We start from the raw sequence: 57,671 nt of genomic DNA on the forward strand, positions 1-57,671 counted from the left end.
TAAGGCTGATATAGCTGGTTATCCCACCCCAAAATCCTATCTAAACAAAGAACGGGACACTAAAATTACTCCAGATATTGTCGCCGAGAAAAATGGTAGAACATATTTTTTTGAAATCAGTCTAAAAACCAACAAAGAAAGTTTATTAAAATCCAAACTATTGTTTTTGGACGCTCTAAGTAGGATGAATTCCAACAGGTTTAAAATTATTACCACCAAAGGACACTACCGCTTTACTGACAGCATACTTTCTGCACTAAACCTTAGTGTAAAAACCCCTATCAGGATTTAGTTCGGACCATTTTAATATGTGGTATCCCATCTTCCAAGTACTCGTTGCCTTTTTTTTCAAAACCTAGATTCTCGTAAAAACGCAACAGGTATGTTTGCGCGGAAAGGGTGATTTTATCCACTCCCCATTCTTCTTCCAAGTAATTGATGGAGGCAAGCATAATGGTATGGCCATACTTGTGCTTACGCTCTTCTTCCTTTACCACAACCCTACCAATGGCGGCGGTTTCAAAATAATCCCAAGGCTTAAAAATCCTAGTGTAAGCCACCACTTTATCCATCTTTTTCCCGATGATATGGATGGCTTTTTGATCCTTACCATCCAAATCTTGGTACACGCAATCCTGCTCCACCACAAAAACCTCACTACGAAGTTGTAAAACATTATACAGTTCTTGCGTGGTTAGTTCTTTAAAACGTTTTGCCCTTATTTCCATATTAATCTTGTACTATAATTTGCTTACTGTCACACTTGCCAAATTCCGGTTGTATGTTTACGTGGTTTATTCCAAACTCATCGTAAGCCAACTTTTCTATTTGCTCAAGCACCCTATCAAACTCGGACAGTCTAATATCCTGTAAAAAATCAATATGTGCCTCTAGGTGAACCTCCTCTTCATTCAATTGCCAAATGTGTACATGGTGCACGTTCTTAACCAGGGAAATATTGGAGATGGCCACCACAATATCATTTACCGCTACAGATTTAGGAGTGAACAACATCAATACTTTAGTAGACTGCTTCAATAAATCATAGCCCATATAAACTAAATACAGGGCGATGAGCAAAGTTAATAGGGGATCTATCCAAAAGACCTGATAAAACTTCATCAAAAGCCCACCTATTAAAACGGCAACGGATGCCATCATATCAGTGAGCAAATGTAAATAGGCAGATTTCATGTTCATATTGACATCCGAGTCCTTTTTAATCAATAAGACACTAAACCCATTACCAAGAATAGCTATTATAGAAAGCCAAATTACCAGGTCAGAACCTATGTCCTTGGGATGGTAAAAACGTTCTACTGCTTCAATGATAAGAAAAACTGCCACTACCATAAGCGTTGCTGAGTTCACGAATGCGGCAATAACCTCTGCGCGCTTGTAGCCAAATGTTTTTTTGGCGGAGGCCTTTCGCTTAGAAAGCACATTGGCCATATAGCTAATGACCAGAGAAAGTACATCGCTAAAGTTGTGCAAGGCATCAGACAATAATGCCAAACTACCGGACACTAAACCACCAATTACCTGTGCCAAGGTAATAAACGCGTTTAAAATAATGGAAATAAGTAAATTACGGCCTTTTAGGTCGTGATGATGATGGGTATGTGAATGACCGTGTTGGTGTTGGTGCGCCATAATTAAAAATACCACTAAACATTAGGGTGTGCAACTAGTTTGTAATGGGCTGGCTCTTATCTACAGTTGGCCAAGCATCAAATAGCCTTCAACTTTCTTGCCCCTATTATCTCAAAAATTATTTTGAGCTACTCCCTAGGTAAAACCAAAATAATATAAAATAACTAGGAATCTTAACTACAGCTGTGATGTCTTTTGAAAAATGTTGTCAAATAAAGAACGAGTGCTCATGTGAGAAGTATTATTTACAATGAACATTTTGTTATTTACGCAGGCTAAAAGAAATAAAAATCCATTGGATAAAATAATGTATAACACAACGATTCGTAGGTATATCCAATAAAAACTAGAATTTGAACTAGCTACAGGCTATTTTTTCAATTCTACGTTCATGCCGCCCGCCCTCAAAGGGGGTGTTTAAGAAAGTATCCACCATTTCCAAAGCCTGGGGCAATGCTATAAACCTAGCAGGTAAACTAAGGACATTTGCATCATTGTGCTGTCTGGCCAAGGCGGTAATTTCCTTGTTCCAACACAGTGCACTACGTACCAACTGATGTTTGTTTGTGGTCATATTTGCTCCATTACCGCTACCGCAGACCACAATGCCTAAATCTACTTTCCCAGAAGCAACATCTGCAGCAACCGGATGTGCGAAGTCTGGATAATCCACGCTATCCGTACCATCCGTGCCATAATTGATGACGGTAATCCCTTTGGATTTTAACATGCCCACAATGGCCAATTTATAGTCCGTTCCAGCGTGATCGTTTCCTATGGCTATTTTCATGATATGGTGTTTAGTGTACGTTTTACAAAAATACAATTCTTTTAAATTGAGCTTGTTGATATCTAAATATGATATGACCGTATCCTAGTTTAAAATCAACTTATTAAATGATAAGGTAATTGTGCATAACCTAACAATAACTCCTTACTACTCTTTTTTGATTTAAAATCACATTTACGTAATAGTCTGTTTTGGTCCATTATTCAAATTTTAGTTTTAAAAATTAATCCATAGCCGCCTCACAAATTAATCCTACAAATAAACAAGTGGAAGGCAATTTTTTATTAAAAATTAAGTGTTTATATGGTTTATGAACACCATTTAATAAGTGGGTTATTAAATTGAACATCAAGTAGGTACTCATGTTTATAATTAACCAATAACCTATTGATTTTGTAACTTACAAGTCTTTGCCGCTTTAGTTATACCTGTTATTAACACCCTATAATAATCACCATTTTATTTTAAATTTTAAAAAAGAAAAAATGAAGTTTAATATAAATGTTGATAACCCATATTTTTCAGGTCCGCTACAATTGCTTGAAAAACATGTAGGATTGCTACTCAGAACAGGGTATGCGCAGTAATTCCTTGGTACTTAACTAAACTACATCCATCTGTAAAGATAGACCGATTAATAATTTGTAATTTTCCAAACTAAAATAAAAGAATGTCAAAGAAAGGGAAGAAAGCCAGTAGTCAACAAAAAAACGAGATTACCAAAGGCATTTTTACCGTGTTGGAAAAGGAACCATCCAAAAGTTTTAATTACAAGCAAATTGCCTCCAAACTGCAGCTTACGGATACCAATAGTAGAAACCTGTTGATCAAACGTTTAGGCCAGTTAAAACAGAAACAGCGGATACAGGAAGTGGAACGTGGCCGCTTTAAGGTGCTACAACCAAAACATCAGTTAGTATTGGGACAGGTAGATTTAACTTCCACTGGGAATGCCTATATCATATCTGAAACCTACCCAGAGGACATCTTTGTGCCCAACCATAAGCTAAATGGAGCGTTTCATGGAGATACGGTGCAGGTTAGACTCACCTCAGGAAAAGGAAAAAAACTGGAAGGTGCCATTTATGAAGTGGTAGAACGTAAAAAAAAGACCTATGTGGGTGTGGTGGACAAACAAAAGTCCTTTGCATTTGTTAGGCCTTCTGACAATAAAATGTATACCGATATTTTTATCCCTGCGGAAGGTCTTAACAAAGCGGAAAACGGGGATAAGGTAGTGGTAGAACTTGGTCAATGGCCAAAAGATAGGGACTCTCCTTATGGTAAAGTGATACAGGTTTTAGGAAAACCAGGCGATCACCAAACAGAAATACATTCCATCTTAGCGGAATACGGCCTGCCCCATGAATTTCCTTACGAGGTGGAGCAGTTTGCCAATGCATTGGATACCTCTATTAAAGCCGAAGAAATTGCCAAAAGAAGGGATATGCGGGATACGCTTACCTTCACCATAGACCCAAAAGACGCCAAGGATTTTGATGATGCATTATCGTTTAAAAAGTTAGAAAATGGGAACTACGAGATTGGAATCCATATTGCAGATGTGTCCCATTATGTGCAGGAAGGAACAATTTTAGAGGAAGAAGCGTATAACCGTGCCACGTCCATATATTTGGTAGACCGTGTAGTGCCTATGTTACCAGAGGTATTGTCCAACAACGCCTGTTCTTTAAGACCTAATGAGGAAAAATATACGTTTTCAGCAGTTTTTGAATTGGATGGGCAAGCCCAACTAAAAAAACAGTGGTTTGGCAGAACAGTCATAAATTCCAACGAAAGGTTTGCGTATGAGGAAGCCCAGCACATCATAGAAACTGGGGAGTCTACCATACCAAAAGAAATTTCCATTCGTGAAAGTGCCTATACGGTCTCGGGAGATGTAGTGGATGCGGTACTAACCTTTGACAGGTTGGCTAAAATTATGCGGGCTAAACGTATGGAGGCTGGAGCCATATCATTTGATAAAATTGAGGTTAGGTTTACACTGGATGATAAAAATGAACCAGAGGGCGTTTACTTTAAGGAATCCAGGGATGCCAATAAGCTTATTGAGGAATTTATGCTTTTGGCCAACAGAAAGGTGGCAGAATTCATTGGAAAACAACAGCCTAAAAAAACCTTTGTGTATCGTGTCCATGACGAACCTAATGAAGATAAATTAATGGCTTTAAACGGGGTTATTTCGCGCTTTGGGCATAAGGTAAATCTTCAAGATAAAAACTCCATCAGCAGCTCCTTAAATCAATTATTGGAGGACGTTAAAGGTAAAAAAGAACAAAACCTCGTAGATACCCTTACCATCCGAAGTATGAGCAAGGCAATGTATACGACAGATAATATTGGGCATTACGGTCTGGCGTTCGATTATTATTCACACTTTACCTCACCCATACGCCGCTATCCAGATGTTATGGTACACCGGTTATTACAGCATTATTTGGATGGGGGAAAATCCGTAGATGAACAGGTGTACGAAACAAAATGCAAACACGCCTCTAGCATGGAAATATTGGCCACCAGCGCAGAACGGGATTCTATAAAATATATGCAGATCAAGTTCATGGAACAGCACAGCGATAGGGAGTTCGTAGGAGTGATATCTGGAGTTACGGAATGGGGCGTATACGTAGAAATTATAGAGAACAAGTGTGAGGGTATGGTGCGTACCCGTGATATTAAGGATGACTACTATGTATTTGATGAAAAGCAATACGCCATTGTTGGTGAACGGTTTAAAAAAACCTATCAACTTGGTGATGAGGTGGTAGTAATGGTAAAAAACACGGATTTAGTGAAACGCCACTTGGATTTTTCATTGATTGGTAAGAACGACTAATACTTTTTTGGAACAATACTTGTTTTATACTAGGAACAACAATCTAAAAATGAAACAATGAAAAACGTCATATTGTCCTTCCTATTCATCTTTTTCTTTACCTATGCTAAGGCCCAAGATGACCAAATTACCCAAGAGCTGGAAGCCTTTACGGAGCTCAAAGGTTTTGATGGTATTTCAATCAATTTAATTAAATCGGACAGAAACCGTGCAATCATTAGAGGGGCAAATACAGCAAAAGTGACCATTGTAAATAACAATGGAAAGCTAAAAATAAGAATGGAGCTGGAAAAAATCTTTAGTGGGTATAGAACCTTTGTGGACCTTTATCATACGGAGGTATTAACACTTATAGACGTTAATGAAGACGCTAAAATCACCTCCTCGGAAACCTATGTTCAGGATGTTTTGGAGCTAAGGGCGCAGGAAGGTGGGGATTTGGAGCTCATATGCCAAACAGAACAACTTTTGGTAAAGTCCGTGACCGGTGGTAAAATTAAGATCAGTGGTTTTACAAATAACCAGGATATCACCATCAATACAGGTGGAATTTATGAAGGGAGTGCCTTTAAGAGCAAGTTTACCACGGTTAAGGTGAACGCGGGTGGGACTGCAGAATTGTACGCAACCAAATATGTTAAAGCTGATGTAAAGGCCGGAGGTACCGTAAAGGTATATGGTAACCCGGAAAAAATGGACGAGAAAACCGTTTTTGGCGGTAGTATTGAACGTGTAGAATAGATACCATGGTGGAAGATATACAGGCAGCAATTCCCCTAGGCTTTTTTTTAAGCTTTATGATCGGGCCTGTATTCTTTGTACTTCTGGAGACCAGTGCAACAAAAGGGTTCAGGGCTGCGGTATCTTTTGATGTAGGGGTCTTGTTTGCAGATATTCTTTTTTTGATCATCGCCTATTTCAGTAGCTTTCAACTACTGGAAAACTTAAGCAACCAGCCTGGACTGTATGTGTTTGGAGGGATGATTATTTTGGTCTACGGAATTGTCATATTTGTAAAAAAACCACCAAAAACAGAACGCGTGAAAGCTAAAAAGGCATCCTACCTAGGCTTGTTTGTAAAAGGGTTTTTGCTGAATTTTATCAACATTGGTGTTTTGGTGTTTTGGTTAGGGGTATTGATCATTGTTGGCCCTAGTTTGGATAATGATCCCAATAGGATTTTGGTGTTTTTTGGTACCATGTTGGCTACTTATTTCTTTACTGATTTATTTAAAATCCTTTTAGCCAAACAGTTGAGAAAAAAACTGACCAAAAACAGAATAAGCCTCATTAAAAAGGTTTTGGGCATTGTTTTGATTATTTGTGGGGCGGTATTGATTACCAAGGGTTTTCTCCCAAAGGATAAATTCAATATCAAGGATGGTATAGAACGCATCAATGAACAGAATATGTAGCAAAATAGATATGGTTCGGAGTGGGAAAGAACCATAGGGATTATAAAATACTTATATATTCTTAAGAATCAGCCAAAAAAACACTTGGTGTTCTTGGTTTAAACCAGTAAATCCAAGCATAAAAAAACCCCCATATTAAAGGAGGTTTTTCAGAGGCATCGAGCGGATTCGAACCGCTGTACAAGCTTTTGCAGAGCTGTGCCTAGCCACTCGGCCACGATGCCATTTTAGTGCTGCAAATGTACCACGTTAATTATTGGTTTCCAAAATTAGGGAGTGAACTTGATAGAACTACGGCAACCGCCTCAACGTCACCACCAATAGGTGGATTTATCTTGGCCACGCGCACCTCTACCCGCTCAACAATGGACAGTTCCTTAAAAATCCGTTGTATGATTCTTTGCCCTACATGTTCCAGTAATTTGGAAGGAGTTGCCATCTCTTCCTTTACAATATGGTTAAGGTGAACATAATCTACCGTATCCGCCAGATCATCACTTTTGGCTGCTTTTGCCAGTTGTGCGTCCACTTTTAAATCTACCCTGTAATCGCTACCGATGCTCGTTTCTTCCTTTAAACAGCCGTGATGGGCATAGACCCTTATGTTTTGCAGTTGTATTTGTCCCATTTGTTTTTATTCCTCGGCAAAACTAAGCCAAACAAAAGGATTTTAATACGTACACCTACAATTACTGATTCCCTGGAATAAATCTACCCCAATGGTAATAACATGCGTACCGGAACTGTAGCCCAAAATCTCATTGGCTATGACCTGGTAAGAATATCCAAAATAGAAGTTGTTTTTCTTTAGACCCGCAAGCGGTGCCAAATATAGTGGGGTCAAGGGTTGGTTCACATCGTTAAGAAAACGGTAGGTTAAGCCTACGTAATAGTAATCCTCAAAATCATAAAAGCGTACTTTGCCGTTTAAATCCGTAACGGAACGGCCATCATTTTCAAAATATTGAAAGAAGACAGAAGGCTCAAATTCTACCGTGCTGTTTCGGTTTTTCTGAAAGCTGTAACCCACATAAGCATAATAGTTCCTCAACGTATTGGGTTCAAAAGTAGGGTTAAACTGTTCTAGGTTCTTGGGTAAAAGGTTGGATGCGTTTAAACTTAGGAAAAACCGGTCGTAGCGGTAGAGAACGCCAATATCAAAGTTATGGTTAACCGTAGCCCTGTCATCCGTGGGAAGCTGTCCATTTTCATCCCTAAAATTTTGGGTGTCTATACGAAATTGGTTGAAGTTATAGGAGAGTCCAAAGGATAAAAATTCATCCTCATATCGATCCAAGGTCAAGTGGTGGGCAAAAGAGACCCTTGCACCACGTTGTTTGGTATTGCCATTACTGTCATTGTACAAAACTATACCAATACCGGACCTATCTCCAATACGGGCATCCGCTGCAAGGGTTTGCGTATCTGGAGCATCTTCTACCCCTACCCACTGTGTAAGCCCATTTAGGCGTACCTTAATGTGGTCGCCTACACCGGCATAGGTGGGCGACATTAAAAAGGGATTGTCTGCAATGTATTGTGACAATTGTGGTATCGTAAGTTCTTGGGCCCCAACAACGAGGCTCAAAAACATGGATAAGAATATGATTGGGGTCTTCTTCATTATACTTGTCTTAGCTTTATTATCTGTATAGGGTAAAATGGCCAACAAATTCACGGTCGTCTGTTTCACCCTCGAGTTTGATTACGTACCAATAGTCTCCTGTTGGCAGCGGATTGTTTTGATACATTCCGTTCCAACCTATATGGTCATAACCCATTTCACCAAGGTTTCTACCATAACGATCGTAGACGTAGATTAGTATTTCTGGAAAGCCTTCCGTGTTCCTTGGCATCCAGGTATCATTGATACCGTCACCATCTGGGGTAAAGAATTCTGGAATTTCAATGTCTATGAACTCCATGGCTATTTGGGCAACGGCGCTACATCCATTGGCATCGGTAACCATAACCTCATAGGTGTCCGTTCTATTGATGAACAGGGTATTGTCATTTCCGTTGTCAACACCATCAAAGGTATAGGTGTATTCTTCTAGTCCACCAGAAGCAATGGCCGTAATTTCATTAATGGTATTTTGTTGCAAAACAAGGCTCAAAGGCTCAAAATCTTCAATTTCAAATGCAACCCGTTGCACACAACCGTTGCTGTGTGATATTGCCAAGAAATGTGTCCCCGGGGAAAGGTTGCTGAAATCGTTGTTCAATCTCATGGCAGAGGCATCTTCCGTATCTACGGCAAACATGACATTATTGATAACGGACTCATCCTCAAAATCAATTAACAAACGATTATCCGGAACAAGGCCATCACAACTGTACTCTGGTGTTACGGTTGCATTTAGGTTAACCCCTTGGGCGATTTCCACAATAATATTTTCATCACAACCTTGTGCATCACGGACAAATATGACGTGTGTTCCTGCCGGAAGCGCGTCAAACAACGTGTCACTGGACACAAAATCTGCATCTTGGTTTGCATTCAAGCTGGTTAAATAAGGTGCGGTACCTCCACTGATGGAAATTTCAATGGAACCGTCACTACTGTTTACACAAGTTTCTGGCAGCACGGCTGTCGTTTCTATACTGAGTGCAGACGGCTCTGTAATGGTGTATTCAAGTAATTCAAAACACCCATTTTGATCTTGGGCGATAACGGTGTAGTCACCTGCCGCTAGGTCAGTAAAGGTGTTTACCACATCAAACTGGTCAAGGTTGGGAGAAATGGAATATAGATAGCCCCCAGCGCCACCGGACAGGGTAACGGAAATACTCCCATCCTCTTCACCGGCACAGCTTATGTTGCTCACGTTGTCTATGTATGCTAAAGGTAATGGTTCATTGATGACCACTTCTTGAACGGGTGCGGTACAATCTTCACTAGTTACTTGAACATAATACGTACCAGCCGTTAGATTACGGAATTCACCAGAGCTGTTTGGGCCGGAAATTCTTGAGGATAAGGCTAGTCCCGGGTCTGTAAACAGTGCATATTGGTAATTACCCAATCCTCCGTCTGCACTCGCAAAGATTGCTGCCGTTCCGTCACCGGTGCAATTAATGAACGCTGCGGATTGGTCAACCTCAAGTGTCAACGGCGCTATTGGGTCCTCAGTAATGGTATTAGACACTGTGGAGAAACAGTTAAATGCATCCCTCACAAAATACTGATAGCTTCCGGCCCCAACATTATTTATGATATGGGTACCAGAACCATTGGCTTGGTTCATAGGAGCATAGGTAACACCATCCTCACTAAAACTATAGGGCGCTGTCCCTCCATTGGCAGAAAGTTCTAAAGAAGCACCCATGGTGCAACTTAACGGGGAAAGTCTGATTAATAAGGAGCCCACCTCGGAAGGATTTAGAATTTCTATAATGGGTGTTTCCGTGGAACATCCAAAATTGTCTGTTACGGTAACACTGTAAAATCCTGCAGCGAGATTGCTGAAGCTCCCTGTAGGCTGTGGCGCAGACGTTTGCTCCGCCCCTACAGAACCTAAACTGGTATATGTGTTGAGTTGATACGTATAATTGGCCATAACATTTCTTGCGCCTACCGATGTGTTTATGGAAGCATCAGCATCCCCAAAACACACCAACGCACTAGCCGTTAGAGCGGCCACAATGGCATCAGGCCTTATTAAACTGATGGCATTGGTCATATCACAACCATAGGTGTCTGTTACTGTAATGGTAAAATCACCTGCGGACAATCCTGTGAAAAGGTGTGCAAAAATATTGTTTTGGGTATATGTTTGCCCAGTAGTGGTGTTGTTCAAAACTATGGTATAGGGGCCTTCACCACCAGAAGCACTTACCAGGAGACTTCCTTGGTCATTAGTACATCCAACGCTAGTTTCTTCACTTACCGCTACCGAAATTGGCGCATCTGGTACGTTTATGGTCACTACATTGGAATTTTCAACGCAGAATGGCGCTTGTGTTTGGGTGACCCTTACATAATATGACCCACCGGGTAGATTGGCAAAAATAGGGCTTGCCAGTCCCGTGTTGCTAGAGCCGGTATACCCAGGTATTGGGGTGTTGGACACATCAAAGAGGGCATAATCAAAGTTGCCCAGGTAATTGGCTACAGAAATTTCAAAACTACCGTCATCTATCCCATTGTTAAGACATTCCTCATCCGTGAGTTTGGTCGCAAGAACGTCCATGGGTTCTGGTGGTTCAATGGAATGTACGGTATTCAGTACACATCCCGTGTCCAAGTTTGTAATTTCAACACTATAGTTGCCGGCCTCCAAGCCAGTAAATAGCCCCGTATTATTGGTGTCTGTATACGTAACATTTATTCCTGTGACGGTATAGCTGGCGTTTATTGTTGCAGTAGCGGGTGTTGTTGAGAACAGCACCTGAATTTGAGCATCTGCCCCAGGATTACAGGTAACGGCTGCCGTAGTGTTTACCGTAGGGTCGCTTATCGCTATAAAGGGGTTGATATCTACGTTGGTGGCAACCGGGTTTCTACAACCGTTGTCGTCATACACAAAGACATCAAAATTTCCTCCAGTAGCCACCGTGGTCACAAACACAGGGTTATTACCATCTTGCACTGCGGTTCCAGAAGCGGTATCAACAAACTGAAACCGAACAAAATTTCCTGACCCCCCGGTTAATAGGGAGGTATCAACGGATATGCTAGCGGCACTTAGATTATTGCCAACAGAACAAGCAAACTCAACAACATTGGCAACAACGTTGCCTATCGGTTCTGGTTGTACCAATTGTTGCACAACTTCGGCGGCGCAGCTATTTCCAGCGGTAACCCGGACGGTGTAATCTGTTCCTGTAGTTGCTGCTGCCAACACGGTAAAAGTTGCGGTAGTTGCCGTGGCCGTAGTTGGGCTAATGGCAGCGGTAACACCGTTTATGGCAACAATTTCAAAGGTATATGGCCCTATGCCCAAATCTGGGTTTGCGTTTACGCTTATGGTGCCATCGGACGCATTATGGCAACTTACGTCTGTAAAGGCGTCTACCGCAATTGTGGGCAATTGTAAGGGAGGCACTTCCAAGCTGTTGGTCACCAAACAGTTAGGCGCGTTAGTGCCCATGTCATAAACGGTCACCACATACGTGCCGGCAGTAGCGGCACCGTTCCAAGTGACAGAACTACCTAGTAAAGGGGTCCGCGCAAGGTCTGCCGTTCCAGGACCATCTATCTCATATTCATACGGTCCGGAACCGTTGACAATGTCCAATGTTATTTCTGCATTACCGGCCGATGAAGTTTCACAGTCCAACAAGGTGGTTAGCGAAGCGTTCACCACCAATGGAGCGCCAATATCAATAGTCTGTGTTGTGTCGCAACCATTAACATCCCTTAGGGTAACAGTTTGTCCCAGTCCTGAAAAAAGTGATGAAATAATATATTGATTGCTGGCATTAAATGCGATGTTTTGAAATGCGCTGCCATTTACACTAAGTTGAAATGGCGGCAACGCCGTAACCGGGTTATTCAAGGCAACCAGAATGTCAAAATCACCTTCTGTGGCACATTCATCTACTATGGAAACACTAATATCAGGATTGGCATCCAAAAGCACCGTTACCGGGTCTGATTGTATACAACCAAACGCATCTATTACATAGACTACGTAGTTGCCAGATTCCACGTTTGCCGTATTGTTGCTAGACCAGCCGGCCGTAACGGCGGTAGGGGCAGGAGCAGTATCGGGCAGAAAAAGGTATTCATACGGAGCCGCTCCAGATTGGGCCACTGCGGTGATTACACCAGCGTTCACATTACAATTATCGTTTGTTGGACTGTTGGCCATAACGGTTAAGAATTCTGAGGCCTCATCAATCGTAAAGTCTATGGAACTTACGGAACAACCTGCGTTTACCCCGTCCACCTCGGTAAACTGAATGAAATAGATTCCGGGGCCCAAAGGACCTAAATTTGGCACCGTGATAGGTCCCGCTGGTGGATTAACGCTTAAAGTTCCATTAATAGGGGTTGGCGTAATGCTTGTGTTGGATTGCGCTAAAAAGACCTCATAGGACACTTGGGTGGCAGATGCGTCAAATCCGTCTAAGGTAAACGTAACATTTCCGTCAGCAGCACCAGTACAGGTCACATTGTTCACTACGTCCAGCGTAGAGGTCATCAAAGAAGGCGTGTTGATGGGTGCGGCCGCCTCTTCAAAATAGTAACAATTGGTGATGTTGTCTCGCACCACAAAAGTATAGGTAAGTCCTGGGGTAAGCCCCGTAAAAGTTCTTGTGGCTCCCCCGGGGGTGTTTGGAGGCAAAAAGCTAGTTGCATATGGCACCGTAAACTGGTCAAGGATGCCAAATTCGTAATCGTTGCCCAAAATTGCTGTGGTGACCGTAACATCTGCGGTACCGCCGCTCAAACAGTCTACGGTAGTAGCGGAGATATCGATATTTAGGTCATCTGGCGGAGATGCAATAATGTTGGTGGTTACCCTGGAACACCCGTTGGCGTCTACGACATCCACTTCATAAATACCAAACTCAAGAATAGCAAAAGTGTGGTCCTCACCTCCTGCTGTAGTAACATACGTTGCGGAATACCCATTGTTGCCTGTAAGGTAATAGGTGTATTCTGCCGTTCCCCCAGTTAGGTTTTCCACCGAAATGGAACCCGGGTTGGTACCAGTAGATGTGTCACAGGTAATAGGTTGTAAATCAATAGTATAATTAATTTGGTTGGGCTGCGTAATGTTAACAGGGAATGGGGCGGAAACACACCCTTTAGCGTCTGTAATGGTTACTTCATAATTACCGGCCGGCAATCCGGTGGTCTGCGCTCCATAATTGGTAGTCGTTAGAGTTTCAACAATGGTGGTCACGTAAGGAGGCAAGCCAACAGAGGTATCAATGGATACGTTTAAAGTTCCTGTGGTATCTCCAAAACAAAGTACATTGGTAGCCAAGACGTTGGAAATAATCGGGGTTTCGGCAGGGCTTACCGTTATGGGGTTCGTAATTACCGAGCACGGGATAGGGCTAGAGGTGTCCGTTACCCTAAATTGATAGGTGCCTGCAGTATTGGTGGTAAACGTATTTAAGGTAAAGCCTGTGCTGTTGTATATGGCTCCTCCATCATTGGACCATTCATAGCTATAATTCCCATCCCCTCCATTGGCATTAATGTCTATGGAAGCGTCAGCCAAGCAGGTCAGGTCTGTAGTCAATATGGCATTGGCAGTAAGCTGTGGGTCTATGACAATGGTTTCCGTTAATGGGGTAACTGGGCAACCGGAACCATCCCTTACATCAATATCATAAGTGCCGTTTGTTAATCCGCTAAAGGTGTACGATGTTGCCGATGAAGGTGTTGGGGTAAGCCAAGGCCCAGAATTTATCCTAAATTGATAGTTGCCGTTTCCGTCGGTAACATTGACAATAATACTACCGCTGTTACCACCGGCGTAGCAGCCCGAAGCGGATACATCAAAAACCAAAGGGTTAACAGGGTCAACCACAAGGGGGGTTGTCATTAGGGTTTCACACCCATTTGCATCCCTAACCCGAACAAGATAGCTTCCTGCCGGAATTCCATTGAACACGCTGTTGGTGCCGTTTGATGCAAAATCATAAGCACCTATGACCACCCCAAGATCATCTTCCAATTGGTAGCTGTATGTCGCAGTTCCTCCAGTTGCATTTGCGGTTATGGTAGCGTCATTGGTACAGCTTAGAGCTGTAGTTACGGCTGCGGTAACATTCAAAATACTAGGTTCTGATATTATTTGTGTAAGTGTTGTAGCACAGGAGGTGTCATCAGTTTTTCGGAGAAGGATGGTTTGGTTTCCTGCGGGCAGCACATTTCCGGTGGTTACTGGAGAAGTGTTTGCGTTCAACCAGGTAGTACCTCCATCCGTGGAGAAATCAAAACCAGCGGCCGTGTTGAAATTTTGGACCTCAAACGTTATGGATCCATCACTAAAACCATTACAGCTCACATTGGTAAAACTTTGAATGGCCGCATTAAACTCAAGACCGGCCAAAACAGTCACGGGGGTTTCAACAAATAGCTCACACACCTCTGGAGTTTGAAACACGGTAATATCATCTATGGCCACATCGTTTCCATTGATTTCACTTTCGTTGGTCACAATGGTCAAGTCTAAACTGGTAAAAGCTCCAGGATTTAAGGAAAGCAGGTATTCTGTCCAATTGTTATTTTCTGGCATTGGCCCCGTTGTGGCAGAAGTGATTATGGTTCCCGTAGCGGGGTCCCTTAGCTCAATGGTAAGATCCGGCTCAACCCCATTTCTGCCGCTTCTGAGTAGATTGATGCCAAACAAGGAAACCGTTAATGCTTGGTTGGGTATAATATCATTTATTCTTTGTTGGTAGATGATTTGGCCTGGAGTTGGCGCCCCGATGTTGATAACCAAATACCTTCCGTCCGTTGCCCTTGTTCCTGTGGTGTGGTCCACCGGGTTTAACCAAGCCCCAAATGGTCTTGCAATGGAATCGGTAACCGCATATTCATAATCGTTGATAAACCTACCATTATCTATAGGCGCACCACTTGGCGAGGTGTCGTCCAATTGGTTTTCATAAAAATAGCCTTGGGTGTTGGGGTTGGGTATGGTGGCGCCAAAGCCAAAATCTTCTGAGAGTAGCAGGCTTGGGGATGGCGGTGTGGAAGATGCGTAAAAAGTGGTTACCGTATAGGTTCCCGGGGCTACGTTGGTGAATACGTTGTTGTCTTCAGGGGTATTGAGCACACCATCCAAAGCATAGCGATAGTCATAACCAGCAATACTTGGTGATGCGGTTATGGTTCCAGTGCCATCACAGTTATAATTTACTTCTGGGGTAAGGGCCACGTCTGGCGGCATGGGTAATCCCGCTACGGTCACGTTCATGGAAAAGGAACAAGACCCGTCCCTGACCAATACGGTATAATTGCCTGGAGGCAGCAGTCTTGTTGAGCTTGCCCCCCAGCTTGCCCCTCCATCAAAACTATATTCATATGGGGCCGTTCCCCCAACAACATTGGTGATCCTTACCTCCGCTCCAGCCGGGTCGCAGGTGGCATCACGGGAAACCCCAGCAGAGGCCGATAGTGGAAATGGTTGGTTTAGGGTGTAGGGCAGGGTGACATCGCAATTGGAAGAATCTATGACCCTTATGGCATAAGGCATGGCCGTTAAACCTGCAAATGTAGGTGAGCTTTGGTAATTAACGCCATTGTCTATACTATACTGAAATGGACCTACCCCTCCTGTAATATTTATGGTTAGTTCGCCGTTGGCCTCTCCACTACAAGATGGCTCTGTGGCACTGATGGAATCTATGGTCATTACCCCATTGTTCACTATGCTAACCTCGTTGGAAAACCCAATACAGTTATTGGCATCAACCACGATAAATTGATAATCACCTTCCTCCCCTGCAGAAAAAGTAAAGGTAGTTCCTGTTTGATAGTCCGTTCCCGGAATCATGGAGGCGTCTGCATACTGATCTACCCCATTAACGGACCAAATAGCGAATGAATAGGAGGCTGGGTTTCCGTTGGCTGCCGTCAGCTCAATTTCCCCGTCTTCGCAACCTATATTTGCCGTAGTTATGGCCGTAACGGTAGGGTCTGGAATCCTATCCACAGTTACTGGAACAACATCGATACAACCGTCATCCGTTCTGGCAATCACAAAATAGCTGCCCTCATTTGCGCTGAAAGTATAGGAATTAGAAGGATTGGCTGTTTCATCATCCACCAGGGTTCCGCCGGGATGGAGCGGATAATAACCGCTGCTACCAATGGGTGGTGGTGGTGTGCCGTCATCTAAACGCAGTTCATAAGAATAGTTTGGGAATACGTTGAGCGCATCTACTTGTATGGTTCCTTGGCTGTTGCAAAAAGCGGCTGTTGTGGTAATATCAACCGTGATGTCCCTGTCTAGGATTCCAATATCATCAGTGCTAAAAACACAGGCTCCGTTAATAGGGATGCCAGAGGCATCCAACTGTGTTACGTTAACGCGGTAGGCACCATTGGTAGTGATGTCAAAGCTTGGCCCATTATTGGCACTATAGGGAACCAGAACGGCGTTATTGGCTACATCATAAAGTTCATATCCGTATTGATTTCCCAAGTTGGTAATGGTAATGTTCCCAGGGGTTTCACAAACAATGTCCCGTGAGGTGTACTGCAGGTCCAAGGTGTTCTGGAAAACGTTAAAATAAAATCTTGAAAAACAACCGTTTTGATAGTTGATGATTAACCGGTACTGGCCAGGGGCATCTGCCAAAAAGGAGTTCCCCGTTGCTACCGTATTCCAAATACAGGTGTTGTTTTTATTGGCGCAATCATCAGCGGAGGCCGTGCAGGAACTTTCATCCAATAGCTCCCATTCAATACTGTCCGCATCTGGAATGTTGATTTGTATCAGCTCCGTATCGTTAAGGCCGCAAAGAAAAATTTGGGGCAGCTCATCTCCGTCATTTGGGCAGACAACAATTTCACCGTCTACGGTATTGGAGGGGTCATTGATCAAGGTAGTTATGGGGTTGGTCTGGGTTTCGCCAAAAAGCTCCACTGTGATAATTTCCTCAAAACCTTTACAGGGATCGGCAACAAGTTTGTCTACAATATATACCCCTGTTTCATTGACTAGAATTGTGCTCGGGTCGTTATCGGGGTTGCCGTCAATATCGGTAATGACCGTATCCCCCGCATCAATGAGGCCATCTTGGTTTTCATCGATATACCAGATATACTCATCAAAATTATCTCCTGCATCAAGAAGAACGTTATCGCCACATAATTGTACCGTGCGGCTAAAATCACAATTTTCAAGGTCATCCAACAAAAAGTTGGTGGCACCTGGGGTAACGAAACCACATATATCAAAGTCAGAAACACTGGGGTCATCAGTAATTTGTGCCGTGTTTTCCCTTCCAAAATAGGTAGAAAAAGCGATGTTTTCTATTTGGTCCGTGCAGGCATCTATAAAGTCAAAGCAGTTTTCTGCCACTTGGACGCGCATCCTTAGTTCTGTAATTGGGGCGTTTTCCAGCACATAGCTGTCAGGAATGCTAAACACCACTGTTCTTGTGGCGGAATCGTAGGTATAGGTAACCCCCAACGGCAGTACCATATTGCTTTCATCCAAGGTAACGTTGATAGGCAGCACATCCCTAATAGTATAGTTGACGGCGTCATCATTACCAATATTTTCAAAACTTAATACATAGTCCAAAAGCTGCCCAAGGTTTACACCTGCTCCCGTAATATCGTTTCCTGCAATATCTTCCACTCTCTTCTCCAGGATAATGTTGGGCTCAATGATTTCTACATTAAAGGAATTAAAGAATGGATAGAATTGATCCCCGTCCGTTGAAAAACGGAACGTGGCCGCGGTTTCATTGTTGGGAATAATAGAGTTTCCTCCGTTTGGCATAAAAAACACATCGGTATCAAAACCAAGGGTATTGGCACTGGCTGGGGTCCTATTAGTGGTTATGGCACCATCTAGACTAATGTTGCTATTAAAGAAGTTATCTACGGGGTTGGCAGCATCACCAACAGGTACAAAGGTAGTGTTGCTTGCAGCGCGGATACTCAAACCGTCGCCAACAATCCTAAAATCCCCTTCCAAGGTTGCAGCGCCTAAGTCTACGGAAACAGGTCCTGCAGGGATGGTTGTAAACCCGGTGTAATCAATATCTACACTATTGGTTCCATTAACACGGGCAAAGCCATCAAAAGTGGTGATATACCTACCGGCAAGGTTTGGGTTTTCATAAACTATGATTAAGGTCCAGCCGCCTGCGCTACCGCCGCCAGGAGTTAGTCCCCCTGTTGTGGCCCTAATATTGGCTACCGTGTACTCGCCCTGTGGGTTTGTCAAGGCGGTTACCAATGATGTTACGTCCGCATAACAAGCATACGGGCTATTTAACTGCATATCAGGGTCCGTGCTGGTAAAGCCGTCGTAAAGGACTTCATCTGCCGTTATATCCACATAGGAACCTCCGGGCACTCTAAACCTAACTTGGTCAAAGTCATTTTGCCTGTTGGTTCCAACGGGAACGTTGCTGGGAACGTAGGTAAACCCATCAAAAGACCCGTTGGCGGTATCACTTGGATAGGTAGCGGTCCAATATAATCCTGCGTACCTTATAAGGCTGCAATCTGGATTGTCAAAAACAAAGGTGGAGCTGCTGGAATTAAAAGTAGAAGGGTCATTGTCAACATCAATGAACTGCATGTTTTTGTAGTCATTGTAATTGGTAAAACCGCTAAGGTCATTATTGGCGCCAGACCACGTATTGGTGTTTTGGAGATTGTTGTAGGCATCGTTGGGGCCTTCACCTGGGGTGCCGCTATCACGGTTTAAGATGTTGTTTCCAATAAAAGTTAAATCACCCCTAAGGTTGTTTTCATAACGGACCTCAAAGGTGTTGTATTCCTGTGCATTGACTAAAAACGCACCGAAAACAATCCAAGCAATAGTTATTGGCTTTAGGAGTAGTTTTACCATCTAAGCAGTTTGGTTTGGTGTAACGCGCATAATCCACATTTTATCGGTGTAGGCGTCATTAAGTTTAGTATAGTAGGACATTAATGCGTTGGTCCAATCTTGGTGTTTCTTTAGGTATACGTAGCGATAATTGTTTTCCGGATTGATAAAATAGCTGGCGTTGAGGCCTTGCTCATTAAGCCTTCTTACAAACCTATTGGCATTCTCTGGCTTGGCAAATACGTTGGCAATAATGAAATATCCAGTGCCCATTCCATCAACGGAAAGGCTTTGGTAGGTAAGGGCAGCGGTATCTTCCCCGGATGGGGCAACGTTCTTTTGCAGCACATCATCATCATAGTTGGTATTATCAAAGGTGTTGGATGCCAAGCGGGTGTCATCGTAAGAAGTGCCGGCAACTTTCATCACCCAGGTGTCACCACTGTAGGCACCGTTTAAGCCTGTTCTGTATGCGGCAATGGCGTCTTGTTTGTTGTCATAATCTTCTAAGTACACGTAGTTGAGACCATTTTTTGGATTGGTAAAGTAGTTGGCTTGGATACCTTGTTCTGCCAACTGGTCAAGGAATTTCTGCATGTATTTTTTGCCTTTATAAACATTGGCAATCAAATAATGCCCAGAAGGGACAGATGGAATCTTAAAGGATTTTATACCGGTGGTTCTTTTCTTTGTAGGCGCTATTTTATCTTGGACACTTGCCACAGGGTAGCTTCTTGTTTTTGGTGCCTCAGGAACTGGGGTGTTTACGTCTCTTATTGCGCTTATTTTTTGCGCCTCCCTTGGGGTGGACAAGGTTTGTGCAAGGTTGTCTGCATAAGGAGATTCCTGAGAATTGTTTATGTCCACACTGTTTTCTGTTGATGCAATACCATTGGTTTTGGTGATTTGGGAAACTAATCCAGATTTCTCGGTACTCTGTTTGTTTTTGGGTAAGGTTTCATAGGTACTGTTGTTGTTTGCTAAGCTTAATCTAGATGTTTTTGTCGGCGGGTTGCTGGCTGCCACTTGCTCTCCCGTTTCCAGTGCGTTGAAATAAATTGCCTTGGCACGCTCTTCCAATTCGGGGTTTTGACCGTTGGTTTCCCGGCGCACCATCCGCATCACTGTGGCAAAACGCTTCTCTAAATCCCCTTGCCTAGCGTTTTCAATGGAGTCCTGCCTAAAAAGAAGCTCGTCCAGAATGCTATTGTTTTCATTAAGCTTGCGTTCCAATTCCGCAATCTTAAGGTCCTTGTCCGTTAAGGAAAGTTCTTCTAAAGGAACATCTTCTGCGTTGTTGATGGCAAAATTTTCATTCTCCTTTTCTAACATCACACGGTCTTCCGTCAAGTTTGGTGTAAAGGAATAGGCTAGATTAATCTCGTGGGTAACCCCGAAATTTTCAAGGGCGTCAGACAGGCCTTTCTCTACCGTATACCCTAGGGAAATCCGTTTGTTGAGATTAAAGCCCACCCCGGCCGCAGCGCCGTAAAAATCATCATACCCAGCCTGTAGCCAGCCCAGCTTGGGAACATCAAGTATCAAACTACCGCCTAGCGTAATGTCGTTAATGGGGTCAGTACGCACACGGGCCAAAGGCATTAGACGGGCATTTTCCAAAAGCCCCCCAGAGTTTTTAAACTGATGGGTATATTGCAAATGTCCCGTAAAGGTTTTTTCATCAAAGTCCGTAAGCGCTTCGCTGGTCTTAAGGTTATAGTCAAACAGGTTATCGGCCAAAACACCAAAATCAAAGGCTCCATAAGAAAGGTTAAACCCAGGTTGAAAGGTGATGAGGGAACTGTTGTCCAAACTATTTAACAAAGGGTCGTCATCAATAGGGTTTGCCCTATTGGGATTAAAACCGCTATTGTAATAAGAGAAGTTTCCGCCAAAGGTAAAGTTACTTTTATCGCTTAGTTTGATACCATACGCATAGTTGGCCAATAGTCCAAAGTTGTCTATAAGACCTTCCCGTTGGGTATACAAACTTAGGCCTACACCGCTGCGGTCGCCAACCCTACCGCTATAACTTAGAAAGTACGTTTGGTTGTTGTCATTAAAAGAAACCGACTGGTTTCTATGAAACAGGTTCACATAGGATTTGTCTTCCCTAACAGTGGAAAAGGTAGGGTTCAATAAAAACCTATTGAACTTCACAAGGTTTTGTGTGGGAACATCATAAGCTACAAAAGGCGTCTCTTCTTGAGCCTTGATAAAAGGCCCTAGGCAGAGAACAAGAAGCAGTATGGCGTGTTTGGTATACTTTTCCATGGTAATTTATCGAATCACGGTTATGGTGCCCTGACGCAGGGTCTCTTGGGCGTTTCGTATTTTGTAATAGAAAATTTGATTGCGTTTGGTAAATGCCGTAGAAGAGGCCGGCCAATTATTTTGATAACCTACTTCATTTAGCACCTCCTCCCCTTGTTCATTGTATATGATAACGGTAATATCATTGTTTCTGGAGAAGGTATTTGGGATTATCCAAAGGTCATTGATACCGTCACCATTGGCGGTGATGACATTGGGCACTTCAAAACTGTCCCTAAAGGAGACTGAAAAAGGCAAAGTAAAGGAGCAACTGCCAACGGCAGCGACAAGGGTATAATTCCCTTCTTCAGATAGTGTTACACTTTCTGTGTTTGATAGTAAGGTATTAGCGGCATCGTACCACTCATAGGAATTGGCACCCGTGGCCGTTGCAATTTCCGAAGATCCGCTAGGGATAACGATGCTGTCCCCTAAATCTATGGCAATACCCGAAGCATCAAAATTGGAGATGACAACCTCATTGGATAAAATAGGGCATCCGTCTGCACTTATGGCAAGTTGGTAGGTTCCTATTTCATCTGTAGTTAAGGTGCTCTCGGCGCTGGATAGTTCTACCCCATCCTTTCTCCAGGCAAAGTCCATGCCCGTTAAATCCGTACTGGTGGACAAGCTTACCGATACCCCTTCACAAACCTGCAGCCCCGTGGCTTCGATAGTAAGGTTGGACTCGGGGGCCAAACGAACACTTAAGGGGTTGGAAGTTGCCGTAAAACTTTCCAAAACACCTTCTAGTGTGTAGAAGCCGTTGTCGTCCACACTGTTTAATACCAATTGGTCTGAAGTTAGCCCGGGAATGGCAATCCCATCTTTAGCCCATTGGTAGGTAAAGTCGTTGCGTAATGTTGCGGTTACATCTATTCTATTGTTGTTGGGATCAACAGCGTTGATCTGCAGCACGGTCAATGTAGTTTCACTGGCAGCGCAGTCGCTATAGGTTCCCACATAGTCAATACTCAATTCTAGGTCGGTTGGCAGGACCACCAAAGTCTCCTCGGTACTTTTGGCAGGCAATGTACAAGGCCCACCTGTTTCCGTAATCTCGGCGTAGTACGTACCGGGCGTATCAACGGTTAAGCTTGCCGCAGTTTCCCCACTGATGGCAGTGCCGTCCCTGAACCATTGAAATGTTGGGCTAGCTGCGGTTGTGCTTGCGGTCAAGGTTTCGTTTCTGCCGGGCAGCAACACTAGGTTGGGCTCGTTGACCCGGGTTACCGTGTAGTCACCGGCAGCACCAATGCTTACGGAATCGGACTGTTCCGCACAAATCCCTGGACCTTCGATACGCACGCTGTATTCCCCTTCAAAGCCGGAAACAGAACCGTCAACGGTATACGTGCTTGCGTCCGCGGTGGGCCCAGATACAATTGTGCCTCCGTTAAACCAAGTGTATAAGTAGCCCATACCGCTAATATTGGCTTCTAAGGTTACCATTTCTGTGGCACATAAGGTGTTGGTGGTTGGCGGGTTAATGCTTATTCCCTGTGAGGATCCAAAGGAAACTTCTATGGTGTTGGACAAGGTGTTCGCAGAACCGGAACAGTTAACACCATAATCTATTTCAACAAAGTACATTCCAGATTGTGTAACATTCAATGCATTAGAGGTTTCTGCCAGTAGCGTTCCGCTGCGGTACCAACTATAGCTGTAAGTGTCAGCATTGGGTACGTTATGGGTCTCCAAGGTGATACCGCTACCGTCGCACACCTCTAGCACACCGCCGGGCGGTATGACACCGCTGGCATCCTGGCTGATTAAAATAGGGTCGTTATACCCTATAAAATACATAGAGTAAGCGGCGGAAGGATCACTGGTAAGCTCGGGGCTTGTGCTCCGTACCCTAAAGCGATACCCATCTCCTTGAATGTCCGTGGCTAAAGTGAAACGAAACTCAAAATCAAATTCCGTGTTTTTATCCGCAGCGCGGGCGAGCTCACGGGGAGAACCAAAGTCTCCGTTGGCATCAGAAAGTTCCAAAATAAATTCGTTGTTGGCCTGCACCAGTGGTGGGCTCCAAGTAAAGTTCACAAAGTATTCATTAAAATCTGCTGAAGCACAGGCGGCCGTCCAAGCAGAGTTACCCGGCAAGTTGGGGTTGTCTGCGGGTGTGGGGGGGTTTAACACTTGACTGCGGACAAAAGTGCCGGTAAGGCAAAGCAGCAGTGTTAAGATGGCGATGAAATTTGGTGTGGATTTCATAGGTTATGGTAGCTTTGGGAACAAGCAACAAAGGGGTGTTGTTGTAGGTCTTTCATGCTTGTAGTTATTTGAGTTTGCCACCTTCCAATATGCACCGGAAGGTATTCTATGAACAAATATTGCTATTCTGGCAAGGGCTAGAAACTTATTGTTGTAGAGCAGGGTAAAACTGTTGTGAAACAAGTTTTTTTGTATGGAGTGTGGATAAGAAACTGTGCAGAACAACCCATTTTTGCTACTTTTGCCCGATATACAAAACCTATGGAGGAGAGTAAAAAAGCATTGAATTTTATTGAGCATATCATCGAAGAGGATTTAGCTGACGGATATGCCAAAAGCCAGTTGCGTTTTAGGTTTCCCCCGGAGCCAAACGGGTATTTGCATTTAGGGCATGCGAGTTCCATTTGTTTAAATTTTGGCTTGGGCGAAAAGTACGGTGCGCCGGTGAACTTGAGGTTTGACGATACCAACCCGGCCAAAGAGGAAAAAGCATATGTGGACGCCATTAAGCGGGATGTGGAATGGATGGGTTTCCATTGGGACAAAGAGTGCTACGCCTCTGATTATTTCCAAGAATTGTACGATTGGGCCGTGATGCTGATAAAGCAAGGCAAGGCCTATGTTGATAGCCAGTCTTCTGAGGACATGGCCAAACAAAAGGGAACGCCAACGGAACCAGGCGTTCCAGGACCTTATCGTGATCGTTCCGTTGAAGAGAACCTAGACCTTTTTTTACGCATGAAAAATGGTGAGTTTGAAGAAGGAAAACACGTATTGAGAGCGAAAATTGATTTGGCTTCGCCCAATATGCTGATGCGTGATCCAATTTTATATCGGGTGTTGCACAAAGCGCACCACAGAACAAATACCGATTGGTGTATTTACCCAATGTACGATTGGACACACGGACAAAGCGATTATTTGGAGCAAGTTTCCCACTCCTTGTGTACGTTAGAGTTCTTACCTCACAGGGAATTGTACGATTGGTGTTTGGACCAATTGGTATCAAAAGATAGGTTGCGACCAAAACAACGGGAATTTGCCCGCAGAAACTTGAGCCACACGGTCGTGAGTAAACGAAAATTGCTGCAGTTGGTAGAGGGAGGCCATGTTACAGGTTGGGACGATCCACGTATGCCAACCATCTCAGGATTGCGAAGAAGGGGGTACACGCCGGAGTCTATACGAAACTTTGCCGATACCGTGGGCATAGCCAAACGGGAGAATTTGGTAGATGTGTCCTTGCTAGAGTTTCATGTTAGGGAACACCTCAACAAAATAACCCCAAGGGTAATGGCGGTTCTAAACCCTTTAAAGGTGGTCATTACCAATTATCCTGAGGGGCAAGTAGAATGGTTGGATGCTGAAAACAGTCCGGAAGATGAGAGCATGGGCACCAGAAAAGTACCTTTTTCAAGAGAACTTTATATAGAGAAGGAAGATTTTAGGGAAGAGGCAAACCGGAAGTTCTTTAGATTGAAATTAGGGGGTGAGGTGCGCTTAAAAAATGGATATATCATCAAGGCTGAATCTTGTACAAAAGATACCGATGGGTCCATTATTGAGGTTCGGTGCACGTATGATCCTAAAAGTAGGAGTGGAAGCGGCACGGAAGAAAGCTTGCGAAAAGTTAAGGGTACCTTGCACTGGGTATCTGTAGCACAGGCCGTAGAGGCAGAAGTTAGATTGTATGACAGGTTGTTTTCCGATGAAAACCCAGATGGGCATAAAGAGCGGGATTTTATGGAGTTTGTGAATCCCAATTCCTTGTTGGTGATTACCGCTTATTTAGAGCCTAGTTTAAAAGAAGCAAAAGTGGGTGCGCGCTACCAGTTCCAAAGATTGGGTTATTTTAATGTAGACACGGATACAACCGGGGACAATTTGGTATTTAACCGCACCGTCACCCTGCGGGATACCTGGGCAAAAATCCAACAAAAAGGCTAATCTCGGGGTTAAAGGGTCAAGGGTGTCCACAGTTGGTGTTACCCATTTTGTTCCCAATCACCCATACATTAATTAAGGCATCAACATTCATTCGGGTAGACCCTTTATCCCTTCGGAAAGCATATAAAAGACCAGTAACTGTAGGTTTTGCTCTCTTTTTACGTCATACCCTAAAAAGGAGGGCATGAGAAAGGTGTTGACGGTATTGGTATGTTGTGTAGCAGTTTTTGCCGCTGCCCAAGAAAGCGGGGTGGTCTCTCTGGATTTTAAAGGATTAAAGAAAACCAAAGAACCCTTTTTAAGACGTTTGCTCAAAGTAAAACCTGGTCTAGAGTATGACTCGGTGGTGGTTAGAAAGGATATTGAGCGTCTTAATAGGCTGCCCGGTTTTGCCATTGCAAGGGACAGTGTTGTGTTTTCCCCAGTTGGGGTGAAAGTGTATTATATTCTAGAGGAAAATTTTACGATTATTCCCGGGGCAAGAATTGCAACTGCCAATGACGGTAGCTTTGCTTATCGTTTATCAGCATTTGAGTTTAATTTCTTAGGCAACAACCAGCTTTTGGGAGCGTATTATGAACGTAATGTGTTCGATTCGTTTGGGGTGTTTTGGGAGCATCCTTTTTTATTCAGTGACCAACTAGGGGTTGGCTTTAACTATCAGGACATCACCAGACAAGAACCTGTTTTTTTTGAACAAGGCGACAAGGATTACAGGTTCAATTCCAAACAATGGGAGGGAAAACTTATTTTTTCTTTTGATTTTAACAACGAAGCGGAGTTAGGTGCATTGTTTGTTCAAGAACGGTATTCCTTTGATGGACTGGACCCAGTACCCAATACACCTGCGGCCTTGAATGCCGATAAGCTATTTTACAGGGCAGCGTACCGGTTCATAGATCTTGATATTCAATACCAGTATTTTGATGGTTTTCAAAGTTCTTTTGTCGGTCAGTATATCCATTTTTTAAATGGCGATTCACAGGCAGAGGTGTTTTTACAAGATTTTGTGTCATTGAGAAATGATTTTTTATGGTACAAAAGAGTGGGCAAAGGAGGCAATTGGGCAAATAGACTTCGTTTGGCCGCTACCATTGGTAATGAAGAATCGCCCTTTGCGCCCTTTACTTTGGACAACCAACTCAACATACGCGGGGTGGGGAATGTGGTGGACCGTGGAACCGGAGCCGTAGTGCTAAATACGGAATATAGACAGACCTTGTATGAAAAAGGATGGTTTGTTGTGCAGGGCAATGCTTTTTTGGATGCCGGAGCTTGGCGTGACCCTGGCGAACCTATCTCGCAGTTGTTCGATGGAAGCAATACAAGAGTGCATCCCGGTTTGGGTTTTCGGTTGATTCACAAAAGAATTTTCAATGCCGTGTTCCGATTGGACTATGGGTTTGGAATTGGGGCCGGGGCGAGCAATGGAATCGTGTTTGGAATTGGGCAATATTTTTAGTGAATCTGGCGTATAGATAGAATCGATGGTTTAAAATATATCAATCGGTATTAATTATAAAAAACAACTTGTTTTCAAAAGGTCTGCTGGGTTTTTTAAAAGGAGGCTAGGTAATAGTTGTCCAATCCTTAAAAGGTAGTTCTGCGCGCCTTATTTGTTGTTTTTTATCTTTCCGTATCGATTTAGGTAGTATACATTCAAATCACCGGAGTTGGCTTCTAAAATATCCAGATAACCATCTCCATTGATGTCCGTCACGTGGATATCATAGGTGTCCATTTTGGAATCTTTGTTGATGGGTATTTTTTCAAAGGAGTTCTTACCGTAGTTCATATACGCATAGTTCACCTCATCACCATTGGCATTTAAAATATCAAGCAGGCCATCATTGTTCAAATCGGCGATACTTACGCTTGCCGTGGCATAATCCTCTGGTTCGTAAAGGAGGCTCTCCTTATAGTCTGTCCCATTGCCCAAATAAATGTAATTGGCACCAATAAGGTTACCGACCACAATATCAAGATGGCCGTCATTATTAAAATCGCCTACCCCAACAGAGCGGGTCTCATCCTTTCCGGTACCGAACGGAATTTTTTTATCAAACACCAAAGTATCGGTTTGTACGTACACATAGTTCTGTTGTTCATCACGATTGGCAAGCACCAAGTCTGGGAAACCATCAGCATTCATATCTGCAATAGCCATGGCAATGGTGGAATCATCATCATTCCCAAAGGGAACAACTTGGTTAAAATTCCCACTTCCGTCATTGATGGCGATTTCATTGGTACTGCCGCGGTTGGTAAAGAGCACATCCAAATCCCCATCGTTATCTATATCACCAAGCGTAATATTTCTGGTGGGCGTAGCTTCTCCCCCAACGGCTCCTGCCCTTTCAAAAGTTCCTTTCCCATCATTTCTGTACCAAATATTGGGATGCCTGTCATTTCCGGTAATGATGTCCAGATCGCCGTCGCCATCCAGATCGCCCAATTCAGCCGCATAGCAAGAAGACCATTCCTCATCAAGAATTCGTGAGGTACGGAACACCCCATTGCCCACATTATAAAAAATAAAATTAGGGGTGGGCCAATGACGCCCTTCTGCCGTGACCACGTCCATATCCCCATCCCCGTCAATATCGCCCGAGGCGACGGATGCCGTTCTGTATTCCCCGGTGCCGAGGCTCAAAAATTGGCCACCTGGATTAAAGAATGGGTTTTGCTGCGCATAGACCGAAAAACCCATTAGTACATATAGACTGATGATTGCCCTTTTATGCATCACCTTTTTTAGGATTGGATTTTTTCATGGATTCCCCGATCATATTACTTGCCGTAAATGAAGCCACCATGTTATTTAGCATGTCACTTCCTGCTTGCGGTGAGTTGGGCAGCAAGATAAGATTGGTATTGGTTTCCTCGCCAATGGACTGTAGCGTGTCATAATGCTGGGTGACCACGATCAGTGCAGAGGCCTCCTGTGAGTTAATGCCCACCTTGTTCAACACCTCAACAGATTCTTCTAACCCACGAGCAATTTCACGTCTTTGATCGGCAATACCCTGTCCTTGTAAGCGTTTGCTCTCTGCTTCTGCCTTTGCTTTTTCAACGATTAGAATTCTAGCGGCATCCCCTTCAAATTGTGCAGCGATTTTTTCGCGTTCAGAGGCGTTGATGCGGTTCATTGCCTGCTTTACCTGTGCATCTGGATCAATATCGGTGACCAAGGTCTTGATGATATCATACCCATAATCAGACATATATTCTTGAAGCTCGCGTTTTACGGCAATGGCAATGTCATCTTTCTTGACAAAGACATCATCCAATTTCATTTTAGGAACTTCAGCGCGCACCACATCAAAAACAAAAGAGGTAATCTGATCGTGCGGATATTCCAATTTGTAAAAGGCATCATAGACTTTTTCACGAATGACGACAAACTGTACCGAAACCTTTAGTTTCACAAAAACATCATCAAGTGTTTTGGTTTCAATGATGACATCCAGCTGCTGTATTTTAAGAGTCAAACGTCCCGCAATACGGTCTATCAATGGAATTTTAAGATTGAGCCCAGATTGCCTAATGCTGTGAAACCTGCCAAAGCGTTCCACCGCCACCGCAGTTTGTTGCTTTACAATAAAAAAGGAAGCGAAAAGAATGATCGCTCCGACAAAAATTAGCGGAAATAGAAGAAAATTGCCCATAGCTACACTGTTTTTAAGTTTAGTCGTTTAAAATACAAAAGAGTACAAACATTGGTAGCTTTTTAGAAGGAATTGTTACAGGTAACAGGGGACGGGGTGCGTCCAAGCGATTTTTTGCGATTAAAAAGGTCAGGTTTACTTTTTTTTGACCATTGAGACATTGAAAATGAGGGAATTACAAAATTTGGGTATCTTCTTCACCATAAAACACCCATACCAAGCAGTGGAAAATCAGTAGGAGTCTCGCCCATTGGTGTCAGGTTTTTAAGTTAAGCCTTAGGTGTTCCTTCGCCATACCAGGATAACCATATGGTAAACTAGTGTGCCATGTTTCCGTCGCCGTGAGTTTTCGAGAAACTATTGCGCCAATTGCCAATAGCGAATCGTTGAATCATATACTAGAAGTTATCTGGTTTTTATGAACTTGCAACATTGTTGGCCAAAGGAAGGGATTTTTATTCTTCAAGACTTTGGCACAATGATTTAAGGAATCTGCCACGCAACGCTTTGGGCATTGATTCACCTAGTAAATAAACGGATATGATACGTAAGGTAGCCATATGGTGTAATTTTTTACTAACGGTCTTGTTGTACGGTTGTGAAGACTGTAACGATTGTAAAGATCTGCAACAAAAGAGTATTAAAGTTGTTGATGCAAGCGGTACCGATCTATTGTTTGGGACACAGGCTGTTTATGTTGTGGAAGCCTTAACCCTTACTGGCGGAGGAATTTCACAAGCTTTATTTATTAACGAGCAAGAACAGAGCCTACAGTTTTTCTTGGAAGAAGACATCACCGCTTACACGCTACTATTAGATGCCAACACCAAGGAAAACATTACTTTTGAGCTGTCCGAAAGGGATAGCGAACGCTGTTGTGGCACGCAAACCATTTCCATGGCCACCCAGGTTAATGGTGTTGAAACTGCAAATAACGACACCATTATCATTATCAAATAAGCTAAACGCTTCACCAATGCCGCACCTACTGAAATCTAAGAATCTGGAAATTTTAGTGGACTTGCCAAACGAAGGCTATCAAGGCGCCCGGTTTGATTGGTGCGGTAAGATTACCGCCATACGTTATCAGGGATTGGCACTGACCACTTTTGAGAGATTGGACGCTAAGGAACACAGCCATTTTGGGAAGGTCATGTACAATGAATTTGGTATAGATTCACCACTAGGTTTTAAAGAAGCAGCGCTGGGAGATTGGTTTCACAAAATAGGGATTGGACTTTTAAGAAAGGAAAAGGAGTCCTATGGGTTTGCAGACAATTTTGAAATCAAGCCTTGTGAATTTAACACACTAAAAACCCAAACCGCAATAATGGTTAGGTGTTTAGCTCCAAGTTATAACGATTTTGGGTATCTATTGTCCAAAGAAATACGATTGGTGGAGCACGGTTTTGAAATAGCATATCAACTTCAAAATAGTGGGAAAATGCCCATCATCACGGATGAGTATTGCCATAATTTTTTAGCTGTAGACAGCCATCCCTTGGACGAACAGTATTCTCTGGAATTCCCTGTTCCCTTAAATGTTGCTGGGTTTGATGAGGCGGTTAACCCAGGGCAAACGGTTTGGTTTAATGCCAAAACCCTGCGGCTTACATCTAGCCTTAAAAATGAAATATTTTTTAGCAACATTACCCAATCGAAAGAAACACTTGCAGAATGGCAGTTGTATCACAAAAAACACAGAGTTGGGATACAGGAGTTAGGGAGTTTCACCACCAATAAAATAAATATCTGGGGTTGCCCCCATACCATAAGCCCGGAATTGTTTTTTAAGATAGCCTTGGCTCCAGGAGAAACGATAGCATGGAGCAGACGGTACAGCTTTTGGAGAGGATAGGGGCCTAACAAGAAGTTTGGGGAACTAAATTTTCCAAAGGAAAGGGAAAATGGAATCGTAGGATGGTGAGGAACAGATAATGGAATGGAGAAGGTTTTTTCAACCTAAAATTTTAATTCTTGTTTTGCATGAGGTAACCATCAAACGTTTTATAAAAAGCTTTCGGTAGGCTCGCAGAAATAGCAGGGAAAACCTATGTTAAAAATCACAACAGCTTAAAATGTAATGAAGCGTTTAAAAAAGGGTCATGTTGTTGGGAATGAAACGGGCTAACCATATCAGATGTAGTGGTTACTTTGCTGTAAGTAAAGGGAAAGCCAGAGCGCTTGCTTCGCATCAAAATAGGTGCTATTTAAAATTACTTAAGGGGTAGGGTAATCAAAAGCTCACTTGTTGTATATTAAAGAATGATAAAAATGAAAAACGTAATTGTTTTAAGCGCATTGGCAACTAGCTTGTTAAGCTGTGACCCGGTTTCCGATTTGGAAGCCAATATTGAGAATGTAACTGCTCAGCCCATTAGGGTAGAATTTGTGTCGACTGTAGAAGGGGAAAGCAAAACCTTGCAGATTGCGCCTAATGAGATAAAGTTGTTTCAAGAGGGGTTTGATATTGGCAGCACGTATTTGGAGCCCTCGTTGACCCAATATGATTCTGTTGTCGTTAGGAATGAAAACAATCACGTCCTTAAGGTGTATAAGGAAACTACTGCGGGGAAAAACATCTTTACGATACGTGATTGGATATCCAGTGAGCCTTCAAAACGTTTCTTTCTGTACGAATTTGAAATCCAGAATCAGGACATTCAATAGTTTTGTGGATATCGCTCCCCGTTATCGGCGATTTCTTTTGATAGGCAAGCGTTACATTAACTTAATTGGTTAATACTATGCGCTATCCGGTTCAAACACTCCTCTTTCCCTATTGTTTCAAGGATATCAAAAAGATGCGGGCCCTTTAAATCCCCAACGATGACTAGGCGCAATGGCCCCATGACCTTTCCAAATGATAGGTCGTTATCGGTAATCCAGTTTTTGATATTGGTTTCCAGAGTGGCGGAAGTAAAATCATCTGTGGAATCTATAACCTTTGCTACGTTATTGAGGATATTTGGAGTGTCTTGTTTCCATTGTTTATTGACCGGCTTCTCTGCATAAGTTCGTGGAGCTTCAAAAAAGTAATTGCCCAGTTCCCAAAAATCTACCACAAAATTAGCTCGTTCCTTGATGAGGGAGATTACTTTTTCTATATAGGGTTTGTGGAAGGTTTTTTCTATTGAGGTAAGTTTATTATCCTCGGCAAATAAATTTGCGAGCTCCGAGTCACTTTTGCGTTGTAACCAATGATGGTTGTACCATTTGGTTTTTTCAGGGTCGAATCGGGCGCCAGATTTATTCACCCGCTCTAGACTAAAGGATTGGACAAGTTCATCCAGACTAAAAAGTTCTTGTTCCGTTCCCGGATTCCAACCCAGCATAGCTAAAAAGTTAACCACAGCTTCTGGAAAGTAGCCCGCTTCACGATAACCTTGAGCCTCATTCCAAGCTAGGGGAAATACCGGGAATCCTCCTTTTTCACCATCCCTTTTACTGAGTTTGCCTTTACCGGTTGGTTTCATAATAAGTGGTAAGTGGGCAAATTTGGGCCTGTCCCAACCAAAGGCATCGTACAGTAAATGGTGGAGCGCTAGGGAAGGCAGCCATTCTTCACCACGGATAACATGGGTAATGCCCATTAAATGATCATCCACAACATTAGCCAAATGGTAAGTAGGCATCCCATCGCCCTTAAAAAGAATTTTATCATCCAGCACATTCGTGTCAATGTCAATGTTCCCACGGACCATATCCTTTAGCTGCATTTTTTGGTCTTGCGGAGATTTGAACCTAATCACAAAAGGGTGCCCTGAAGCTATCTTAATTTGGGTTGCCTCCTTAGATAGGTTGAGTGAGTTATTAAGCTTTAATCGGTTATGCCAGTTGTAAATAAATGTTTTGCCCTTGGATTCGTGTTGTTTTCTATGGGCGTCCAGTTCATCAGGGGTGTCAAAGGCGTAATAAGCCTCCCCCTTGTCAATTAGGGTGCTTGCATATTGTTGGTAAACATCCTTACGTTCGCTTTGTCTGTATGGTCCAGATTCTCCCGGATTTCCTGGTCCTTCATCAAAGGGGATTCCACACCACGCCAAAGATTTCACAATGTAGTCCTCCGCCCCTTGTACGTAGCGGTTTTGATCAGTATCTTCTATTCGTAAAATAAAATCGCCGCCATGTTTTTGTGCAAACAAATAATTGAAAAGGGCAGTGCGCACACCGCCGATGTGGAGGGGACCGGTAGGACTTGGAGCAAAACGAACACGTACTTTTGGAGTCATAATAGCAGATTATCGGCTACAAAGATAGCGTTTATGTGATGTAAGATAGCCGTAAGGTAGGGGTATGGCAGTTGTATTTAACAAAAGCTTTACCCTCATGTTTTGAAACAAAGTCTATCTTGTATTTAAAATTGATGGTTTTGAATAACTACCAGAGTGTTATAGAGAAATTAAACGCCTTTATAAAAAAGTATTACACCAAGCTTTTAATTAAAGGAGGCATATTGTTTTTGGTCCTGGGCATGTTGTTTTTTTTGGCAATAACTGCGCTGGAGTACTTTTTATGGATGGGGCCTACCGCACGCTTGGTGATGTTAGTGATTTTCGTTGGGGTTACCTTAGGTTTATTGTATAGTTATGTTTGTATTCCGCTCTTTTACCTTTTTAAAATTAGAAAGGGTATCTCCAAGCGGGAGGCCTCTGTATTGATTGGAAGGCATTTTACGGTAGTTGATGATAAGTTGTTGAATCTGTTGGATTTGGCGGACAATGAGCAGCGTTCCAATTTGTTGATAGCAGCAATTGAGCAACGCTCCAAAGAATTAAAACCTATTCCCTTTGTACAGGCAGTGAACCTGCAAGAGGGTTTTAGGTATGCCAAGTATGGCATTGCGCCAATCTTGGTGATTGCATTTGTGTGGTTATCAGGGGACATTTCAGAGTTTTTTGGGTCGTATAAACGTGTTGTGAATTATGATGTGGCCTATGAGCCCCCAGCACCATTTAGCTTTCAGTTGGTGAATCAAAATCTTAACGTTCTAGAAGATGAGGTGTTGACGCTTGAAGTCACTACCACGGGCAAAGTCAGGCCAGAAACTATGAGCGTAGTGGTGGATGGTAAGGCGTATGTTATGCAAGATGTTGGTGGCACCAATTTTACCTATAGATTGGAGCCGCCCTTGCAGTCTGGTCTGGTGTATTTCACCGCAAATGGATTTAAGTCAAGAAGCTACCATATTAATGTTGGTAGGGTTCCGTCGTTACAGCGGTTTGAAATGGTTCTGGATTATCCGTCTTATCTGAAAAAGAGAAAAGGTCTGGTAAAGGGAACCGGGAATGCCACCGTTCCGGAAGGAACAAAGATAGGCTGGAGGGTGACGGGCATACACACGAATGAGGTGAAAATGCAAGTTAAGGACACCGTATTTGAATTTAAGGGTGATGGAAACAGTTTTAGCTTTGATAGGAGCATTTTCAGCAGGTTTGCTTATGAAATAGCAACCTCTAATGAGAGCGTAGAGGATTATGAAAAGCTCGGGTATGAGATAAAGGTGATTCCTGATGCGTATCCTGTGATACGTGTACAGCAGGTGTTAGACTCGTTGAATCCCAACATTTCCTATTATGAGGGGTCTGTAACGGACGACATAGGTCTTAAAGATCTAAGTTTGGTGGTTTATCCTAGGGGTGCTCAGGAGCAAGCGCAACGCCTAAGCTTAGGTAACAGTAGTGGTACAATAGAGCAGTTTTATTACACATTTCCGTCCGGTTTGGCCGTAGAACTCGGCATGGATTATCTACTGTATTTTGAAGTAAGGGACAATGACGGGCTAAGGGGAGGAAAAGTAACAAAAAGTAAGGTTTTTAATACAAGAGTACTAGACAGTAACCAGTTGAAAGACAAAGAGTTGGAATTTCAACAGAAAACTATCCAAAATCTGGATAGGTCTTTGGATGGGTTAAGGGAACAGAAGGAAGTGCTAAAGGAAATCAATGATAAGCAGAAGGAAAATAAAAGGTTGGACTTTAACGAGCAGAGTCAAGTAAGGGACTTTCTAAAACGTCAGCAGCAGCAGGAGCAGTTGATGGAAAAGTACAGTAAAGAGCTAAAGGAGAATTTAAAGAATACTGGCGCCAAAGATGAGCAAAACCGCTTGTTACAAGAGCGTTTGGAGCGGCAGGAGATTGAGGCAAGGAAGAATCAAAAACTCTTGGAAGAGCTGAATAAGATTGCGGATAAGATTGAACAGGAAGACTTGAAAAAGGCTTTAGAAGAGCAGGCAAAGAAGCAAAGCAATAGTGAAAGGAATTTAGAGCAGTTGTTAGAACTTACAAAACGGTACTATGTCACAGAAAAAGCGGCACAGTTGGGTAGGGAGCTAGAGAAACTGGCACAGATGCAAAAAGAAGCTGCTGAGATAGGTAAGAAGGATTCCTTGGATGCAAAAATGCAGGAGGCCTTAAACAGTGAGTTCAACAAACTTTCCAAGGAATTGGAAGAATTAAAGAAGGATAATGAGGCATTGAAGAAACCTTTGGACTTGAATGCTCCTAAGGAGAAAGGAGAGGCAATAAAACAAGACCAAAAGGAAGCGTTGGAAGAGTTAAATAAGTCTAAAGGGGAGGAACAAAGTTCGGACGGAAAACAGCCAGAAGAAAGTAAATCAACAGCGGCAAAGAAGCAGAGGTCGGCTGCGCAAAAAATGAAGGAGCTAAGTGAGGGGTTGAGTCAGAGTGCGTCAAGTGCTGGGGGAGGCTCGGAAGTAGCTGAAGATGCAGAAATGTTAAGGCAAATTCTTGACAATTTGGTGAAGTTCTCCTTCAATCAGGAAAAATTGTTTGATGTTCTTCAGGATTCAGGGGGAGAGTTGAGCGAATTTTCAAATACGGTTAAGGAACAAAAGCAGTTAAGGCGTCTTTTTGAGCATGTAGATGACAGTCTTTTTGCCTTATCACTCCGGAGGGCAGAGCTATCCGAGTTCGTCAACGAACAGGTTACTGAGGTGTACTATAACATAGACAAATCCTTAGAAAGCATTGCAGAGAACCAAGTATTCCAAGGCGCATCCTATCAACAATATGTATTAACGGCTAGCAACAGTTTGTCGGACTTTCTGGCCAAAATTCTTGAAAACATGCAGCAGAGCATGCAGAGCGGGCAAGGTCAGGGAGAGGGTGATGGTTTCCAGCTCCCTGATATAATTAAGGGTCAGCAACAGTTGGGTGACAGAATAAAGGAAGCTGGGAAACAAGGACAAAAAGGCAAAGAGGGTCAAGGTGAAGCAGGGAAAGAAGGTAAGTCAGGAAAGCAGGGAAAGGGTAGTGAGGGCCAACAGGGCGGAGATGGAAGTGGAGGTGAAAAAGGGAAAAAGGGACAAGGCGGTAAAGATGGGAACCAGGATGGTAGTGGTAAGCAAGGTGCAGATGGTGATGGCACAGAACAAAGGGGTGACGGAAAAGGAACGGGTGAGGAAAATGGTGGGGAAGGAAATGGTAATGCGATTAGTGAGGCAGAATTAAGGGAACTTTTTGAAATCTATAAAGAACAACAAGAATTGCGTAATAGGCTGGAGCAGCAACTGGACGATATTTTACAAAATGACAAACGAGAGCTTGCAAAGAAGCTTGTGAAGCAAATGGAGGTGTTTGAAGAAGAGTTGCTAAGAAACGGAATTACCGAACAAACTTTGAATAGGGTTAATAGGATTCAACAACAATTGTTAAGATTGGAAAACGCTGCTTTAAAGCAAGGGCAGAAAAAGGAAAGGGAAAGTAATACAAATGAAAATGGGTTTAACAATCCGATAACCACGAAACCGGAGTTGCTTTTGCAAAAGAGGAGTGGAGTAGAAATTTTAAACAGACAAGCATTACCTTTGCGCCAAAATTTTAAGGGTAAGGTAAAAAGATATTTCACTAATGGCGATTAGTTTTCACTATGAAACAAAGACAGAAGTTGAAGAAATCCGATTAGTGGGGTGGTTAACAAGGGTAATTGAAACGGAAGGAAAAGAACTTGGGGAAATAAGCTTTATTTTCTGTGATGACGGTTATTTGTTAAAGCTCAATCAGGATTTTTTATCCCATGACACGCTTACTGATGTGATTACATTTGATTATACGGAAGGGAAATTTCTTGGCGGGGATATTTTTATCTCCGTGGAACGGGTAGAAGAGAACGCAAAAGAGTTGGTTTTGGATTTTGAGGAAGAGTTGAGAAGGGTCATGGTTCACGGCGTATTGCACCTTTGTGGATATAAGGACAAGGATGTATTGGATATGAAAGTGATGCGCAAGAAGGAAGAAGAAAAATTGAAAATGTTCCACGTGGAACAATAGGTTATGTTTGAAAAGGAATATGATGTAATTGTAGTTGGTGGTGGTCACGCAGGAGCGGAAGCCGCAGCCGCAGCCGCAAATATGGGGTCTAGGACTTTGTTGGTCACAATGAACTTGCAAACTATAGGTCAGATGTCCTGTAATCCTGCCATGGGAGGGATTGCAAAAGGCCAGATCGTTCGTGAGATCGATGCCTTGGGAGGTTATAGTGGTATAGTAACCGATAAATCAGTCATTCAGTTTAAAATGCTGAACAAATCCAAAGGTCCCGCGATGTGGAGTCCACGTGCCCAAAATGACAGAATGCGTTTTGCGGAGGAGTGGCGTTTAGCATTAGAAAGCACGCCAAATGTGGATTTTTATCAAGAAATGGTTTCCGGGTTATTGGTAAAAGGACAAAAAGTAGTTGGGGTGCGCACTTCGTTAGGGCTGGACATAAGAGCAAAAGCGATTGTTTTAACGAATGGCACTTTTTTAAATGGCCTCATACATATAGGAGAGAAACAATTTGGGGGAGGCCGGGCTGGTGAAAAGGCAGCTACTGGGATTACGGAGCAGCTTACAGATTTTGGTTTTGTGTCTGGCCGGATGAAAACAGGAACCCCGCCAAGAGTGGATGGGCGGTCCCTGGACTATACTAAAATGATACCACAACCTGGAGATGCAAAACCCGAAAAGTTTTCGTACCTGGCAACCAAAATACTTACCGAACAGCGAGATTGTCACATGACGCATACCAGCGCCTTGGTTCATGATTTGTTGCGGGAAGGGTTTGATCGATCGCCAATGTTTAATGGAAGGATAAAAAGTATTGGCCCAAGGTACTGCCCCTCCATAGAGGATAAGATTCATCGGTTCGCGGATAAAGACGCCCATCAAATTTTTGTGGAACCGGAAGGCTGGCATACGGTTGAGGTTTATGTCAACGGATTTTCAACGTCCTTGCCAGAGGATGTTCAGTATAAAGCGTTAAAATCCGTTGTTGGTTTTGAGAATGTAAAATTCTTTAGACCGGGATATGCGATAGAGTATGATTATTTCCCACCTACACAATTAAAGCATAGCCTAGAAACAAAACTTGTGGATAATTTGTTCTTTGCGGGCCAAATCAATGGAACAACGGGCTATGAGGAGGCCGCTTCCCAAGGGTTGATGGCAGGGATTAACGCACATCTTAAAATCACGGAGCAAGAGCCGTTTATTTTAAAGAGGGACGAGGCTTACATTGGGGTGCTCATAGATGATTTAATCACCAAGGGTACCGAGGAGCCTTATCGGATGTTTACCTCCAGGGCAGAGTATAGAACTTTGTTGCGACAGGACAATGCGGATTTAAGGTTAACCCCACGTAGTTATAAACTTGGCCTAGCCAGTAGGGAACGGTTGGAACGAATGGAGGAAAAGGAACGGCGCTCAAAAGATTTTGTTTCATTCTTTAGGAACACAAGTTTTTCTCCAGAAGACATTAACCCTATTTTGGAAGAGCTAGAATCGTCCCCGGTAAAGCAGTCTGATAAAATGTTTAAGGTGTTTTCTAGGCCTAAGGTGACCATGGAGCATATGAAGCGCTTGGCGCCAGTGGCAGATTATATTGTGGAGCATGCGTTGGATAATGAAGTGTTGGAACAAGCAGAGATTCAGGTAAAATATTCTGGGTACATCGCCAAAGAAAAGAATAATGCAGATAAGCTTTTGCGGCTAGAGAACATCAAAATCCCAGAGGGGTTTGATTATAGAAAGCTTAAATCTTTATCCTATGAAGCTCGTGAAAAACTGGAAGCTATAAGACCGGTTACCATTTCACAGGCGTCAAGAATTAGCGGCGTCTCACCTTCCGACGTGAGTGTGCTTTTGGTTTTTTTAGGCCGATAGCGTATAATGTTCCACGTGGAACCTGTTTGATTTAGGCTGCCGGTAAAACGGTCTCACGACTGTTAGAACGGTATCAAAATGTGAGCCTAATGAATTAAAACACCCAGATTGCTGCTGTATTAGTATCACCGAGTTAGACGAACCCCTTTTTGAACCATTTCGCGATGGCCAAAGAATTTAAAGTATCTTCGGACCCAAAAAAAGCGCTTCTATTAGGAACTAACATGAAGTTATTTTTAAAAACAAAGGATTTCCCCGTATCCCAAGAAGTCTTTGAATTGCGTTATAACGATTCAAAAGATATGCTCATCACTACCCCAAGGCCAAAAGACCTAAAACCTTATTATGAAAGTGAAGACTATATTTCCCACACGGACTCCAGCAAAAGTTTGGTGGACAAACTCTATCAATGGGTAAAGCGCTACAGCCTAGAAAAGAAACTTAGCTTAATTAATGGTCTTGGGACAAAGGGCAAGTCGCTTTTGGATATTGGCGCTGGCACCGGTGATTTTTGTATATCGGCCAAAAATGCCCATTGGATGGTTGATGGCGTAGAGCCCAGTGCTAAAGCTAGGGAAAAAGCAAAACAAAAAGGGTGTATACTAAGAGCGGACTTAGACGCCTTATTTTCTTCGAAGTTTGACGTGATTACATTATGGCATGTATTGGAACATGTCCCAGATTTGGAAAATACCGTGGCCAAGATATTGACATTGCTTCACCACCAAGGAGCCCTGGTCATTGCTGTACCCAATTTTAAATCGTACGACGCTGATTACTACGGGACGCATTGGGCAGCCTTTGACGTGCCTCGCCATCTGTGGCATTTTTCAAAACCTGCCATTATACGGATGTTTAAGAAGTACGACTGGGAGGTAGTTCGCACCAAGCCAATGCTGTTTGATGCTTTTTATGTGGCGATTCTGTCGGAACGGTACAAATCCGGAAAGCAAAATTTGTTGAAGGCATTTTTTGTTGGTTTGATTTCCAATATCAATGGTTTTTTCACCAAAGAGTACTCTTCCCACATTTATATCCTTAAAAAGCGAAAATAAAGACCACTGTTGCCTTTTGTTTTTTCAACCTTTACCATAAGTATCAATTCCGCTAAAACCTTCGTAGGGTTGCTAAAAACAAGTCAGTTTTAATAAGCTTCCATTATGGTAAATAAATGTAGCCATAGAATCGCCTTATACAACGGCTTGTTAAGAAAAATTCTTGATTTTAAGGAAATGGTATTCTCTTTTTATATTTTTGCCGCACTTAAAACTAAAGAGATGAAAAAATTAGTTATGTTGCTTGCGGTTGTCTTAATGGCATCATGCCAGCAGAATAAAATTGGTTTTGTAGATAATGTAAAGCTAATGGACAAGTACCAGGAAAAGCTTGATATTGAAGCTAAGTTCAAAACCAAGGCCGAAACCCTCAATAAGAAGCGGGATAGTATTTCCCAAGCTTTTCAGATAGAGGTTCAAGCTTTCCAGGCCAAGGCCCAGAGAATGGCGCAAAGTAAGGCACAAGAGGAGTACGGGCTCATCCAGCAGAGAGGCCAGTTTATGGGCCAGCAATTGCAACAAGAAGAGCAGCAGCTACAGGCTGCCGGCCAAACGGAGATGGATAGTGTTATCACAAAGGTAAAGCGGGAAATCCAAGCCTACGGCAAAGCCAACGGATACACCTATATCCTGGGTGGTGGTGATGGCGGAAGTGTATTGTATGGAGCTGAAGCACAAGACCTTACGGAAGAAATAATCAAAATTTTGAACGATTCTTACAAGAAATAGACCTAGTCTTCAAAATTAAAAAAGCCTTGGTGTACACCAAGGCTTTTTTATTGGCCACTTGGGTTCCAAACGCCCTAAGCTAGCAGAACCGGTCAACCCCATTTTAGGGGAGAAGTATATTGGACAGAAGAATACCACTGCATCCTGCACCCAATTGTTTACGACTGCACCAAAAACAATAAGAACACAGCGGGTACCAAATAAACGGTGATAGTCTGCGCACCAACATACTCTTTAGCCAATCGCTGTCCAAAGAACAGCATTAGTAAGGCAATGCAGGACACCAGCGCTCCATAAAAGGCAAAAACGGTATTGTTGTGTAAGATGATATGAACCAAACCCATCACGGATAAAATCCCAGCAATAATCTCTGTTACCGTAACAATGGCCAGAAGAATTGGCACACTCTTTTTTAACGGAGATTGGGCAAAATGGCCGGTGAGCCAACTTAGGTTCCCTTTCCAATCCGTCACTTTGTCAAAACCACTTTGTAAAAAGGTAATAGCAAGAAAAATAAGCAAGATGCTTTCTGCGGCGTTCTCTTTAAAATAAATTTCCATAATCTGGTTTATGCGGCCTTTGCATGCAAAAGCCTGGTTAACTTAATTGATAAATCAGTGAAGATTATTTTTGAATTTCCGTTGCGTTCCACGTGGTAAATGGCTTCCTCCAGTAATGCCGTCATCTCCAGTATGTTGTTTTCATGAACAAAGGGGGCAAATTTTTCAAGCTTAAAACCATCTACCTGCATTTTGGTATACACTAGGGAGGGGCTATTGTAATTTAAAAGAAGCGCCTGGCGTATAGTGGCCAAGCAGTAGCGCAAAAATTTTTTTTGTACCTCCCTACCTTGTTTGGCCACTTCATCACTCCAGAGCAACAAGTCGTGTATGGCTGCTTTATTTCCTTTTGCCTTAAATGCACTGCGCACCCATTGTACAAACCATTTTTCAAAGACAAGATCTTCAGAATCTTGGTTCATGATATCTAGGGCCTTATTAAAATTACCATTGGCTTCATGGGCAATACGGTTGGCCTCACTGGCAGACATCCCTTTCTGGACCAATGCCTTTGCAATAGTGGGCTCAGGTAAAGGAGGAAAACTTAGCAATTGGCAACGGGATCTTATGGTGCCGATGACCTGGTCCTCATTCTCCGCAATGAGTATAAGCACTGTTTGTGCGGGAGGCTCTTCAATAAGTTTGAGCAATTTGTTGGAGGCGGCAATATTCATCCGGTCTGCCATCCAAATAATCATCACCTTATACCCCCCCTCGTATGACTTTAAACTGAGCTTTTTTACGATATCCTTGGCTTCATCTACCCCAATCTGCCCCTGTTTTTTTTCAATTCCAATGGCCCTGTACCAGTCAAAAAGATTACCATACGGCTGTTCTAATAGAAATTGTCTCCATTCTGTAAGGTAGTGATCACTCACCGCATGGCTTTTTACCTTGTCTGAATTGGAAACGGGAAACGCAAAATGAAGATCTGGATGGGAAAGCGACCCCATTTTAAGATTACAGGCCTGGTTACCGGTATTGTTTTCGCCTTGGCTATTTCCGCACAATAAATATTGGGCATAGGCTAGTGCAAGAGGCAAGGTGCCGGAACCTTCAGGGCCCACAAAAAGTTGCGCATGTGGTATGCGGCCCTCATCCGCTGAGGTGGTCAGGTGTTTTTTTAGGTGTTGCAATCCCAAAACGTCTTTAAACAGCATAGGGCAAATATACGTTTTAGTGCTAAAGGAATTTTAGGGAAGAATTTAGCTACAGTTATATGGGTTGCACTCGTTTCACAGGATGTTTTACCTATCAACATAAAAGCCTTTAGGTTGGGTTTATACACCATATCATAAGTACGATGCTTGCGGCACCAAGTATAATTCTCCTATTACGTAGGTTTAGTTTTAAACAAATTAAAGTTTAAAGACTCCCCTATATAGCTTGCCTGCAAGCTTCTGTGTTGACTGCCAAAGCCAATCCCTCTTTTGTTAATTGTGTACTTCATTTGAAGAGACCACTCAATTTTAAAGTATTAACATGCAGTTAACCCACATCCAGTCTCCCAAAAACCCTACAAGGATTAAAATTTAGCCTTTTACTAGCTTCTTTGGCGTAAATGAAATCTTTACATTTGATATTCAAACCTATTTTACCATATGAAAACACTAGAGGATTTCAATTTTAAAGATAAAAAAGCATTGATTCGGGTAGATTTTAATGTTCCCTTGGATACGGAGTTCAATGTTACCGATACCAGCCGTATTGAAGCTGCGAGGCCAACCGTGCTTAAAGTGCTGGAAGATGGCGGCAGTGCCGTTTTAATGAGCCATATGGGAAGGCCAAAAGGACAACGCAATGAGGACATGTCCTTAAAGCACATTTGTAATACCGTATCCGATGTTATTGGAGTCCAAGTGAAATTTGTGGAAGACTGTGTGGGTGAAAAGGTAGAAGAAGCCGTCGCCAATCTCCAAAGTGGTGAAATTTTATTGTTGGAAAACCTGCGTTTTTACAATGAAGAAACCAATGGTGACAAGGATTTTGCAAAACAACTTTCTAACTTTGGCGACATTTACATTAATGATGCCTTTGGTACCGCACACAGGGCACATGCTTCCACAACCGTTGTGGCTCAGTTCTTTGCGGAAAACAAGTGTTTTGGCTATTTGTTGGCCAAAGAGATCAAGGCCATAGAAAAGGTGATGGCTACCGGAGAAAAACCGGTGACCGCCATTTTAGGAGGTGCCAAGGTATCCTCTAAAATTACCATAATAGAGAACATTTTGGACAAGGTAGACCATTTGATTATAGGTGGAGGGATGACCTATACTTTTGTTAAGGCAAAAGGCGGAAAGGTTGGAAATTCCATCTGCGAAGACGATAAAATGGAGTTGGCGTTGGACATATTAAAGCAAGCACAGGCCAAAGGGGTAGAAGTCCATATCCCAGTGGATGTAGTGGCAGCTGACGATTTTAACAATAACGCCAATACCCAAACGGTGGCCGTTGACCAAATACCCGACGGATGGCAAGGTTTGGATGCAGGGCCTGCTACCTTGGCCCATTTTAAGGAGGTGATCTTAAAATCCAAAACCATTCTTTGGAACGGTCCTGTTGGGGTTTTTGAAATGGAAAGTTTTGCGCATGGAACCATTGCAATTGGCCACGCTATCGATGAAGCTACCCAAAGCGGGGCCTTTTCCTTGGTTGGTGGGGGTGATTCTGTTGCGGCAGTAAAGCAATTTGGTTTTGAGGACAAGGTGAGTTACGTTTCTACGGGCGGGGGCGCCATGTTAGAGAGTTTGGAGGGCAAAACCCTGCCGGGTATCGCCGCAATATTAGGCTAGGACAGTCGTTATCGATAAACGGAACTTATGTTTTTTTGAGTTTTTAACTTGAAAAGACTTTATTTTTTAAAGAAAAAACCGCATTTTCGTCAGTCCCCCTTAATCGATGATTCTTATGAAATGCATTTCCCTTATTTCAGTGTTACTCTTTAGTTTGCTTATGACAAGCGTGGGCAATGCACAGACCAATGATTCCATCGCCGGCGGTTTGCCGGAAACAGCACCTAAAACCATCACGGACGCCGCTGTAACTATTTCCCCTTTGACCGAAAAGACCAAACCAAAAACCCTACAGGATAGGTTGGATGCGTACGCTTATGATAGCCTATGGCTTGCAGAGTTAAATGCCAACCGTCTCATTTCAGAGATTTTTGCACAAGCGGTCAACGATACCACAAACAACCTTAATAACTATGTTGTGGATTTGCCAACCGACACCCTGAAGGCAAGATTGGCCGCACTGGACGAGAAAACTCCTTTTAAAATAGCCTACAACCCATCCCTGGAACTCGTCATCAAATCTTTTTTGACTAGGAAACGCGGTTTAATGGAACGGATGTTAACGGCAAGCCAATTTTATTTTCCGCTTTTTGAACAGGAAATGGACGCACAGGATGTTCCGTTGGAAATGAAATATCTGGCGATTGTGGAATCTGCCCTAAATCCAAAAGCAAGGTCTAGGGTGGGTGCAACCGGACTTTGGCAATTTATGTTCGCCACCGGAAAAATGTACGGGTTGGATGTAAGTAGTTATGTAGACGAACGCAGTGATCCTATTGCTTCCACAAAGGCAGCAGCAAAATATTTAAAAAAACTACACGGTATATTTGATGATTGGGATTTGGCACTTGCTGCCTATAATTCTGGCCCTGGCAACGTTAATAAAGCGATAAGACGTTCTGGCGGATACACCAATTATTGGAACATTAGACGTAATCTGCCCAGGGAAACCGCTGGATATGTGCCTGCATTTTTGGCAACCATGTATGTTTTTGAATATGCTGCGGAGCATGGTTTAAAACCTAAAACAGCAGAAAGAGCATATTTTGAAACAGATACAGTGCATGTAAAAGGGATGATCACCTTTGAACAGATATCCAAATTGTTGGATATTTCTGTGGAGGAGCTAGAGCTATTGAACCCGCAGTATAAGCTTAACATTATTCCCCAGGTTAAAGGGGAAGATTATGTGCTTAGGCTACCCTATAAACACATGGGCAAGTTTGTCACCAATGAGACGCAAATTTATGCACAGGCCAAGAAAGAGTTGGATTCCATTGAAAAACCACTTCCACAATTGGTCACCAGTTCTGACCGCATAAGGTATCGGGTTCGCAGTGGGGACTATCTTGGTAAGATTGCAGAACGTTATGGGGTTGGTGTGAGTCAAATAAAAGGCTGGAACGGCCTTAGGGGAAATAATTTGCGCGTTGGGCAACGATTGACCATCTATCCAAGGAAAGCAGTGGCAACAACAGAAACCAAGGCCACTCCAAACCAGCCTAAGCGAAGTAACGTCCCCGTTAAAATGCCAAAAGACCCTTCTAAGGTCCATGTGGTTCAATCAGGGGATTCTTTATGGACAATTTCTAGAAAGTATCCTGGCGTAACCATTGATAATTTAAAGAAATGGAACGGCCTTAGCAGCAATAACCTAAAGCCTGGCACCAAATTACGCTTGTGTAATTGTTCCTCGTAAACAGCCCAATTGTTTTTAAGGTCTGCTTACTTTGGGCTACCGTTGCCTTTTAGTGCATCTTAACAAATGATGCTTTTTTATCCAACAAGTTAAAAGATGTTTACCAAAGGCCGTTTAGCCAGAACCGAATACCGCTTTACCCTTTAAAAAGACCCGGCCCAAAGGAACCGTATTTTAATTGCTATCCAAGCCTAATTTATGGATGTTTAGCACGTTTGCCTCACCCAAATGGCCTGATGACTAGTTTAAGGGACAGTCAGTTTATAGAAATTGATTACTTTAGAATCATGATGAAAAGATTAGGATTAGTAGTGTTGGGGTGCTTTGTACTGTGCGCTTGTAAGGAAGGCAAAAAGGGGCAAAAATATTTGCCGCCATCCACAGGTTCCGTGAATTCGCTCTTGGTAGTAATGGATAATGAACTCTGGAAAGGCGCTGTTGGGGACAAGGTGCGGGAGAATTTTGCAGTTCCCGTTCTGGCCATGCCACAAACAGAGGCATTGTTTACGATTCAGCAGGTTCCCCCACAGATTTTTAGCGGTGCCATTGTAAATTCCCGTGCCGTACTGTTTATACAACAGGATACCATGTCATTGGCACATATAAAGTCCAATGTATATGCGTCACCGCAGAAAATTGCTGTTATCAAGGGAGAGGACTATAAGGAATTGGCTGCTAATATTGATCAATTGGCACCTAAGGCCATAGAAGAGTTTAAGCGCAATGAGATTAAGGGCATACAACAACGTTTTAAACGCTCTTTGAACAAGGAGACCGATGTTACGGAGGAGTTCAACATCAGTTTAACCATCCCATCTGCCTACACCGTTGGCAAACATGAAAACAATTTTGTTTGGTTGGATAGGCAGATACCAAAAGGGAACATGAATTTGATCGCATATACCATACCAAACAGTTTTTTTGGGGCAGACTCTACATTTGTTAGGGATATTGTAAAAATGCGGGACTCTATTGGCAAGAAATACATTCCAGGACCAGACGTGCCTGGCAAACAAACCTATATGGCAACGGAAAAAGCTTTTGCCCCCTATGTTTTCCCTGCTGAGGTCAACGGTTATAAAGCTGCCGAGGTCCGGGGGATATGGATTATGGAAAATTACGCCATGGCAGGTCCATTTCTTACGTTCATTGTCAATGATGAATACAATGACCGTAAATTGGTGTTGGAGGGCTTTATTTTTGCGCCTTCCACAAACAAAAGGGACGATTTACTGGAGCTAGAGGCCATAATGAGGACTTTGGTCATTAACCAAAGGCAAACCCCGTAGCCAACCGATAGATCAGCGCATATAACGCGATAAAAAATAGCCCAAAACAAAACCAACTATATACTTTAAAAGATTTTTCCAGTAGGTAGTGGGTGATGTTTCTAAAGCCTTCCAAGTAAATTTCCTTTACGAGTAGTAGTGTTTTCATAATTCAACTGTTTTGCGTGTCTACAGAAGGCAATATTGCACATCCTAGCGCAAGAAACAGGATTATTCGATTAAGGGTGCGGTGGTAAAGTTAAAACGCCATACAGCTCACCTATATTCGTTAATGCACCTGTAATGTAGGACCAATGGTAAGTGGATTTTTTCGATGAACGGAATACTATTGTCCCTAAACGCAAAAAGCTGATACCAAGGGGTATCAGCTTTTTGCTTTTTTGGATGTTATGGTTACATACTTATGATGATAAATTCTGAGCGTCTGTTTTCTTGATGTGCCTCCCTAGAGCACCTTACGCCGTCCACACAATCATTTATGGGGTATTCTTCGCCATAGCCTATTGCACTATAGATCTTAGAGGCATCAATACCTTTGGATATCAAATAGTCCCTAGTAGCTTTAGCACGTTTATCCGACAGCCATTTGTTATAGGTCTTTGGACCTCTGGCATCCGTATGGGATTCTATTTTTATCACCATATCAGGGTATTTTTCCCATACTTCAAGCAATTTGCCTAGCTCTGTTTTGGCATCATCCCGTATGTAATATTTATCAAAATCAAAGTAGATCATATCCAGGTCTACTTTCTTGACCCCGTTTTCGTCAACAACAAGGCCATCTAATTTTTCCAAAAGGATATCCATGGCAATTTGCTCTTCCTCCGCTACGCTAACAGCTTCTGTTTTTAGCAGGTATTCCTGGTTTTTAGCGGTCACAATATAATTGCTGTTGGTGTCTACCCCTTCAAACAAAAAGCTTCCTTCTTCGTCTGTGGTGGCCTCTGCCAGGACAGCATTGTTTTCCCCCATTAAAGTGACCAAAGTATTGGGCAGCAGTTCCTTGGTAAGGATATCGCTCACCGTTCCTACGATATCGCTCAATTTTTCTTCAAGAACTTTTTCCTCAGCGGCTTCAAAAGCATAGATGTCGTCATCTCCTTTCCCGCCCTCTCGGTTAGAGGCAAAATAACCTTTGTTCCCAGAATCATCCGTGATATAGGAGAAATCATCCAATGCGCTATTTATGGGTTCCCCTACGTTGATGGGGGCGCTAAAGGTGTCCCCGGAAAAAGAACTCTCGTAAACGTCCAGACCACCAAACCCAAAGGCTCTGTCCGAAGAAAAGGACAGGGTAGTCTCCGTAACAAAAGGAAACATTTCCCTTTTGGTGGAATTGATGCCGCGACCCAAGTTTCTTGGTGCTGAAAATTCTCCGTTGGACAAAACATCCACCACATAGATGTCCGTGCCGCCAAAACCACCTGGGCGATCGGAAACAAAATATAGTTTTTTGCCATCCGGGCTCATTGCAGGGTGGCCAGTGGAATAATCTTCACTATTAAACGGTAATTCCTGAGGTTCTGACCAAGTTGCGCCATCAAACTCAGAAACATAAATCTTTAAGTGGCTCACGCCGTTTTTGGCGCGCTTTAGTTTTTTACCATAGTTGTTTCTGGTAAAGTAGATAACATTATGGTCCGGAGAAAACGTAACTCCGGCTTCGTGATATTTGGAATTTAAGGTACTGGAAAGTTTTTGGACGCTCTCGATTGTGGCAATACTATCTGTGGTCTTACCTACATATAAATCTAAAAAGGGTTGGTTGTTCCATTTGTAGGTCCTTGTATTTATCACGGCCGTATCTTTGGTGGAAGCAAAAACCAATTGGTCGTCCCTTAAATACATTGGTGAAAATTCCGAAAAGCGGGAATTAATGTTAAGATTTTTGATGGTCACGTTCTTAGCGATGATTTCCGCCTTTACGTCCTCAAAGCTTGCAGTAGGATTAATTCCTTCTCGTTGGGCAATCCGCTCATTAAATATACCAACTAGTCTTTTTGCTTTTCTGTACCTTTTGGTTCCCTTTAAAATATGCGCATACCTAAAGTAATCTGCGTCTGTAAGTTCATCCTCAAAATCAGCGAACAGGGCACTGTACCAATGGTAGGCCCTTTCCATTTCTGAATTAAAGTAATGGGCATCACCGGCGCGCTGCAAGGTTATGGGGGTATACGCTTTCTTATTTTTCTTTAGGGCAAGGTCATAAAGCTCTGCGGCCTCAGCATACCACATCTTTTCAAAGTACTCATCGGCTTTTTTGATAAGCTTGTTCTGTTGTGAGGAGCGTTCACTACCAGAGGTTCTTTTATTGGCTTCTGCCTTTAAATTTTCAAATTCCTCGGCGTTAAGGGTATCTTCGGTGTTTTCAATAACACCCTCCTCCGCAACAGCAGTATTTAGTTGTTGTGAAATGGAAGGAATACTTATCGCGAAGATGAGTAGGACTATAACTTTTTTCATACCTGAAATCTAGGCAAAGGGTTAGTGTTAGTTTTCTTAGTGGTGGATGCCACCTTACGGTCACAACAACCCCAATATGGTTTATGAAACGAATTTAATGGTTCCTTTGCCCATTGGATATTTTTTGTTGTGAAAACCCAAGTATACGCAGTGAATTCCTTAATGTAGTAGTTTTTGTTGCAGGCAAAGCCCAGTTTTATCGGATGCGGTAAGGAATTAAAAAAAGCTTCACTAAAGTGTAATTGGCAAGAATTAAAAAAATAAAGCCCTAAGTAGTGGTCACCCTTTACCAAAAGAGTGTGATACAAGGTAACGATTATGGAAGGGTAGATTAGAACACAAAAAACTTTGGTGTCCAACAGTGTTACAGAAGGCTGTAGTGCTTTAAGTCGGATTTCGACTATGAAACCTGCCTAAAAAATAAACAAAAAGTGTTTTTGAATTACGATGGAAGAACGTAGGGATTATTTGCTTTCGCTGCCACCCTCAATTTTTTCATCTTCTTTTGAAGCGTCCTTGAATTCTTTGATTCCGCTTCCCAGCCCACGCATTAATTCAGGGATTTTTTTGCCACCAAAAAGGAGTAAGACAATCACTACGATTAGGGCAATTTGCCAAGGTCCAACGAGTCCTAAAAATATAGTTGATGAAATCATGGTCTTTTATTTAAGATGCTAAGGTACAAAATTAGGCAAATGCACGGTGTTAAAACTGTGTTGAGGGCATTATATTGCACAACATAGCACGCTTAACGGACGAATTAAAACGAATTTAACAAATAATAAGGAAGGAGGTTTATCTTTGTGGTATGGCAAAAAAGGGTAAAAAACGGCAAGAAATAAAGAAAAAACTGCTTCATAAGTACCGAATGGTCATTTTGAACGAAAGTACTTTTGAAGAAAAGATTTCCTTTAAACTGAGCCGACTCAACGTTTTTGTAACCGGAACTTTCCTTATCATAACCCTTATCGCACTCACAACCTTGTTAATTGCATTGACCCCTTTGCGGGAATATATACCAGGATATTCTTCTACCAAGCTAAAAAGGCAGGCCACTGAACTTACCTATAAAACGGATTCTTTGGTACTGGTCTTAAATTATACCAATAAGTATTTAGAAAATGTGCAAAAAGTACTCAGAGGGGACATAGAAAACAATCAAATGACCCGTGACTCCCTTTTTGAGCGCTATAAATTAGACCCATCAACGGTAAATCTTAAACCAATACAGGAAGACCTTAAGCTTAGGAAAGAGGTAGAACTGGAGGATAAATACAATTTGTTCGAACGAAATTTGGAGAATATAGGTACGGTTTTGTTTACACCCTTGACAGGCTCAATTTCCCAAAACTATGAACCAAAGCAAAAACACTTTGCCATAGACATTGTGGCACCCATGGACAATCCCGTTAAAGCAGTAGCGGACGGTGTGGTTATTTTTTCTGAGTGGACCGCCAGTACAGGATATGTTATCATCATTCAACATAGCAGTGATATTACATCTGTTTACAAACATAACGGATCTTTGAGCAAAACGCAGGGAGATGTAGTGATGGCAGGTGAAGTGATCGCCTCAGTGGGCAACACAGGAAAACTTACCACCGGCCCGCACTTACATTTTGAACTTTGGATAAACGGTAAACCGGTGGACCCCACATCTTTTATTGATTTTAATTAAAAGGATATGTCTTTAAAATCACTAGCAGCTAAGCTATTTGCGAGTAGGGTGGTTAAAAAAAATACCAAGTGGATTAATAATCCGATTCAGGCCCAACAACGTGTTTTTCAAAACCTGTTGCAAGAAGGCCGCCAAACTGCATTTGGAAAAGACCACAACTTTAAGGACATCCAAACGTTCCAAGATTTTGCCAGTAATGTGCCAATCAGGGATTATGAAGAGCTAAAACCCTATGTGGATAAAGTGGTGCATGGGGAGGTTAATGTGCTCTGGCCGGGCCAACCCATTTATTTTGCAAAAACGTCCGGCACCACTTCTGGAGCAAAATATATCCCTATCACTAAAGCCTCCATTGCTTACCAGGTCCAAGCATCGCGTGATGCCATCTTAAATTATATAGCAGAGACCAAACGGGCAGATTTTGTGGATGGCAAAATGATATTTCTACAGGGCAGCCCCGTTTTGGAGGAGAAGAATGGTATTAAATTGGGCCGATTGTCCGGCATTTCAGCCCATTACGTACCCAATTACCTCCAAAGAAACCGTTTGCCCAGTTGGAAAACCAATTGCATAGAAGATTGGGAAACCAAGGTAGATGAAATTATAAAAGAAACGGAACATGAAAACATGACCGTTATAGCAGGTATTCCTTCCTGGGTACAAATGTATTTTGAGAAGTTGGAAAAGAAGCATCAAAAAAAAGTGGGGGAACTCTTCCAAAACTTCGAGCTTTTTATTTACGGAGGCGTAAACTATGAGCCTTATCGAGCTAAATTTGAAAACTTGATAGGGAGAAAAGTGGCCAGTATAGAATTGTTTCCGGCAAGTGAGGGGTTCTTTGCCTACCAAGACAAACAGCATGAAAAGGGCATGCTGCTCTTAGTGGATGGGGGGATTTTTTATGAGTTTGTTAAAGCAGATGAATTTTTTGACAACAACCCAAAACGGTTGACCTTGGCAGAGGTAGAGCTCGGCGTAAATTACGCTTTGATCATCAGCACCAATGCCGGGCTTTGGGCGTACAACATTGGAGATACCGTTCAGTTTATTTCTTTAAAGCCTTATAAGGTAATCGTTTCCGGGCGTATCAAGCATTTTATTTCTGCCTTTGGGGAACACGTAATAGCCAAAGAGGTAGAGGAGGCCATGCGTTTGGCCATTGCCGGAACTGGTGCCTTGGTTAACGAGTTTACCGTTGCACCGCAGACCAACCCAAAGAATGGCCTTCCTTACCATGAATGGTTGGTGGAGTTTGAAAAGCCACCAAAAGATGAAAATCTTTTTGCCCAAATCTTGGAAGAGGCCATGAGAAAGCAAAACAGCTATTACGATGACCTTATTACAGGAAGCATATTAAAACCCCTCCAAGTGACCAAGGTGGTTTTGGGAGGTTTTCAAGATTACATGAAATCCATAGGTAAATTTGGGGGCCAGAACAAAGTGCAACGTTTGTCCAATGACCGTAAATTGGCAGATGGTATCCAAAGTCATCTCACCACGCCCAACCAATAGCTATTCACGATTGAATAGATTGGTGTATTTTTGCCACGAAAAGCAGGTATGTCCATTAATACAATAGAAACTACAAGGGCCCAAGAATCCACAAACGCCATAGAACGTTTGTACATTACCATGCGGCACCTCCTAAATCGGGGGTTTTATAAACCATCCGGTGTTTCCGGTGATGCCCTAAAGAGTTCGCTCTTGTTGTTGCGCCCAGAGATATATGGAACGGTAGCAGAAGAAAAGGGGGAGTTAAATGGGTTAATCTATGTTTTGGAACGTCTGCCGCAGGGGATTGAACAGTGCCGGTTCATCAACCTCACTTCGGACGAGGGCTTCTCCAAGAGCCATCTAAAACCCATCATTCCGCCAAAAAGAAGAAGAAACTGCTATCGAATCGATGATGAGCAGATGAATATTGAGATAACAAGGGGCCGATCAGATATTTATGATTTACTCACCCATTTAACCTTCTTGTTCATAGAATCTGGTAAAATTTGTGAGAAGGTATATTTTGAGGAAACAAAAACCACCGTTAGGGATTGGGATAAATTGGAGCAATACATCCAGAAGAAAGACCCATCCAATGCAGAAAGGGAGGTTGCATTGATCCATACTGCCAACATCTTGGGCAGGTCTTTTGAAGAGGTGGTTGAGGTCCACAAAAAACTTGCAACAAAAAACAATACCGATAAGTTTTTAAGTGTAATTTACTGGCTGGGAAAATTGGCCATAGAGGAAGAGCGCACCGGGGAAAAGAGAACCATTACGTTTAGTCCCTTATTGCGGGAACGTTTGGGACATCACATCCACGGAGAGCGTTGGGCCAATACAATCAAGAACAAATTGGCAGAAAACAATCTTTTAGATAGGCCAATCCACATTATTAGTGCCAATATGCACAGTGTCATGAATTCACTATTTGCAAAAAGGGCACTTTCAAAACAATTTAAAAATGAGGGCTTGCTCCAAATTTATGAGGCTTTAAGTTCTTCCGAAAACCAAAATCTAAGGGATCAAGTCACTAAGTATGCCCTTAACAACGGAATGTTTTATATAGATGATACATCTGGGGCAAACATAGATGTACAGATATTTGATATGGCAAAAGTTGCCTTAGGTGCTTGTTGCTATGATTTTAAACTGGATGTTCCGGACCAAGAAAAACCGATTATCTTTGTTATGGACTACGCATTTGGTGAGCAGGCCTATGAAACTATAGATGAACTGCTCAAACCCTTTAAAAATGGGAAAACACCAAAATATTTAAACGTAGCGTCCATTTCCATTATGGGAAAAGCAGGTATTCTAGAGGGGGACAAAGGAGATTTAATGATACCGTCTGCCCATATTTTTGAAGGAACGGCGGACAATTATCCGTTTGAGAATGAGTTGAGCAAGGCAAATTTTGAAGGCCAAGGCCTTAATGTAGTGGAAGGCACCATGGTGACCGTCCTGGGCACCTCATTACAAAATAAGGACATTTTACAATTTTTCTATGATTCCACATGGAACGTCATAGGTTTGGAAATGGAAGGGGTGCACTATCAAAAGGCGGTACAGTCAGCGTCCAAGATTCGCAAGAGCATAAGGAACGGCGTAAAGGTCAGGTACGCCTATTACGCCTCTGACAATCCCTTAAAGACCGGAAGCACATTGGCTTCGGGAGGACTGGGAACCACCGGGGTAAAACCCACCTATTTGATAACCGATAAGATTTTAGAACAAATATTTAATTCTTAAACATGGCTAACCAGGCAAATCAAAACAATAACGACGAAATTGATCTGGGGCAATTGTTCCAGTTGATCGGGAGGGGTGTTCAAAAAATATCCAATTTCTTTGCTGCGATAATCAAATCGCTATTTGCCGGCCTTATAGCAATTTTGCTATTTATTCAGAATAATGCACTAGTGCTGATTATCAGTGCTATTCTAGGAGCCGCCGCTGGATACATATTGGACAATATCCTTCCAGAAAAATATATTTCAAAAATGGTGGTTGAACCAAATTTTAACAGTGTTCAACAGTTGTATAACAATATTGATTTCTATAACGATCTTGCTGATGCAAAGGATTCAATAGCGCTCTCAAATGCTCTCAGCATAAGTGTGACGCGGGCAGCTGAAATAAAGGAAATTTTTGTAGAATCTTATTCTGATGAAAATCAGAAAATTAAACTTTTTGATGATTTTATCCGTGAACTTGATTCCACGACGGTAAGTGCTCTTGATTATCAGAGTTATTTAGAAAATTTCAACTCCATGGACGCAAGGTTTCATCAAATTTCCGTAGTGAGCACTGACAATACAGTGGCAAAAAAAATACAACCGGCGATTGTCTCTTCCATTTCGGTGAACAGCTATTTTAAACTGCAGAAGCAAATTAGCGATAGCAACCTAGATTTACAGGAACGTATCTATTTACAACAGTTACAAGAGATAGACTCACTTCAAAAGCTATACAAGACTGTTTTGGTGAAGGAAGCGGAAAAACCTATGCAGGGTACTAACATTAATCTAGCAGAGAATGGGGAATCACAAAATAAAGAACTCGCCCTAGTACAAGAAAGAGATGTATTAAAAAACCGATTGGTCCAGTTAAATCAGGAAAGGGCAAATAAGTCGGAAATAATTAATATAATTAGTGATTTTCCTTCAAGAGGTGTAAAGTTAAAAGGTTTTTGGAATAGGTATGTTTATTTTCTACCTGTTTTTTTAGTTGTTGGAATGATATTTTTATTGCTCGTCAGAAACCTCAATACTTTTCTCAAAACAAAGCATGGCAATGTTGCCAAAGCTTAACGGTTTGGTCTAAATAAATATTCATATGGTTAAGCCTAGAGCAGAACAGGGGAAAAAATTAGTTTCCGGTGTTTTAGGCAATCTACTTTGGTTATTTTTTGATAAGGCTTATGGAGCTCTTATATCCCTTTTTATATACGGGCTGCTTGCCAGACATTTAGAACAAGAATTATTTGGGGTTTGGAATTACATCCTAGCTTTTGGCACTATCATACCTGCCATTGCGGGACTTGGCCTTAATTTTATTCTGGTAAAAAAAATAAAGGAGACTCCTGGCTTAACTTCGCTGATTATTGGCAACGCCCTAGTACTTAGAGCTTCTTTAGGATTAATTGTAGGGGTTTTGTTCTTTGTTTTTTATTTGGTCATTGGAATTAATGCCGAACCCAAGTACCTAATGGTCGTCGTTTTAATCTTTGTTTCACAAGTTTTACTGAACAGTAATGTATTTATTTATAAGAACGAAGCTGATTTAAACAATAGGCAAACCGTTATTTCTCGCAATATCGCCTTAACGGTTGGGAGCTTGCTGAGGTTCTTAGGAATCCAATATGACTTTGGCCTCGAATTCTTTGCATTTACGGCAATTGCGGAGTATGGGTTGTTTTTATTTGTTTCTTGGCTTCAATTTAATACGTTAAAGGAAGAACCTCTAGAAATTTACCTCAATAAGAGGATTAGTAGTTATTTATTTAAACAAGGACTTCCATTAATGTTATCAGCGGTAACCGTTATTCTCTATTTAAAAATAGACCAATTGATAATAGGATTCCTCTTAGACAATAAAAGTGTAGGTGTTTATGCAGCGGCGTCTAGAATTTCAGAAATGTTTTACGCGGTACCGGTAATCATCTCATCTGTGTATTATCCCAAAATAGTTGAATTGAAACGAAATTTCATAAAGCAACGAAATCTGTTGAGATATTTTTATTTCATTATACTAGTAATTACCGGAATGGTTACTATTTTTATATCCTTTTTTTCTGATGAAATAATAATTGTGCTTTTTGGCAAAGGATATTTATTGTCCAGCCAGGTATTAAAAATTTATGCATGGTCCATACTATTTATGGCACTATTGGTAAGTAGTAGCAAGTTTTTGTTGTCTTTGAATAGAGGGGACATTATTTTTAAAAGAAGTCTAATAGGTCTGGTGTCAAATGTTGTTTTAAACTTTATTTTGATACCTAATTATGGTATTTTAGGGGCTGCTTGGGCAACTTTAATTTCTTATGGGCTTGCGGCATATTTTGCAAATTTCTTCTTTAGTGTTTTAAGACCAGTTATGATAGACCAGTTATTGTCACCTTTTTATTTTCTTAAAACCTCGTTTGCCAAGGGGAGGAGTGAACGTTAACAAACAACATTTATGAAACTACCAAAATCTATCAACTATTTTTATGAATACTACCTCAATCCAGGTTTTGGTAATCAGCGTTATATTTTGCCATCACATGTTAATTTTCCCATAACTGACAACTGTAATTCAAAATGCAGGATGTGCAATGTTTGGAAAGATAAATCTGAGAATGAACTAACTCCAGAGGAAATACAAACAATTTATTCCAACAAACTTTTCAAGAACACA

General features: G+C 42.4%; 39 protein-coding genes and 1 tRNA gene (2 of these 40 cut by a window edge). 23 read left to right on the plus strand and 17 right to left on the minus strand.

Annotation, left to right across the window (positions count from 1 at the left end; translation table 11 throughout):
- A protein-coding gene (locus I595_RS13160; protein WP_054559901.1) for a hypothetical protein crosses the window boundary here: on the plus strand, window positions 1–292 show its 3' portion. It extends 83 nt beyond the left edge of the window; 292 of the gene's 375 nt are visible here — the last part of the coding sequence; its start codon lies off the left edge, out of view; it ends in the stop codon at window positions 290–292.
- On the opposite strand, the gene I595_RS13165 is transcribed toward I595_RS13160, so the two are convergent.
- The 3 genes from I595_RS13165 to rpiB all read right to left on the minus strand — a co-directional run bounded on the left by I595_RS13165 (window position 282) and on the right by rpiB (window position 2,443).
- Window positions 282–728, minus strand: coding sequence for a GNAT family N-acetyltransferase (locus I595_RS13165; RefSeq protein ID WP_054559902.1), 447 nt, complete (start codon window positions 726–728; stop codon window positions 282–284). The two genes, I595_RS13160 and I595_RS13165, sit on opposite strands and share 11 nt — an antisense overlap.
- A 1-nt stretch (window position 729) precedes the next feature.
- Entirely contained in the window at window positions 730–1,653 is a 924-nt protein-coding gene (locus I595_RS13170; protein ID WP_054559903.1) for a cation diffusion facilitator family transporter, read from the minus strand.
- A gap of 358 nt (window positions 1,654–2,011) precedes the next feature.
- The gene (rpiB, locus tag I595_RS13175; RefSeq protein WP_054559904.1) at window positions 2,012–2,443 is read right to left on the minus strand and encodes a ribose 5-phosphate isomerase B; all 432 of its coding nucleotides are present in this window, start codon (window positions 2,441–2,443) and stop codon (window positions 2,012–2,014) included.
- Window positions 2,444–3,113: 670 nt separating this feature from the next.
- On the opposite strand from rpiB, the gene rnr reads away from it, so the two are divergent.
- Genes rnr through I595_RS13190 form a run of 3 tightly spaced genes read left to right on the plus strand, consistent with a single transcriptional unit; the run spans window position 3,114 to window position 6,715 of the window.
- On the plus strand, window positions 3,114–5,300 hold the full coding sequence (gene rnr / locus I595_RS13180) for a ribonuclease R (RefSeq protein WP_054559905.1): 2,187 nt from the start codon (window positions 3,114–3,116) through the stop codon (window positions 5,298–5,300).
- 57 nt (window positions 5,301–5,357) lie between these two features.
- On the plus strand, window positions 5,358–6,041 hold the full coding sequence (locus I595_RS13185) for a head GIN domain-containing protein (RefSeq protein WP_054559906.1): 684 nt from the start codon (window positions 5,358–5,360) through the stop codon (window positions 6,039–6,041).
- Between the two features lie 5 nt (window positions 6,042–6,046).
- A complete protein-coding gene (locus tag I595_RS13190) occupies window positions 6,047–6,715 on the plus strand; it encodes a LysE family translocator (RefSeq protein ID WP_054559907.1) in 669 nt (222 codons plus the stop codon).
- 153 nt (window positions 6,716–6,868) lie between these two features.
- Here I595_RS13190 and I595_RS13195 read toward each other — a convergent pair.
- The 6 genes from I595_RS13195 to I595_RS13220 form a co-directional block, all read right to left on the minus strand.
- A tRNA-Cys gene (locus tag I595_RS13195) sits at window positions 6,869–6,939 on the minus strand.
- Between the two features lie 29 nt (window positions 6,940–6,968).
- Window positions 6,969–7,343, minus strand: coding sequence for a dihydroneopterin aldolase (gene folB / locus I595_RS13200; protein ID WP_054559908.1), 375 nt, complete (start codon window positions 7,341–7,343; stop codon window positions 6,969–6,971).
- Window positions 7,344–7,385: 42 nt separating this feature from the next.
- Window positions 7,386–8,339 carry a PorP/SprF family type IX secretion system membrane protein gene (locus tag I595_RS13205; protein ID WP_054559909.1) on the minus strand — a complete coding sequence of 318 codons (954 nt, stop codon included), beginning with the start codon at window positions 8,337–8,339 and terminating at the stop codon, window positions 7,386–7,388.
- A gap of 19 nt (window positions 8,340–8,358) precedes the next feature.
- A complete protein-coding gene (locus tag I595_RS13210; protein WP_054559910.1) occupies window positions 8,359–19,224 on the minus strand; it encodes a T9SS type B sorting domain-containing protein in 10,866 nt (3,621 codons plus the stop codon).
- Window positions 19,225–21,477 carry a PorP/SprF family type IX secretion system membrane protein gene (locus tag I595_RS13215; RefSeq protein WP_054559911.1) on the minus strand — a complete coding sequence of 751 codons (2,253 nt, stop codon included), beginning with the start codon at window positions 21,475–21,477 and terminating at the stop codon, window positions 19,225–19,227.
- 6 nt (window positions 21,478–21,483) lie between these two features.
- The gene (locus tag I595_RS13220) at window positions 21,484–23,733 is read right to left on the minus strand and encodes a T9SS type B sorting domain-containing protein (protein ID WP_054559912.1); all 2,250 of its coding nucleotides are present in this window, start codon (window positions 23,731–23,733) and stop codon (window positions 21,484–21,486) included.
- A 261-nt stretch (window positions 23,734–23,994) separates the two neighbouring features.
- Here I595_RS13220 and I595_RS13225 point away from each other — a divergent pair, with 261 nt between their 5' ends.
- Both I595_RS13225 and I595_RS13230 read left to right on the plus strand, forming a co-directional pair.
- Window positions 23,995–25,680, plus strand: coding sequence for a glutamine--tRNA ligase/YqeY domain fusion protein (locus tag I595_RS13225; protein ID WP_054559913.1), 1,686 nt, complete (start codon window positions 23,995–23,997; stop codon window positions 25,678–25,680).
- Window positions 25,681–25,864: 184 nt separating this feature from the next.
- A complete protein-coding gene (locus I595_RS13230; RefSeq protein WP_054559914.1) occupies window positions 25,865–27,142 on the plus strand; it encodes a BamA/TamA family outer membrane protein in 1,278 nt (425 codons plus the stop codon).
- A gap of 150 nt (window positions 27,143–27,292) precedes the next feature.
- Here the strand turns inward: I595_RS13230 and I595_RS13235 are convergent, their stop codons facing one another.
- Both I595_RS13235 and I595_RS13240 read right to left on the minus strand, forming a co-directional pair.
- Entirely contained in the window at window positions 27,293–28,426 is a 1,134-nt protein-coding gene (locus I595_RS13235) for an FG-GAP repeat domain-containing protein (RefSeq protein ID WP_054559915.1), read from the minus strand.
- On the minus strand, window positions 28,419–29,348 hold the full coding sequence (locus tag I595_RS13240) for an SPFH domain-containing protein (RefSeq protein WP_054559916.1): 930 nt from the start codon (window positions 29,346–29,348) through the stop codon (window positions 28,419–28,421). The genes I595_RS13235 and I595_RS13240 overlap by 8 nt, the downstream gene beginning before the upstream one ends.
- A gap of 540 nt (window positions 29,349–29,888) precedes the next feature.
- On the opposite strand from I595_RS13240, the gene I595_RS13245 reads away from it, so the two are divergent.
- The 3 genes from I595_RS13245 to I595_RS13255 all read left to right on the plus strand — a co-directional run bounded on the left by I595_RS13245 (window position 29,889) and on the right by I595_RS13255 (window position 32,018).
- Entirely contained in the window at window positions 29,889–30,308 is a 420-nt protein-coding gene (locus tag I595_RS13245; protein ID WP_054559917.1) for a hypothetical protein, read from the plus strand.
- A 16-nt stretch (window positions 30,309–30,324) separates the two neighbouring features.
- Window positions 30,325–31,206, plus strand: a complete 882-nt coding sequence (locus I595_RS13250) for a hypothetical protein (protein WP_054559918.1) — start codon at window positions 30,325–30,327, stop codon at window positions 31,204–31,206.
- 416 nt (window positions 31,207–31,622) lie between these two features.
- The gene (locus I595_RS13255) at window positions 31,623–32,018 is read left to right on the plus strand and encodes a hypothetical protein (protein ID WP_054559919.1); all 396 of its coding nucleotides are present in this window, start codon (window positions 31,623–31,625) and stop codon (window positions 32,016–32,018) included.
- A gap of 56 nt (window positions 32,019–32,074) precedes the next feature.
- Here the strand turns inward: I595_RS13255 and gltX are convergent, their stop codons facing one another.
- Window positions 32,075–33,580 (minus strand): glutamate--tRNA ligase, encoded by a 1,506-nt coding sequence (gltX, locus tag I595_RS13260; RefSeq protein WP_054559920.1) that lies wholly within the window; start codon window positions 33,578–33,580, stop codon window positions 32,075–32,077.
- A gap of 134 nt (window positions 33,581–33,714) precedes the next feature.
- On the opposite strand from gltX, the gene I595_RS13265 reads away from it, so the two are divergent.
- The 5 genes from I595_RS13265 (at window position 33,715) to I595_RS13285 (ending at window position 41,295) form a co-directional block, all read left to right on the plus strand.
- On the plus strand, window positions 33,715–37,230 hold the full coding sequence (locus tag I595_RS13265; RefSeq protein WP_245628286.1) for a hypothetical protein: 3,516 nt from the start codon (window positions 33,715–33,717) through the stop codon (window positions 37,228–37,230).
- Window positions 37,220–37,639 (plus strand): rRNA maturation RNase YbeY, encoded by a 420-nt coding sequence (gene ybeY / locus I595_RS13270; RefSeq protein ID WP_054559921.1) that lies wholly within the window; start codon window positions 37,220–37,222, stop codon window positions 37,637–37,639. Before I595_RS13265 ends, ybeY begins: the two co-directional genes overlap by 11 nt.
- Before the next feature lie 3 nt (window positions 37,640–37,642).
- Window positions 37,643–39,511: a tRNA uridine-5-carboxymethylaminomethyl(34) synthesis enzyme MnmG gene (mnmG, locus tag I595_RS13275; RefSeq protein ID WP_054559922.1), complete on the plus strand. Its 1,869-nt coding sequence runs from the start codon at window positions 37,643–37,645 to the stop codon at window positions 39,509–39,511.
- A 224-nt stretch (window positions 39,512–39,735) separates the two neighbouring features.
- Window positions 39,736–40,566, plus strand: a complete 831-nt coding sequence (locus I595_RS13280; RefSeq protein WP_054560084.1) for a class I SAM-dependent methyltransferase — start codon at window positions 39,736–39,738, stop codon at window positions 40,564–40,566.
- A 222-nt stretch (window positions 40,567–40,788) separates the two neighbouring features.
- Entirely contained in the window at window positions 40,789–41,295 is a 507-nt protein-coding gene (locus tag I595_RS13285) for an OmpH/Skp family outer membrane protein (RefSeq protein ID WP_054560085.1), read from the plus strand.
- 158 nt (window positions 41,296–41,453) lie between these two features.
- On the opposite strand, the gene I595_RS13290 is transcribed toward I595_RS13285, so the two are convergent.
- Both I595_RS13290 and I595_RS13295 read right to left on the minus strand, forming a co-directional pair.
- On the minus strand, window positions 41,454–41,855 hold the full coding sequence (locus I595_RS13290) for a DoxX family membrane protein (protein ID WP_054559923.1): 402 nt from the start codon (window positions 41,853–41,855) through the stop codon (window positions 41,454–41,456).
- An 8-nt stretch (window positions 41,856–41,863) separates the two neighbouring features.
- A complete protein-coding gene (locus I595_RS13295) occupies window positions 41,864–43,015 on the minus strand; it encodes a DNA polymerase III subunit (RefSeq protein ID WP_054559924.1) in 1,152 nt (383 codons plus the stop codon).
- A 441-nt stretch (window positions 43,016–43,456) separates the two neighbouring features.
- Between I595_RS13295 and I595_RS13300 the strand changes: the two genes are divergently transcribed.
- From I595_RS13300 to I595_RS13310, 3 genes are all read left to right on the plus strand, one after another.
- Window positions 43,457–44,647 carry a phosphoglycerate kinase gene (locus I595_RS13300; protein WP_054559925.1) on the plus strand — a complete coding sequence of 397 codons (1,191 nt, stop codon included), beginning with the start codon at window positions 43,457–43,459 and terminating at the stop codon, window positions 44,645–44,647.
- A 106-nt stretch (window positions 44,648–44,753) separates the two neighbouring features.
- Window positions 44,754–46,346 carry a LysM peptidoglycan-binding domain-containing protein gene (locus tag I595_RS13305; RefSeq protein WP_172675947.1) on the plus strand — a complete coding sequence of 531 codons (1,593 nt, stop codon included), beginning with the start codon at window positions 44,754–44,756 and terminating at the stop codon, window positions 46,344–46,346.
- Window positions 46,347–46,582: 236 nt separating this feature from the next.
- Window positions 46,583–47,635 carry a DUF4837 family protein gene (locus I595_RS13310; protein WP_245628287.1) on the plus strand — a complete coding sequence of 351 codons (1,053 nt, stop codon included), beginning with the start codon at window positions 46,583–46,585 and terminating at the stop codon, window positions 47,633–47,635.
- On the opposite strand, the gene I595_RS17555 is transcribed toward I595_RS13310, so the two are convergent.
- From I595_RS17555 to I595_RS13325, 3 genes are all read right to left on the minus strand, one after another.
- Window positions 47,613–47,783: a DUF6747 family protein gene (locus tag I595_RS17555; protein WP_172675948.1), complete on the minus strand. Its 171-nt coding sequence runs from the start codon at window positions 47,781–47,783 to the stop codon at window positions 47,613–47,615. The two genes, I595_RS13310 and I595_RS17555, sit on opposite strands and share 23 nt — an antisense overlap.
- A gap of 245 nt (window positions 47,784–48,028) precedes the next feature.
- Window positions 48,029–50,098: an OmpA family protein gene (locus I595_RS13315; protein WP_054559927.1), complete on the minus strand. Its 2,070-nt coding sequence runs from the start codon at window positions 50,096–50,098 to the stop codon at window positions 48,029–48,031.
- Window positions 50,099–50,562: 464 nt separating this feature from the next.
- Window positions 50,563–50,754, minus strand: a complete 192-nt coding sequence (locus I595_RS13325) for a Sec-independent protein translocase subunit TatA/TatB (protein WP_054559929.1) — start codon at window positions 50,752–50,754, stop codon at window positions 50,563–50,565.
- Between the two features lie 152 nt (window positions 50,755–50,906).
- Here I595_RS13325 and I595_RS13330 point away from each other — a divergent pair, with 152 nt between their 5' ends.
- The 6 genes in view from I595_RS13330 to I595_RS13355 are tightly spaced (at most 48 nt apart) and all read left to right on the plus strand, a layout consistent with a single transcriptional unit that may run on beyond the window.
- Window positions 50,907–51,776, plus strand: coding sequence for a M23 family metallopeptidase (locus tag I595_RS13330; protein WP_054559930.1), 870 nt, complete (start codon window positions 50,907–50,909; stop codon window positions 51,774–51,776).
- 6 nt (window positions 51,777–51,782) lie between these two features.
- Window positions 51,783–53,288, plus strand: a complete 1,506-nt coding sequence (locus I595_RS13335) for a GH3 auxin-responsive promoter family protein (RefSeq protein ID WP_054559931.1) — start codon at window positions 51,783–51,785, stop codon at window positions 53,286–53,288.
- Window positions 53,289–53,336: 48 nt separating this feature from the next.
- Window positions 53,337–55,022, plus strand: coding sequence for a DUF6909 family protein (locus I595_RS13340; RefSeq protein ID WP_054559932.1), 1,686 nt, complete (start codon window positions 53,337–53,339; stop codon window positions 55,020–55,022).
- A 2-nt stretch (window positions 55,023–55,024) separates the two neighbouring features.
- On the plus strand, window positions 55,025–56,083 hold the full coding sequence (locus I595_RS13345) for a hypothetical protein (RefSeq protein ID WP_054559933.1): 1,059 nt from the start codon (window positions 55,025–55,027) through the stop codon (window positions 56,081–56,083).
- Window positions 56,084–56,108: 25 nt separating this feature from the next.
- Window positions 56,109–57,440: a flippase gene (locus I595_RS13350; RefSeq protein WP_054559934.1), complete on the plus strand. Its 1,332-nt coding sequence runs from the start codon at window positions 56,109–56,111 to the stop codon at window positions 57,438–57,440.
- A 12-nt stretch (window positions 57,441–57,452) separates the two neighbouring features.
- Window positions 57,453–57,671 carry the 5' portion of a radical SAM protein gene (locus tag I595_RS13355; protein WP_054559935.1) on the plus strand. It continues 2,013 nt past the right edge of the window, so the window shows 219 of its 2,232 coding nt (coding positions 1–219); the start codon lies at window positions 57,453–57,455; its stop codon lies off the right edge, out of view.

It is taken from the genome of Croceitalea dokdonensis DOKDO 023, from assembly GCF_001306415.1.
GTDB classification, from domain to species: domain Bacteria; phylum Bacteroidota; class Bacteroidia; order Flavobacteriales; family Flavobacteriaceae; genus Croceitalea; species Croceitalea dokdonensis.

What these genes read in the sequence shown, in the direction of transcription:
- I595_RS13165 (WP_054559902.1), bottom strand. Translation starts at nt 728, where the DNA reads ATGGAAATAAGGGCAAAACGTTTTAAAGAACTAACCACGCAAGAACTG.
- I595_RS13170 (WP_054559903.1), bottom strand. Translation starts at nt 1,653, where the DNA reads ATGGCGCACCAACACCAACACGGTCATTCACATACCCATCATCATCAC.
- rpiB (WP_054559904.1), bottom strand. Translation starts at nt 2,443, where the DNA reads ATGAAAATAGCCATAGGAAACGATCACGCTGGAACGGACTATAAATTG.
- rnr (WP_054559905.1), top strand. Translation starts at nt 3,114, where the DNA reads ATGTCAAAGAAAGGGAAGAAAGCCAGTAGTCAACAAAAAAACGAGATT.
- I595_RS13185 (WP_054559906.1), top strand. Translation starts at nt 5,358, where the DNA reads ATGAAAAACGTCATATTGTCCTTCCTATTCATCTTTTTCTTTACCTAT.
- I595_RS13190 (WP_054559907.1), top strand. Translation starts at nt 6,047, where the DNA reads ATGGTGGAAGATATACAGGCAGCAATTCCCCTAGGCTTTTTTTTAAGC.
- folB (WP_054559908.1), bottom strand. Translation starts at nt 7,343, where the DNA reads ATGGGACAAATACAACTGCAAAACATAAGGGTCTATGCCCATCACGGC.
- I595_RS13205 (WP_054559909.1), bottom strand. Translation starts at nt 8,339, where the DNA reads ATGAAGAAGACCCCAATCATATTCTTATCCATGTTTTTGAGCCTCGTT.
- I595_RS13210 (WP_054559910.1), bottom strand. Translation starts at nt 19,224, where the DNA reads ATGGTAAAACTACTCCTAAAGCCAATAACTATTGCTTGGATTGTTTTC.
- I595_RS13215 (WP_054559911.1), bottom strand. Translation starts at nt 21,477, where the DNA reads ATGGAAAAGTATACCAAACACGCCATACTGCTTCTTGTTCTCTGCCTA.
- I595_RS13220 (WP_054559912.1), bottom strand. Translation starts at nt 23,733, where the DNA reads ATGAAATCCACACCAAATTTCATCGCCATCTTAACACTGCTGCTTTGC.
- I595_RS13225 (WP_054559913.1), top strand. Translation starts at nt 23,995, where the DNA reads ATGGAGGAGAGTAAAAAAGCATTGAATTTTATTGAGCATATCATCGAA.
- I595_RS13230 (WP_054559914.1), top strand. Translation starts at nt 25,865, where the DNA reads ATGAGAAAGGTGTTGACGGTATTGGTATGTTGTGTAGCAGTTTTTGCC.
- I595_RS13235 (WP_054559915.1), bottom strand. Translation starts at nt 28,426, where the DNA reads ATGCATAAAAGGGCAATCATCAGTCTATATGTACTAATGGGTTTTTCG.
- I595_RS13240 (WP_054559916.1), bottom strand. Translation starts at nt 29,348, where the DNA reads ATGGGCAATTTTCTTCTATTTCCGCTAATTTTTGTCGGAGCGATCATT.
- I595_RS13245 (WP_054559917.1), top strand. Translation starts at nt 29,889, where the DNA reads ATGATACGTAAGGTAGCCATATGGTGTAATTTTTTACTAACGGTCTTG.
- I595_RS13250 (WP_054559918.1), top strand. Translation starts at nt 30,325, where the DNA reads ATGCCGCACCTACTGAAATCTAAGAATCTGGAAATTTTAGTGGACTTG.
- I595_RS13255 (WP_054559919.1), top strand. Translation starts at nt 31,623, where the DNA reads ATGAAAAACGTAATTGTTTTAAGCGCATTGGCAACTAGCTTGTTAAGC.
- gltX (WP_054559920.1), bottom strand. Translation starts at nt 33,580, where the DNA reads ATGACTCCAAAAGTACGTGTTCGTTTTGCTCCAAGTCCTACCGGTCCC.
- I595_RS13265 (WP_245628286.1), top strand. Translation starts at nt 33,715, where the DNA reads ATGGTTTTGAATAACTACCAGAGTGTTATAGAGAAATTAAACGCCTTT.
- ybeY (WP_054559921.1), top strand. Translation starts at nt 37,220, where the DNA reads ATGGCGATTAGTTTTCACTATGAAACAAAGACAGAAGTTGAAGAAATC.
- mnmG (WP_054559922.1), top strand. Translation starts at nt 37,643, where the DNA reads ATGTTTGAAAAGGAATATGATGTAATTGTAGTTGGTGGTGGTCACGCA.
- I595_RS13280 (WP_054560084.1), top strand. Translation starts at nt 39,736, where the DNA reads ATGAAGTTATTTTTAAAAACAAAGGATTTCCCCGTATCCCAAGAAGTC.
- I595_RS13285 (WP_054560085.1), top strand. Translation starts at nt 40,789, where the DNA reads ATGAAAAAATTAGTTATGTTGCTTGCGGTTGTCTTAATGGCATCATGC.
- I595_RS13290 (WP_054559923.1), bottom strand. Translation starts at nt 41,855, where the DNA reads ATGGAAATTTATTTTAAAGAGAACGCCGCAGAAAGCATCTTGCTTATT.
- I595_RS13295 (WP_054559924.1), bottom strand. Translation starts at nt 43,015, where the DNA reads ATGCTGTTTAAAGACGTTTTGGGATTGCAACACCTAAAAAAACACCTG.
- I595_RS13300 (WP_054559925.1), top strand. Translation starts at nt 43,457, where the DNA reads ATGAAAACACTAGAGGATTTCAATTTTAAAGATAAAAAAGCATTGATT.
- I595_RS13305 (WP_172675947.1), top strand. Translation starts at nt 44,754, where the DNA reads ATGATTCTTATGAAATGCATTTCCCTTATTTCAGTGTTACTCTTTAGT.
- I595_RS13310 (WP_245628287.1), top strand. Translation starts at nt 46,583, where the DNA reads ATGACTAGTTTAAGGGACAGTCAGTTTATAGAAATTGATTACTTTAGA.
- I595_RS17555 (WP_172675948.1), bottom strand. Translation starts at nt 47,783, where the DNA reads ATGAAAACACTACTACTCGTAAAGGAAATTTACTTGGAAGGCTTTAGA.
- I595_RS13315 (WP_054559927.1), bottom strand. Translation starts at nt 50,098, where the DNA reads ATGAAAAAAGTTATAGTCCTACTCATCTTCGCGATAAGTATTCCTTCC.
- I595_RS13325 (WP_054559929.1), bottom strand. Translation starts at nt 50,754, where the DNA reads ATGATTTCATCAACTATATTTTTAGGACTCGTTGGACCTTGGCAAATT.
- I595_RS13330 (WP_054559930.1), top strand. Translation starts at nt 50,907, where the DNA reads ATGGCAAAAAAGGGTAAAAAACGGCAAGAAATAAAGAAAAAACTGCTT.
- I595_RS13335 (WP_054559931.1), top strand. Translation starts at nt 51,783, where the DNA reads ATGTCTTTAAAATCACTAGCAGCTAAGCTATTTGCGAGTAGGGTGGTT.
- I595_RS13340 (WP_054559932.1), top strand. Translation starts at nt 53,337, where the DNA reads ATGTCCATTAATACAATAGAAACTACAAGGGCCCAAGAATCCACAAAC.
- I595_RS13345 (WP_054559933.1), top strand. Translation starts at nt 55,025, where the DNA reads ATGGCTAACCAGGCAAATCAAAACAATAACGACGAAATTGATCTGGGG.
- I595_RS13350 (WP_054559934.1), top strand. Translation starts at nt 56,109, where the DNA reads ATGGTTAAGCCTAGAGCAGAACAGGGGAAAAAATTAGTTTCCGGTGTT.